Annotated in this window: 50 protein-coding genes and 2 tRNA genes (1 of these 52 running past the window's edge); 38 read left to right on the top strand and 14 right to left on the bottom strand. The window is 55.6% G+C overall.

Annotation, left to right across the window (positions count from 1 at the left end):
• Together DFO56_RS22160 and DFO56_RS22155 are read left to right on the top strand one after the other, a co-directional pair.
• A protein-coding gene (locus DFO56_RS22160; RefSeq protein WP_045512489.1) for a GntR family transcriptional regulator crosses the window boundary here: on the top strand, nt 1-526 show its 3' portion. The gene continues 248 nt to the left of window position 1, outside the view; the window shows 526 of its 774 coding nt (coding positions 249-774); its start codon lies off the left edge, out of view; the stop codon is at nt 524-526.
• Nucleotides 523-987, top strand: coding sequence for a GNAT family N-acetyltransferase (locus DFO56_RS22155; RefSeq protein ID WP_045512487.1), 465 nt, complete (start codon nt 523-525; stop codon nt 985-987). The genes DFO56_RS22160 and DFO56_RS22155 overlap by 4 nt, the downstream gene beginning before the upstream one ends.
• Here DFO56_RS22155 and galR read toward each other — a convergent pair.
• Nucleotides 960-1,964, bottom strand: coding sequence for an HTH-type transcriptional regulator GalR (gene galR, locus DFO56_RS22150; protein ID WP_020455061.1), 1,005 nt, complete (start codon nt 1,962-1,964; stop codon nt 960-962). The genes DFO56_RS22155 and galR overlap by 28 nt on opposite strands.
• Before the next feature lie 604 nt (nt 1,965-2,568).
• Between galR and aas the strand changes: the two genes are divergently transcribed.
• Both aas and lplT read left to right on the top strand, forming a co-directional pair.
• Nucleotides 2,569-4,728: a bifunctional acyl-ACP--phospholipid O-acyltransferase/long-chain-fatty-acid--ACP ligase gene (gene aas / locus DFO56_RS22140; protein ID WP_045512587.1), complete on the top strand. Its 2,160-nt coding sequence runs from the start codon at nt 2,569-2,571 to the stop codon at nt 4,726-4,728.
• Nucleotides 4,721-5,914: a lysophospholipid transporter LplT gene (gene lplT, locus DFO56_RS22135; protein ID WP_020455059.1), complete on the top strand. Its 1,194-nt coding sequence runs from the start codon at nt 4,721-4,723 to the stop codon at nt 5,912-5,914. The genes aas and lplT overlap by 8 nt, the downstream gene beginning before the upstream one ends.
• A 10-nt stretch (nt 5,915-5,924) precedes the next feature.
• On the opposite strand, the gene DFO56_RS22130 is transcribed toward lplT, so the two are convergent.
• The 4 genes from DFO56_RS22130 to mutH form a co-directional block, all read right to left on the bottom strand.
• On the bottom strand, nt 5,925-6,965 hold the full coding sequence (locus DFO56_RS22130; RefSeq protein ID WP_045512485.1) for an NADP(H)-dependent aldo-keto reductase: 1,041 nt from the start codon (nt 6,963-6,965) through the stop codon (nt 5,925-5,927).
• 129 nt (nt 6,966-7,094) lie between these two features.
• The gene (gene ygdR / locus DFO56_RS22125; protein WP_007370351.1) at nt 7,095-7,313 is read right to left on the bottom strand and encodes a lipoprotein YgdR; all 219 of its coding nucleotides are present in this window, start codon (nt 7,311-7,313) and stop codon (nt 7,095-7,097) included.
• A 146-nt stretch (nt 7,314-7,459) separates the two neighbouring features.
• A complete protein-coding gene (locus tag DFO56_RS22120) occupies nt 7,460-8,173 on the bottom strand; it encodes a TerC family protein (RefSeq protein WP_020455057.1) in 714 nt (237 codons plus the stop codon).
• Between the two features lie 65 nt (nt 8,174-8,238).
• Nucleotides 8,239-8,934, bottom strand: a complete 696-nt coding sequence (mutH, locus tag DFO56_RS22115) for a DNA mismatch repair endonuclease MutH (protein ID WP_045512482.1) — start codon at nt 8,932-8,934, stop codon at nt 8,239-8,241.
• A 681-nt stretch (nt 8,935-9,615) separates the two neighbouring features.
• On the opposite strand from mutH, the gene rppH reads away from it, so the two are divergent.
• The 12 genes from rppH (at nt 9,616) to recD (ending at nt 27,951) form a co-directional block, all read left to right on the top strand.
• Complete coding sequence (gene rppH / locus DFO56_RS22110; protein WP_045512479.1) at nt 9,616-10,146, top strand: RNA pyrophosphohydrolase; 531 nt, start codon at nt 9,616-9,618, stop codon at nt 10,144-10,146.
• A 12-nt stretch (nt 10,147-10,158) separates the two neighbouring features.
• Complete coding sequence (gene ptsP, locus DFO56_RS22105; protein ID WP_020455054.1) at nt 10,159-12,405, top strand: phosphoenolpyruvate--protein phosphotransferase; 2,247 nt, start codon at nt 10,159-10,161, stop codon at nt 12,403-12,405.
• 155 nt (nt 12,406-12,560) lie between these two features.
• On the top strand, nt 12,561-13,436 hold the full coding sequence (gene lgt, locus DFO56_RS22100; protein WP_045512476.1) for a prolipoprotein diacylglyceryl transferase: 876 nt from the start codon (nt 12,561-12,563) through the stop codon (nt 13,434-13,436).
• 6 nt (nt 13,437-13,442) lie between these two features.
• The gene (gene thyA / locus DFO56_RS22095) at nt 13,443-14,237 is read left to right on the top strand and encodes a thymidylate synthase (protein ID WP_020455052.1); all 795 of its coding nucleotides are present in this window, start codon (nt 13,443-13,445) and stop codon (nt 14,235-14,237) included.
• 184 nt (nt 14,238-14,421) lie between these two features.
• Nucleotides 14,422-14,883, top strand: a complete 462-nt coding sequence (locus DFO56_RS22090) for a prepilin peptidase-dependent protein (protein ID WP_020455051.1) — start codon at nt 14,422-14,424, stop codon at nt 14,881-14,883.
• Nucleotides 14,877-15,440 (top strand): prepilin peptidase-dependent protein, encoded by a 564-nt coding sequence (locus DFO56_RS22085; RefSeq protein WP_045512473.1) that lies wholly within the window; start codon nt 14,877-14,879, stop codon nt 15,438-15,440. Before DFO56_RS22090 ends, DFO56_RS22085 begins: the two co-directional genes overlap by 7 nt.
• On the top strand, nt 15,437-15,844 hold the full coding sequence (locus DFO56_RS22080; protein ID WP_045512470.1) for a DUF2509 family protein: 408 nt from the start codon (nt 15,437-15,439) through the stop codon (nt 15,842-15,844). The genes DFO56_RS22085 and DFO56_RS22080 overlap by 4 nt, the downstream gene beginning before the upstream one ends.
• Nucleotides 15,829-16,152, top strand: coding sequence for a prepilin-type N-terminal cleavage/methylation domain-containing protein (locus DFO56_RS22075; RefSeq protein WP_045512468.1), 324 nt, complete (start codon nt 15,829-15,831; stop codon nt 16,150-16,152). Before DFO56_RS22080 ends, DFO56_RS22075 begins: the two co-directional genes overlap by 16 nt.
• Before the next feature lie 12 nt (nt 16,153-16,164).
• Nucleotides 16,165-19,536 carry an exodeoxyribonuclease V subunit gamma gene (gene recC / locus DFO56_RS22070; RefSeq protein ID WP_045512465.1) on the top strand — a complete coding sequence of 1,124 codons (3,372 nt, stop codon included), beginning with the start codon at nt 16,165-16,167 and terminating at the stop codon, nt 19,534-19,536.
• A 153-nt stretch (nt 19,537-19,689) separates the two neighbouring features.
• Complete coding sequence (gene ptrA / locus DFO56_RS22065; RefSeq protein ID WP_045512463.1) at nt 19,690-22,590, top strand: pitrilysin; 2,901 nt, start codon at nt 19,690-19,692, stop codon at nt 22,588-22,590.
• Nucleotides 22,571-26,119 carry an exodeoxyribonuclease V subunit beta gene (recB, locus tag DFO56_RS22060; protein WP_045512461.1) on the top strand — a complete coding sequence of 1,183 codons (3,549 nt, stop codon included), beginning with the start codon at nt 22,571-22,573 and terminating at the stop codon, nt 26,117-26,119. Before ptrA ends, recB begins: the two co-directional genes overlap by 20 nt.
• Nucleotides 26,116-27,951 carry an exodeoxyribonuclease V subunit alpha gene (gene recD / locus DFO56_RS22055; RefSeq protein ID WP_045512455.1) on the top strand — a complete coding sequence of 612 codons (1,836 nt, stop codon included), beginning with the start codon at nt 26,116-26,118 and terminating at the stop codon, nt 27,949-27,951. Before recB ends, recD begins: the two co-directional genes overlap by 4 nt.
• 30 nt (nt 27,952-27,981) lie before the next feature.
• Here recD and argA read toward each other — a convergent pair whose 3' ends face one another.
• Entirely contained in the window at nt 27,982-29,313 is a 1,332-nt protein-coding gene (gene argA / locus DFO56_RS22050; RefSeq protein ID WP_020455043.1) for an amino-acid N-acetyltransferase, read from the bottom strand.
• A 226-nt stretch (nt 29,314-29,539) separates the two neighbouring features.
• Here argA and amiC point away from each other — a divergent pair, with 226 nt between their 5' ends.
• Nucleotides 29,540-30,793 carry an N-acetylmuramoyl-L-alanine amidase AmiC gene (amiC, locus tag DFO56_RS22040; protein ID WP_017457697.1) on the top strand — a complete coding sequence of 418 codons (1,254 nt, stop codon included), beginning with the start codon at nt 29,540-29,542 and terminating at the stop codon, nt 30,791-30,793.
• Nucleotides 30,794-30,870: 77 nt separating this feature from the next.
• Here amiC and DFO56_RS22035 read toward each other — a convergent pair.
• A tRNA-Met gene (locus DFO56_RS22035) sits at nt 30,871-30,947 on the bottom strand.
• Nucleotides 30,948-30,998: 51 nt separating this feature from the next.
• Nucleotides 30,999-31,075, bottom strand: a tRNA-Met gene (locus DFO56_RS22030).
• A 206-nt stretch (nt 31,076-31,281) separates the two neighbouring features.
• On the opposite strand from DFO56_RS22030, the gene mltA reads away from it, so the two are divergent.
• Entirely contained in the window at nt 31,282-32,388 is a 1,107-nt protein-coding gene (gene mltA / locus DFO56_RS22025) for a murein transglycosylase A (RefSeq protein ID WP_020455041.1), read from the top strand.
• 67 nt (nt 32,389-32,455) lie between these two features.
• The gene (gene tcdA, locus DFO56_RS22020) at nt 32,456-33,268 is read left to right on the top strand and encodes a tRNA cyclic N6-threonylcarbamoyladenosine(37) synthase TcdA (RefSeq protein ID WP_020455040.1); all 813 of its coding nucleotides are present in this window, start codon (nt 32,456-32,458) and stop codon (nt 33,266-33,268) included.
• Here tcdA and csdE read toward each other — a convergent pair.
• Entirely contained in the window at nt 33,253-33,702 is a 450-nt protein-coding gene (gene csdE / locus DFO56_RS22015; RefSeq protein WP_045514429.1) for a cysteine desulfurase sulfur acceptor subunit CsdE, read from the bottom strand. The genes tcdA and csdE overlap by 16 nt on opposite strands.
• On the bottom strand, nt 33,699-34,907 hold the full coding sequence (gene csdA, locus DFO56_RS22010; protein WP_020455038.1) for a cysteine desulfurase CsdA: 1,209 nt from the start codon (nt 34,905-34,907) through the stop codon (nt 33,699-33,701). Before csdA ends, csdE begins: the two co-directional genes overlap by 4 nt.
• Before the next feature lie 192 nt (nt 34,908-35,099).
• On the opposite strand from csdA, the gene DFO56_RS22005 reads away from it, so the two are divergent.
• The 4 genes from DFO56_RS22005 (at nt 35,100) to rlmM (ending at nt 38,122) form a co-directional block, all read left to right on the top strand.
• Nucleotides 35,100-35,327 (top strand): YgdI/YgdR family lipoprotein, encoded by a 228-nt coding sequence (locus DFO56_RS22005; RefSeq protein ID WP_020455037.1) that lies wholly within the window; start codon nt 35,100-35,102, stop codon nt 35,325-35,327.
• 351 nt (nt 35,328-35,678) lie between these two features.
• The gene (gcvA, locus tag DFO56_RS22000) at nt 35,679-36,593 is read left to right on the top strand and encodes a glycine cleavage system transcriptional regulator GcvA (protein WP_017457703.1); all 915 of its coding nucleotides are present in this window, start codon (nt 35,679-35,681) and stop codon (nt 36,591-36,593) included.
• A gap of 40 nt (nt 36,594-36,633) precedes the next feature.
• Nucleotides 36,634-37,029 carry a DUF423 domain-containing protein gene (locus DFO56_RS21995; protein ID WP_020455036.1) on the top strand — a complete coding sequence of 132 codons (396 nt, stop codon included), beginning with the start codon at nt 36,634-36,636 and terminating at the stop codon, nt 37,027-37,029.
• Nucleotides 37,022-38,122 (top strand): 23S rRNA (cytidine(2498)-2'-O)-methyltransferase RlmM, encoded by a 1,101-nt coding sequence (rlmM, locus tag DFO56_RS21990; RefSeq protein ID WP_045514427.1) that lies wholly within the window; start codon nt 37,022-37,024, stop codon nt 38,120-38,122. The genes DFO56_RS21995 and rlmM overlap by 8 nt, the downstream gene beginning before the upstream one ends.
• Nucleotides 38,123-38,236: 114 nt before the next feature.
• Here the strand turns inward: rlmM and DFO56_RS21985 are convergent, their stop codons facing one another.
• Complete coding sequence (locus DFO56_RS21985) at nt 38,237-39,271, bottom strand: aminopeptidase (protein WP_072051674.1); 1,035 nt, start codon at nt 39,269-39,271, stop codon at nt 38,237-38,239.
• A 236-nt stretch (nt 39,272-39,507) separates the two neighbouring features.
• Between DFO56_RS21985 and cysG the strand changes: the two genes are divergently transcribed.
• The 13 genes from cysG to rpoS all read left to right on the top strand — a co-directional run bounded on the left by cysG (nt 39,508) and on the right by rpoS (nt 50,798).
• On the top strand, nt 39,508-40,923 hold the full coding sequence (cysG, locus tag DFO56_RS21980; protein WP_045514433.1) for a siroheme synthase CysG: 1,416 nt from the start codon (nt 39,508-39,510) through the stop codon (nt 40,921-40,923).
• 9 nt (nt 40,924-40,932) lie between these two features.
• Entirely contained in the window at nt 40,933-41,841 is a 909-nt protein-coding gene (gene cysD, locus DFO56_RS21975) for a sulfate adenylyltransferase subunit CysD (RefSeq protein ID WP_017457708.1), read from the top strand.
• A 9-nt stretch (nt 41,842-41,850) separates the two neighbouring features.
• Nucleotides 41,851-43,278, top strand: coding sequence for a sulfate adenylyltransferase subunit CysN (gene cysN, locus DFO56_RS21970; RefSeq protein ID WP_045514422.1), 1,428 nt, complete (start codon nt 41,851-41,853; stop codon nt 43,276-43,278).
• Nucleotides 43,278-43,883, top strand: a complete 606-nt coding sequence (gene cysC / locus DFO56_RS21965; protein WP_020455031.1) for an adenylyl-sulfate kinase — start codon at nt 43,278-43,280, stop codon at nt 43,881-43,883. The genes cysN and cysC overlap by 1 nt, the downstream gene beginning before the upstream one ends.
• 110 nt (nt 43,884-43,993) lie before the next feature.
• On the top strand, nt 43,994-44,323 hold the full coding sequence (locus tag DFO56_RS21960; RefSeq protein ID WP_045514420.1) for a DUF3561 family protein: 330 nt from the start codon (nt 43,994-43,996) through the stop codon (nt 44,321-44,323).
• Nucleotides 44,324-44,484: 161 nt separating this feature from the next.
• Complete coding sequence (gene ftsB / locus DFO56_RS21955) at nt 44,485-44,823, top strand: cell division protein FtsB (RefSeq protein WP_017457712.1); 339 nt, start codon at nt 44,485-44,487, stop codon at nt 44,821-44,823.
• Between the two features lie 19 nt (nt 44,824-44,842).
• Nucleotides 44,843-45,553 carry a 2-C-methyl-D-erythritol 4-phosphate cytidylyltransferase gene (ispD, locus tag DFO56_RS21950; protein ID WP_045514418.1) on the top strand — a complete coding sequence of 237 codons (711 nt, stop codon included), beginning with the start codon at nt 44,843-44,845 and terminating at the stop codon, nt 45,551-45,553.
• Nucleotides 45,553-46,032, top strand: coding sequence for a 2-C-methyl-D-erythritol 2,4-cyclodiphosphate synthase (gene ispF / locus DFO56_RS21945; RefSeq protein ID WP_017457714.1), 480 nt, complete (start codon nt 45,553-45,555; stop codon nt 46,030-46,032). Before ispD ends, ispF begins: the two co-directional genes overlap by 1 nt.
• Nucleotides 46,029-47,078, top strand: coding sequence for a tRNA pseudouridine(13) synthase TruD (gene truD / locus DFO56_RS21940; protein WP_045514416.1), 1,050 nt, complete (start codon nt 46,029-46,031; stop codon nt 47,076-47,078). The genes ispF and truD overlap by 4 nt, the downstream gene beginning before the upstream one ends.
• Nucleotides 47,059-47,820, top strand: a complete 762-nt coding sequence (surE, locus tag DFO56_RS21935) for a 5'/3'-nucleotidase SurE (protein ID WP_044489474.1) — start codon at nt 47,059-47,061, stop codon at nt 47,818-47,820. Before truD ends, surE begins: the two co-directional genes overlap by 20 nt.
• The gene (locus DFO56_RS21930; protein ID WP_020455026.1) at nt 47,814-48,440 is read left to right on the top strand and encodes a protein-L-isoaspartate(D-aspartate) O-methyltransferase; all 627 of its coding nucleotides are present in this window, start codon (nt 47,814-47,816) and stop codon (nt 48,438-48,440) included. Before surE ends, DFO56_RS21930 begins: the two co-directional genes overlap by 7 nt.
• A gap of 166 nt (nt 48,441-48,606) precedes the next feature.
• Nucleotides 48,607-49,680 (top strand): murein hydrolase activator NlpD, encoded by a 1,074-nt coding sequence (gene nlpD, locus DFO56_RS21925; RefSeq protein ID WP_233500430.1) that lies wholly within the window; start codon nt 48,607-48,609, stop codon nt 49,678-49,680.
• Between the two features lie 125 nt (nt 49,681-49,805).
• The gene (rpoS, locus tag DFO56_RS21920; RefSeq protein WP_002442472.1) at nt 49,806-50,798 is read left to right on the top strand and encodes an RNA polymerase sigma factor RpoS; all 993 of its coding nucleotides are present in this window, start codon (nt 49,806-49,808) and stop codon (nt 50,796-50,798) included.
• A 68-nt stretch (nt 50,799-50,866) separates the two neighbouring features.
• Here the strand turns inward: rpoS and DFO56_RS21915 are convergent, their stop codons facing one another.
• Nucleotides 50,867-51,232, bottom strand: coding sequence for a hypothetical protein (locus DFO56_RS21915; RefSeq protein ID WP_045514411.1), 366 nt, complete (start codon nt 51,230-51,232; stop codon nt 50,867-50,869).
• Complete coding sequence (locus DFO56_RS21910) at nt 51,229-52,437, bottom strand: MFS transporter (RefSeq protein WP_045514409.1); 1,209 nt, start codon at nt 52,435-52,437, stop codon at nt 51,229-51,231. The genes DFO56_RS21915 and DFO56_RS21910 overlap by 4 nt, the downstream gene beginning before the upstream one ends.
• Before the next feature lie 107 nt (nt 52,438-52,544).
• Between DFO56_RS21910 and DFO56_RS21905 the strand changes: the two genes are divergently transcribed.
• Nucleotides 52,545-53,432 carry a LysR family transcriptional regulator gene (locus DFO56_RS21905; RefSeq protein WP_045514407.1) on the top strand — a complete coding sequence of 296 codons (888 nt, stop codon included), beginning with the start codon at nt 52,545-52,547 and terminating at the stop codon, nt 53,430-53,432.
• A 293-nt stretch (nt 53,433-53,725) separates the two neighbouring features.
• Here the strand turns inward: DFO56_RS21905 and mutS are convergent, their stop codons facing one another.
• Entirely contained in the window at nt 53,726-56,287 is a 2,562-nt protein-coding gene (gene mutS / locus DFO56_RS21900) for a DNA mismatch repair protein MutS (RefSeq protein WP_045514405.1), read from the bottom strand.
• 217 nt (nt 56,288-56,504) lie between these two features.
• On the opposite strand from mutS, the gene DFO56_RS21895 reads away from it, so the two are divergent.
• Nucleotides 56,505-57,617 carry a tyrosine-type recombinase/integrase gene (locus DFO56_RS21895; RefSeq protein WP_233500429.1) on the top strand — a complete coding sequence of 371 codons (1,113 nt, stop codon included), beginning with the start codon at nt 56,505-56,507 and terminating at the stop codon, nt 57,615-57,617.
• The last annotated feature ends 54 nt before the right edge of the window (nt 57,618-57,671 follow it).

Genomic DNA, 57,671 nt, shown 5'->3' with positions numbered 1-57,671 from the left:
GAACGAAGAGGAGCGCTTTCTGAGTAGCGATGTTGGCCCGTTTGAGATCTTACAGGCGCGCCAGCTGCTGGAGAGCAATATCGCTGCCTTTGCCGCCAAAATGGCGACGCGCGCGGATATCGATAATCTTCGGCGCATTCTTGAGCAAGAGCAGCGCGCCATCGCGATGAACGACACCTCGCAGGACAACAGCAAAATGTTCCACCTGGTGCTGGCGGGCGCATCGCAAAACCAGATGCTGCTGGCGACGGTGGAGAGTATCTGGCACCACATGGACAGCAGCCCGCTGTGGCAGCAATTCAACGTGCATATTGCCAGCCGGCCCTATCGCCTGAAATGGTTAGGCGACCGGCAGACGCTGCTGGCGGCGCTGCGTCGCCGCGATGTGATGGGTGCCTGGCAGGCGATGTGGCTGCATCTGGAAAATGTCAAAAAGAGTTTGCTGGAGCTTTCCGATGAGGATGCGCCTGACTTTGACGGCTACCTGTTTGAATCAGTGCCGATTTTTCAGGGAAAGATCGTATGAAAATTATTCCCCTTTACGACGCGCCACACTTTGCAGAGCAGGTGGTGGACTGGTTATGGCGTGAGTTTGGCGACTCGCTGCCGCGTGATTTCTTCGCCTCTATTATCACGCACAGCCAGACGCCCGGGCAGTTGCCGCTGACGTTTGTTCTGGTTGATGGGGAGCAATTGTTGGGCACCGTTGGGCTGTGGCGCTGCGATTTAATCAGCCGCCAGGATCTGTTCCCGTGGATGGCGGCGCTGTATGTGAAAGAGAGCGCTCGTGGGCAGGGGTTGGCCGGGCAGTTACAGCGCCATGTTATCGAGCAGGCGAAAGCGATGGGTTTTCAGGAGCTGCATCTTTATTCGGCTTGTCGCGATTTTTATGAGCGTTTTGGCTGGCACTATATTGGCGACGGTCTCGACTATCCGGACAAGACCGTGCACCTCTATCGCTACTCTTGCGGCGCAATCACCGAATGACGACGCACCAGCGTTGGGTTAAACAGGTGCGTGATTTCCGGCAGCGGGCGGTTTTCCGCCAGCGCCAGCGCCAGCTCGGCGGCCTGTGTTGCCATGGTGACAATCGGGTAGCGCACGGTGGTTAAGCGCGGGCGGACATAGCGCGACACCAGCACATCATCGAAACCAATCAGGGAAATCTCACGCGGCACCTCAATGCCGTTGTCATTCAGCACGCCCATAGCACCTGCGGCCATCGAATCGTTATAACAGGCGACGGCGGTAAAGTTACGCCCGCGACCGAGCAGCTCGGTCATCGCCTGTTCGCCGCCGCTCTCATCCGGCTCGGCAAACGTCACCAGCCGGTCGTTGCAGGGCAAACCGTTCTCTTTCAGCGCATCGTAATAGCCCTGCAAGCGATCTTCCGCATCAGAAATCGCGTGGTTGGAGCAGAGGTAACCAATTTTCGTGTGGCCTTGCTGGATCAAATGGCGCGTAGCCAGCCAGGCACCATAACGGTCATCCAGCGCCACACAGCGTTGTTCAAACCCCGGCAAAATGCGGTTGATTAACACCATGCCCGGCATCTGTTTCATCAGCGAGGCGAGTTCATCGTCAGGAAGGGTTTTGGCGTGAACGACCAGCGCTGCGCAACGGTGGCGAATCAGTTGCTCAATGGCTTTGCGCTCTTTTTCTTCGTTATGGTAGCCGTTGCCAATCAGCAGGAAATTCCCGGTAGCCGAGGCGACTTGCTCGACAGCCTTTACCATCGCGCCGAAGAAGGGATCGGACACGTCGCCCACCACCAGACCTACGGTTTCGGTGGACTGCTGCGCCAGCGCGCGGGCATTGGCATTCGGGTGATAATTGAGCGCATCCATTGCGCTTTGCACCGCCAGGCGCGAGGACTCGCTCGCTTTTGGCGAGTCGTTAATCACGCGGGAAACCGTTGCGACCGAAACTCCTGCCAGCCGCGCGACATCTTTGATAGTCGCCATTACGCACCTTCCTTTGGGTAAGCGTTTACACGCTGCATAGTGTTACGGAAAAGAGATGTGTAATCAAGGAAGCTACCCGGCAGGTGTCTGCAAACGTGAGCTGACGCGAAGGAAATCAGTGAAACCGTTACACGCGGGAAATTGCAAAGTAATTCAGGCACAACCTTTAGTTACACTTTGCGAAGGGCTGTTTCGATTGTCCGCTGGTGGCAGATATCCCCCCGTGACAGAGTAGAACTCCCAGAGGTATTGATAGGTGAACGCGGCCCCCAGGGTTGCACACTCGAATTACACCAACCTGCGCAGATGCGCAGGTTTTTTTTTACCTTAAGTCTGTAACAGTAATCGCTAATGGACACACCTCGTTTCACTTCGGCTCACTCTCTTGCTTTTTCCCGCTGGTGAGGCGCGGTGCCGCACGCGACAATCAAGGTCCCAGAGGTATTGATTGGTGATTTATTCGGTACGCTTTTCGTACTCATTTCTTGCACCAACCTGCGCGGACGCGCAGGTTTTTTTTCGCCCGCGTTTTAACCCGCCGCACTTCTCATGTAATCTGCCACAATTTGATAACGTCCTTAATTTACTGGCAAAAGGAGTTGAAATGCTACTGGGCTTTTTCCGCGGCCTGTTCCGTGTGTTGTTTCGCGTACAACTGACCGGCAACACGCAGGCGCTGCACGGCGAACGTGTGCTTATTACCCCTAACCATGTCTCTTTTATTGATGGCATTTTGCTGGCGTTATTTCTGCCAGTACGCCCGGTTTTCGCGGTCTACACCTCCATCAGCACCCAGTGGTACATGCGCTGGATAAGCTCGATTATTGATTTTGTCCCGCTGGACCCGACCAAGCCGATGTCGATTAAACACCTGGTTCGGCTGGTGGAACAGGGGCGTCCGGTGGTGATTTTCCCGGAAGGGCGCATTTCGGTTTCCGGATCATTGATGAAAATTTACGACGGTGCGGGGTTCGTGGCGGCAAAATCGGGCGCGACGGTGGTTCCACTGCGTATCGATGGCGCGGAGCTAACCTACTTCAGCCGCCTGAAAGGGCTGGTAAAACAGCGCCTGTTCCCGCGCATTACCTTGCATATTCTGCCGCCAACAAATCTGCCGATGCCGGATGCGCCGCGTGCGCGTGACCGTCGCAAGCTGGCGGGTGAAATGCTGCATCAAATCATGATGGAAGCGCGCATGGCCGTGCGTCCGCGCGAAACCCTGTTCGAAGCGTTGCTTTCTGCGCAGTATCGCTATGGCGCCAATAAGCACTGTGTTGAAGACATCAATTTCACCCCGGATAGCTACCGCAAGCTGCTGACTAAATCGCTGTTTGTTGCCCGTATTCTGGATAAATACAGCGCGCCGGGCGAGAAAATCGGCCTGATGCTGCCAAACGCCGGGATCAGCGCGGCGGTGATTTTCGGCGCGGTTGCGCGTGCGCGCATCCCGGCGATGATGAACTACACCGCCGGTGTCAAAGGGTTGAGTAGTGCGATTACGGCGGCGCAGATCAAAACCATCTTCACATCCCGTACGTTTATGGATAAAGGCAAGCTGTGGCACCTGCCGGAGCAGCTTACGCAGGTGCGCTGGGTGTACCTGGAAGATCTGAAAGGCGATGTCACCTGGGAAGACAAGCTGTGGATTTTCCGCCATCTGCTGACGCCATTAAAAGCGCAGCTGCCGCAAAAACCGGAAGATCCGGCGCTGATCCTCTTCACCTCCGGTTCTGAGGGCAATCCGAAGGGGGTGGTGCATAGCCATAAAAGCCTGCTGGCGAACGTTGAGCAGATCAAAACCATTGCGGATTTCACCGCCAACGACCGCTTTATGTCGGCGCTGCCGCTGTTCCACTCGTTTGGCTTAACGGTGGGGTTACTCACTCCGTTATTCACCGGCGCGGAGGTGTTTCTTTACCCGAGCCCGCTGCACTACCGCATTGTTCCTGAACTGGTGTATGACCGTAACTGCACCGTGCTGTTTGGCACCTCGACGTTCCTTGGCAACTATGCGCGTTTCGCCAACCCGTATGATTTCTTCCGCTTGCGCTATGTGGTTGCCGGTGCTGAAAAATTGCAGGACAGTACCCGTCAGTTGTGGCAGGACAAATTCGGCCTGCGCATTCTCGAAGGTTACGGCGTGACCGAGTGCGCGCCAGTGGTTTCCATCAACGTACCGATGGCGGCAAAACCCGGCACTGTCGGGCGGATCTTACCGGGGATGGATGCACGTTTAATGGCAGTACCGGGTATTGAAGACGGCGGCCGCCTGCAATTAAAAGGACCCAACGTGATGACCGGCTATCTGCGGGTGGAAAACCCTGGCGTGCTGGAAGCGCCAGCCGCGGAAAATATCAATGGCGACATGGAAGCGGGCTGGTATGACACCGGCGATATCGTGCGTTTTGATGAGCAGGGCTTTGTGCAGATTCAGGGGCGGGCGAAGCGTTTTGCCAAAATCGCCGGGGAGATGATCTCGCTGGAGATCGTCGAACAACTGGCGCTGGCGGTGTCGCCGGAGAAACTGCACGCCACGGTGGTCAAGAGCGATGCCAGCAAAGGCGAGGCGCTGGTGATGTTCACCACCGACAGCGAACTGACGCGCGATAAGCTGCAACAGCAGGCGCGGGCGCAGGGCGTGCCGGAGCTTGCCGTACCGCGCGATATTCGCTTCCTGAAACAACTGCCGGTGCTGGGCAGCGGCAAACCTGATTTTGTGACCCTGAAAAGCATGATTGAAGAGGCGGAATCGACACATGCATGAGTCAGTAAGCACTAACTCCTCGCTGTGGTCGCGCGGGATGATGGCGGTGATTGCCGCGCAATTTCTCTCGGCGTTTGGCGACAACGCGCTGCTGTTCGCCACGCTGGCGCTGCTGAAAGCGGAGTTTTATCCCGACTGGAGCCAGCCGATTTTGCAGATGGTGTTTGTGGGCGCTTACATTCTTTTCGCGCCCTTTGTCGGGCAGGTCGCCGACAGCTTCGCCAAGGGGCGGGTGATGATGTTTGCCAACGGCCTGAAACTGATTGGCGCGGCGAGTATTTGCGTCGGCATCAATCCCTTTGTTGGCTATTTGCTGGTAGGTGTGGGCGCGGCAGCCTATTCCCCGGCGAAGTACGGCATCCTTGGCGAAATCACGACCGGCGATAAGCTGGTGAAAGCGAATGGTCTGATGGAGTCGTCGACCATTGCTGCCATTTTACTCGGCTCAATGGCTGGCGGTGTGCTGGCCGACTGGCATGTGCTGGCGGCGCTTGCTGTTTGTGCGCTGGTGTATGCCGGAGCGGTGATCGCCAATCTGCTGATCCCGAAGTTGCCTGCTGCGCGTCCGGGGCAATCCTGGCGCTTTACACCGATGACATCCAGCTTCTTCAACGCCTGTAAAAGCCTGTGGCGCAACGGTGAAACGCGCTTCTCACTGGTCGGCACCAGCCTGTTCTGGGGCGCAGGCGTGACGCTGCGTTTCCTGTTGGTGCTGTGGGTGCCGGTGGCGCTCGGGATCACCGATAACGCGACACCAACGTATCTTAACGCGATGGTCGCCGTGGGGATTGTTGCCGGTGCCGGGCTGGCGGCGAAGCTGGTGACGCTGGAAACCGTGGCGCGATGTATGCCTGCCGGCATTCTCATTGGCGTGGCGGTGGTGCTGTTTTCCTTGCAACACGCGTTACTGCCAGCCTACGGCGTACTGATGTTGATCGGCATGTTGGGCGGTTTTTTTGTGGTGCCGCTGAATGCGCTGTTGCAAGCCATTGGCAAAGAATCCGTTGGCGCGGGTAACGCGATTGCGGTGCAGAACCTCGGCGAAAACATGGCCATGCTGCTGATGCTCGGTCTGTACTCGCTGGCGGTGAAAGCGGGTGTGCCGGTAATTGGCACCGGCGTTGGCTTTGGCGTGATTTTCGCGCTGGCGATTGCGGCGCTGTGGATCTGGCAGCGCCGCCGTTAACCGTTAACCGTTACGGTGCCGGGTAGGTGTAAACCTGATGCACCGCTTCGATCTCAGCCAGCACCTCTGCGCTGAGATCGAGATGCAAACTTTCCACGTTGGTTTTCAGTTGCTCCATCGTCGTCGCGCCCAACAGGGTGCTGGCGACGAAGGGCTGACGTCGCACGAAAGCCAGCGCCATTTGCGCCGGATCCAGACTGTGGCGCTTCGCAATATCCACATACGCCGCGACCGCTTTTTGCGCCTGCTCACCGCTGTAACGCGTAAAGCGGCTAAACAGCGTGTTGCGCGCGCCAGCGGGTTTCGCACCATTGAGATATTTGCCGGTTAGCGTCCCAAACGCCAGGCAGGAGTATGCGAGCAGCTCGACGCCTTCATACTGGCTTACTTCCGCCAGACCCACTTCAAAGCTGCGGTTTAACAGGCTGTACGGGTTCTGAATTGTCACGATGCGTGGCAGTTCATGCTTCTCGGCCAGTTGCAGATAACGCATCACGCCAAACGCCGTTTCGTTGGAAACGCCGATATAGCGGATTTTCCCGGCGCGCTGGCACTCGGTCAGCGCCTCCAGTGTTTCCAGTAGCGTCACGACCGGCGCGCTATCAACCCAGCTGTAACCCAGCTTGCCAAAGCAGTTGGTCGGGCGCTGCGGCCAGTGTACCTGGTAAAGATCGAGATAATCGGTTTGCAGGCGCTTTAAGCTATCGTCCAGTGCCACGCGGATGTTTTTGCGATCCAGTGCCTGGTTCGGGCGAATACCGCTGTCGTTGTTACGGCTTGGGCCGCTGACTTTGGAGGCGATAACCAGTTTTTCACGGTTGCCGCGTTTCGCCAGCCAGTTACCGACATAGGTTTCCGTCAAACCCTGCGTTTCCGGACGTGGCGGAACAGGGTACATCTCTGCAACGTCAATCAGGTTGATGCCCTGGCTGACGGCGTAATCGAGCTGTGCATGGGCGTCGGCTTCGCTGTTTTGTTCACCAAACGTCATAGTGCCCAGCCCCAGGGTGCTTATTTCAAGCGAACTGTGGGGGATACGGTGATACTGCATAGCCGGCTTCCTTAAAAGTACAACGTCAGTTGACCTGACAAAGGAATATAAACATGGCAGAGGGGAGGAAAAAGGGAAAGAGAAAAATCAAATAAAGGCCAGCAGGTAACTGACCTTTATAGCAATTTCTTAGCGTTCAATAATCTGGGATACATCATCGCGGTTAATCTGCATCTTATTGCCCTGCTGATCGCGGTAGCTGACCAGCCCGGTATCATCGTCAATTTCCGGTTTACCGTCGGTCAGGATCATCCTGCCGTCTTTTGTCGCCATCACGTAATCACTGCTGCATCCGGAAACGGCGAAAGCCAACCCCACTGCGGAAATAATCACTGCCCATTTCTTCATCATTCTGATCCTCTGGTGGCATGCGTCTGACAACAAGTTTAGTAATAACTTGCTGTCTGGAGACGAAAAAGCAGGATAATCTGAAAAAAGTTGTTAAAGGCAGATCAAAGATAAAAAACGCTTCCCCGGTTGAGGAAGCGTTTTGTTTACAGCGGATTCTTCTTATTTCGCATCAGGTTGAGCGTTTCAACCGCAATGGAGAAGAACATGGCGAAGTAGATGTAACCTTTCGGCACATGAATGGAGACGCTTTCCAGAATCAGCGTAAAGCCAACGAGGATCAAAAACGACAGCGCCAGCATTTTGACCGACGGGTGGCGGTCAACAAACTCGCCAATCGGACGCGCGGCAAACATCATCACGCCAACGGCGATAACCACTGCCGCCATCATAATAAACAGATGATCGGACAGCCCCACCGCGGTGATCACCGAGTCGAGACTGAAGATAATATCCAGCAGCATAATCTGCACAATCGCGCCAAAGAACGAATGCACATTGGTCTTCAATCCTTCCTCTTCGCCTTCGATCGATTCGTGGATCTCTTTACTCGCTTTCCAGATAAGGAACAGACCGCCGAGGAACAAGATCAAATCGCGGGCCGAAACGCTGTGATCAAACACGCTGAACAGCGGGTGTGTCAGTCTTGTCACCCAGGCAATGGATGCCAGCAGTAACAGCCGCATGATCATCGCCGCAGCCAGGCCTAGCCGACGAGCGTGATTACGCTGCGCGGTAGGCAGTTTCGCGACCACCAGAGAGAGGAAAATAATATTGTCGATCCCTAAAACGATCTCCAGCAGCGTCAGCGTACCGAGCGCGAGCCAGGCGTTGGGATCGGTTATCCATGCAAATAACATCTCTATAAAGTCCTGCCAAAAAAAGAAGCGCTAATTATAAGCGTCGCTGTGGAGTAGGCAAAAAATTAATAGGGTGAGAGCAAAAAATGGCGCGCCAGCAGTGCGCTGGTGAAGTTCTTTTTCAGGTAAAAACCGCGCGGCAGCGTGAGAATGGTTTCGCCATGTTCGCCAATGGCTTCGGTTAGCGCTTTACTGTTGGCCGCCTTCGGGCGCAGTTGCAGCACTTCGCCGTGACGGGCGGTAATGCGGGTGACCTGGCCTAACACAATCAAGTCCATCAACTCTTCCCAGTCGAGCCGTAACTGCTGTTCTTCTTCTGCATTGGGGCTCCAGAGCAACGGCGAACCGACGCGGCGATCCGCGACCGGGATCTCGCGTGAACCTTCAATCGGAATCCATAAGACGCGCTTGAGCTTATGCCGCACATGGCTGGTTTCCCACACGACACCGCTGTTGCCGGTAAGAGGGGCCACGCAAACAAACGTGGTCTCCAGCGGGCGTCCCTGGTTATCCACCGGTATGGTTTTTAGCTCAACGCCCAGCGCGGCAAAATCCTGCTCGGGTTTACTGCCTGCGCTGGCGCCGAGCCACAGCTCCAGCAGAACACCCGTCCAGCCTTTATCACGCTTTAAATCGCGCGGAACGGGCAAGCCTGCCAGCGTGGCCAGTTCGCCGAGCGTGTAGCCCGCCAGGCGCTGCGCCTGGGCCAGTAATTGCGCTTCTGATTCAGGCGGTGAAGTGAAAGGAGCCAACGCGAACATGTTAAAAACCTTTTGTCTAAAAAATAACCGCTAGTTTTGCACTGTAGCCAGGCAGTGTACCTTTTTCTGTCCTGTGTGAGCAATTAGATGATTTATAAGGGAATTTAACGAGGGTTTTGATGAGTTGCGCAACTGTGCGCCGGGTTTTCCAAATCTGGTCACTGACAATAAACAGGATCTTACACCATGTTATCCACAGAAAAGTGGGATAACTGGGGAAAAGTGCCACTACTGTTTCGATTTACAGCCTTGACGTGCGATGAAAATCGAAATTCTGCACAAAATGTGCCTAACTTATTGGCATAATCTGTGGATAAATTCGGCTCTGTTCGATCTTTCATCAGCGCCAGGATCCTTAAGGTGATGATCGTCACATTATGGGGCTGTTATCGGTTGAAAAGCTATTTAACTGCATGAATTGCTGTATGTTATTTCTTTGATGTAAATCGGGGCTATTCAGACTGTTCCGGGTTTTCCCTGGGTAATTCCATACTTTTTCACAACTCTATCCACAGAAAAGGTGAATAAAAACCGTCGTCAGCATCGCTTTCTGTTTATAACTTTGATGATTACTGTGAGTTATTCAAATGTTATTCGTTCGTATCCCTGTCATAGAGTGGTTTACCGTTTTCCGGGAGTGTGAAACAATCGCTTTATTCAGACTTTTTTTGAGGTAGTCCGGTGATTGATGACGATGGCTACCGCCCAAATGTGGGAATCGTAATCTGTAATCGACAAGGTCAGGTCATGTGGGCCAGACGCTTTGGACAGCACTCATGGCAGTTCCCCCAGGGGGGTATTAACCCTGGCGAGTCCCCGGAACAAGCAATGTACCGGGAACTGTTCGAGGAAGTGGGCTTAAGTCGTAAAGATGTTCGTATCCTTGCTTCTACGCGTAACTGGTTGCGTTACAAGTTACCGAAACGTTTGGTGCGTTGGGACACAAAGCCGGTTTGTATCGGCCAGAAACAAAAATGGTTTCTTTTGCAGTTGATAGGTAACGACAGTGAGATCAACATGCAGACCAGTAGTACGCCCGAATTTGATGGCTGGCGTTGGGTGAGCTACTGGTATCCTGTTCGCCAGGTAGTGTCGTTTAAACGCGATGTCTACCGGCGGGTGATGAAAGAGTTTGCAAGCGCGGTGATGTCGCTTCAGGAAACGCCTCCGAAGCAGCAAAGCGCGCCTGCCTGGCGACGTAAACGAGGTTAAGCCACCCATATTATGCTCACCCGACTGCGAGAAATAGTTGAGAAAGTCGCCAGCGCGCCACGCCTTAATGAAGCGCTGGAAATATTGGTTACCGACGTTTGTCTGGCGATGGAAACCGAAGTGTGCTCGGTCTATCTCGCAGATCACGACCGGCGTTGTTATTACCTGATGGCGACGCGCGGTTTAAAAAAGCCGCGTGGTCGCACTGTCACGCTCGCATTCGATCAGGGGATTGTCGGTCTGGTAGGCAGGCTGGCGGAACCCATCAACCTGGCGGATGCACAAAAACACCCCAGTTTTAAATATATTCCCGCTGTAAAAGAAGAGCGCTTTCGCGCTTTTCTTGGCGTACCTATTATTCAGCGCCGCCAGTTGCTTGGTGTGCTGGTGGTACAACAGCGTGAGCTACGCCAGTATGACGAAAGCGAAGAGTCCTTTCTGGTTACGCTCGCCACCCAGATGGCGGCCATTCTCTCCCAGTCACAATTAAACGCGCTGTTTGGTCAGTATCGGCAGACGCGAATTCGCGCCTTACCGGCAGCACCTGGTGTTGCTATCGCTGAAGGTTGGGTTGATGAAACGCTGCCGTTAATGGAGCAGGTTTATCCGGCTTCGACGCTTGATACCTCGCTTGAGCGCGAAAGGCTCACGGCGGCTCTGGAAGAGGCCGCCAACGAATTTCGCCGTTACAGCAAACGTTTCGCCGCCGGGGCGCAAAAAGAGACGGCGGCAATTTTCGATCTCTATTCGCACCTGCTTTCCGACGCGCGCCTGCGCCGTGATCTGTTTGAGGAAGTCGATAGAGGCGTGGTGGCGGAATGGGCGGTCAAAACCGTTATTGAGCGTTTTGCCGAACAATTCGCTGCGCTCAGCGATGGCTACCTGAAAGAGCGTTCAGGGGATTTGCGCACGCTGGGCCAGCGTTTGTTATTCCACCTCGATGACTCTATTTCGGGGCCAAACAGCTGGCCGGAGCGCTTTATCCTGGTTGCCGAGGAACTCTCCGCCACCACACTTGCAGAGCTGCCGCACGACAGGCTGGCGGGCGTGGTGGTGCGCGATGGCGCGTCAAACTCGCATGCGGCAATTATGGTGCGTGCGCTTGGCATCCCGACGGTAATGGGGGCAGATATCCAGCCCGCCGTGCTGCAACGTCGCATGTTGGTGGTGGACGGTTATCGCGGTGAGTTGTTGGTGGATCCTGAACCGGTGCTGTTGCAGGAATACCAGCGCCTTATCAGTGAAGAGAATGAACTCAGCCGCCTTGCCGAAGATGATGTGAACCTGGCCGCGCAGCTTAAAAGCGGCGAGCGGGTGAAGGTGATGCTGAACGCGGGTTTAAGCCCGGAACATGAAGAGAAACTGGGCAGCCGCATTGACGGTATTGGGCTTTATCGCACCGAAATCCCGTTTATGTTGCAAAGTGGTTTCCCGTCCGAAGAGGAACAGGTGGCGCAATACCAGGGCATGTTGCAGATGTTTAACGACAAGCCCGTGACGCTGCGTACGCTGGATGTCGGCGCGGATAAGCAACTGCCCTATATGCCCATCAGCGAAGAGAACCCCTGCCTTGGCTGGCGCGGTATTCGGATTACCCTCGACCAGCCGGAAATCTTCCTGGTGCAGGTGCGCGCCATGCTGCGCGCCAATGCGGCTACCGGGAATCTCAGCATTCTGTTGCCGATGATCACCAGCATCGACGAAATCGATGAAGCGCGCAGACTGATTGAACGCGCCGGTCGTGAAGTCGAAGAGATGATTGGTTACGCCATTCCTAAACCGCGTATCGGGGTGATGCTGGAAGTGCCGTCAATGGTGTTTATGTTGTCGCACCTGGCGAACCGCGTCGATTTTATCTCGGTTGGCACCAACGACCTGACGCAATACATCCTGGCCGTCGATCGTAACAATACCCGTGTAGCAAATATGTACGACAGCTTGCACCCGGCGGTGCTGCGGGCGCTGGCGATGATTGCCAGTGAAGCAGAACGCTTAGGCATTGATATCCGTTTGTGCGGCGAAATGGCCGGTGATCCAATGTGCGTCGCCGTGCTTATTGGTCTGGGATACCGCCATCTTTCCATGAACGGACGCTCAGTAGCGCGCATTAAATATTTGCTGCGGCGCATTGACTGTGAAGAGGCGCAAACGCTGGCGAGACGTACGCTGGATGCGCAACTGGCAACAGAAGTGCGTCATCAAATTGCCGCATTTATGGAACGGCGTGGGCTGGGCGGCCTGATTCGCGGCGGAATTTAGCTGGCTCAGGGATATACATAACTTTTACAACTTCGCCGCCACCCGCTCGCGGTGCCTTATGCTATGATTCGCAGCTTTGGAGCGGCCAGCAATTGCGGTCGCGTAGGTGAACCGCTGTCCACTTTCGGCGGAATAACAACAAGTTGTGGTGACAGATGAACAGTGGCTATCTGCATTTTCCGGACTTTGATCCGGTGATTTTTTCCATTGGACCGGTTTCTCTCCACTGGTACGGATTAATGTACCTGGTGGGCTTCGTTTTTGCGATGTGGCTGGCAACGCGCCGGGCGAATCGTCCGGGCAGTGGCTGGACAAAAAACGAAGTTGAAAACCTGCTTTATGCGGGTTTTCTCGGTGTTTTCCTCGGCGGCCGTCTCGGCTATGTGCTGTTCTACAACTTCCCGGTTTTCCTGGACGATCCGCTTTATCTGTTCCGCGTATGGGACGGGGGCATGTCTTTCCACGGCGGTTTGATTGGCGTGATTGTGGTGATGATTATCTTCGCCAGACGCACCAAACGCAGCTTCTTCCAGGTTTCTGATTTTATTGCCCCGTTGATCCCGTTTGGCCTTGGCGCAGGGCGCCTGGGTAACTTTATCAACGGTGAGCTGTGGGGACGTGTTGATCCGTCATTTCCCTATACCATGCTGTTCCCTGGCTCACGCGCGGAAGATATGGCGTTGCTGCCTTCACATCCGGAGTGGCAATCGCTTTTTGATACTTACGGCATGTTGCCGCGCCATATGTCTCAGCTTTACGAGCTGGCGCTGGAAGGCATTGTGCTGTTTATCATCCTTAACTTGTTTATTCGCAAACCTCGCCCGACGGGCGCGGTCTCCGGCTTGTTCCTGATTGGCTACGGCGCGTTCCGTATCATCGTTGAGTTCTTCCGCCAGCCCGACGCGCAGTTTACCGGCGAGTGGGTGCAATACATCAGCATGGGGCAGATCCTCTCCATTCCGATGATCGTTGCAGGCGCAATCATGATGATTTGGGCGTACCGCCATCGTTCGCCGCAACACGTTTCCTGAGGAACCATGAAACAGTATTTAGAATTGATGCAAAAGGTGCTGAATGAAGGCACCCCGAAAAACGACCGCACCGGGACAGGCACGCTGTCTATTTTTGGCCATCAGATGCGTTTTAATCTGCAGGACGGCTTTCCGCTGGTGACCACCAAGCGCTGCCATTTGCGTTCAATTATTCATGAGCTGCTGTGGTTCCTGCAGGGCGACACCAATATTGCCTATCTGCGCGAAAACAAAGTCACCATCTGGGACGAATGGGCCGATGAAGAGGGCAATCTTGGCCCGGTTTACGGCAAGCAGTGGCGCGCGTGGCCTACGCCTGACGGCCGCCATATCGACCAGATCACTACAGTGATTAACCAGCTGAAAAACGACCCGGATTCACGCCGCATTATTGTCTCCGCGTGGAACGTGGGTGAGCTGGACAAAATGGCGCTGGCCCCTTGCCACGCGTTCTTCCAGTTCTACGTGGCCGACGGCAAGCTCTCCTGCCAGCTCTACCAACGCTCCTGCGACGTGTTCCTTGGTCTGCCGTTCAACATCGCCAGCTATGCGTTGCTGGTGCATATGATGGCTCAGCAGTGCGATCTGCAACCGGGCGATTTTGTCTGGACCGGTGGCGACACCCACCTTTACAGCAATCACCTGGAACAAACGCGTCTGCAATTAAGCCGTGAACCGCGCGCGCTGCCGAAACTGGTTATCAAACGTAAGCCTGAGTCGCTTTTTGACTACCGTTTCGAAGACTTCGAAATCGAAGGCTACGATCCGCATCCGGCCATCAAAGCGCCTGTCGCTATCTGACTTCTACCAACATGTCATAACCGGTGCGGCATCGTACCGGTTTTTTTTACCCGATAATCGTTTCTTCGGCTCTGCTTCCACCCCACCTGCAACTCACTGCAACATACTGCATTTCTTTCGTGCTGCCTCGTAACCTCTCTGTTTGCACCTCGACCTGAATGCGTAGTGACGACACACTGCCGCCATGAAAAAAGAAGATGGCTTCACCCTGATTGAAACCCTCGTCGCAATGGTGCTGATAGTTATCCTGAGCGGAGCGGGAATCTCTGGCTGGCAAAGTTGGCAGGCGCAGCAGCGGCTGTGGCAAACCGCGTTGCAGGTGCGGCATTTGCTTGAGCGTCTGCGCGATGATGCCAACTGGCACAACCGTTCACAGCTGGTATATGGCATTCGGGATGGCGAACACTGGTGCCTGGTGAATTCGCCGTCGCAAAACTGCGCTGCACAGAATGCTTTCTCACTGCAGCCTCGCTGGCCGGACGTCACGCTGGTTGATGTGACACCTTCGCTGGGGTTCTTTGGGCTGCGCAACACTGCCTGGCCCGGCAGTATTCGGCTACGTAGCAGTGCAGGGGAGTGGCGGGTAGTGGTTTCAGCATGGGGGCGGATCAGAATGTGTCAGCCATCAGCGGAGAATCTATGTTAGACAGGCAAAAAGGGTTTTCACTGTTGGAAACCGTGCTGGCGATGGCAATTGGCAGCGTGCTGTTACTGGCGTCTGCCCGTTTTTTACCGGCGCTACAGCTGGCGGTAACGCAGCACACCCGTATCCAGACGGTGGAAGACGATCTCTGGCTGCAACTGCGCGGCATCGCAAAACATCTCCAGCGAGCGGGATATTGCAATGGCAGTTGTAGCGGCCAGCCGCTGGTTATCAATAGTACTGGCGACTGTGTTATTGCTCAGTGGGACGCCAACAGCAATGGACGCTGGGAGTCATCGGGAAGCAGCGAACCGGAACAAACCGGCTTTCGGCTGCAAAGTGGCGCGCTGGAAATCATGCGTGGAGCCACATCCTGCAGTGGTCGGGGCTGGGAAAAAATTACCGATCCTGCCCAAATGAGTATTGAACGTTTTCATGTCGCTCAGCATCAGAGACCGGGGTTTGCACCACAGCTTGCGATCACGCTCTCGGCTCGTGTTCCGGGTAATGCCGGGCAACCCTTTACCGCTGATTTAAGCGTGATCGGGTACAACTTATGAACCGGCAACGAGGTATGTCGTCACTGGCGCTGGTTTTGCTGTTATTGCTGTTGGGTAGCCTGATGTTACACGGCTTAAACCTGCAATTGAGCAGCCATATCTGGCGCGTGAACAATGAAAATCAGGGGATACGTAATGCTGCGGAAATTGCTTCAGCCATGGAGTGGGCGCGTCATCAAACCTGGCCTGCCCAGCCCGCGCTACAGTGCCAGCAAAGCGCCGGGCAAAATGTTCGAAGCTGCTTACGCGTTTTCACCGATGGGGCAGCGCTGCTGATTGTCGCAAATGCTGAAGGAGCACTGTGGCATCTGGGGCGCGTGGAGGGGGCGCAGGTACGTTTTTTGCCCCATGGCTGGAGTGATTTTTGTCCAATAAAAGAGGAAGCGCTATGCCGGTCGCCGTAAACAAACAACGGGGTTTTAGCCTTACCGAAGTTCTGCTGGCTATGGTGTTAATGGTGATGGTTGTTACCGCGCTTGGCGGTTATCATCGTGCGCTGGCCTCGGGGTTTGTATCCACCAGCCAGTGGCGACAGCTATGGCGCTACGCCTGGGAACAGGCGCAACCAGAAGTATCATCGTTACCGCCAGGCTGGCAGGTTCAGCGGGGGCAGACAACCACCGGGGGATGTGTCAGCATCAACGTTACCGTTAGTTCGCCAGCGGGCAGGCAGGGGCAAATGACGCGATTATTTTGCCCGAACAGTCAGTAGTCAGGAGCGCTTATGTTAAGGGTCTACCACTCCAATCGTCTGGATGTGCTGGAAGCATTGATGGAGTTTATTGTTGAGCATGACAGGCTCGACGATCCCTTTGAGCCAGAAGTGGTGCTGGTACAGAGCACCGGCATGGCGCAATGGCTGCAAATGACGCTCGCGCAGAAGTTTAGTATTGCCGCCAATATTACCTTCCCGCTACCTGCGAGTTTTATCTGGGAAATGTTCGTCACCGTACTGGACGGCATTCCGAAAGAGAGCGCATTTAACAAACAGAGTATGAGCTGGAAGCTGATGTCGCTATTGCCCGACATGCTGGAGCAAGATGCGTTCACCATGCTGCGGCATTATCTGAATGACGACGATGACAAGCGTAAACTCTTCCAGCTCTCTTCACGCGTGGCGGATCTCTACGATCAATATCTGGTTTACCGCCCGGAATGGCTAACACGATGGGAAGCGGGTGAACAGATCGACGGGCTGGATGAAGCGCAGCGCTGGCAAGCACCGCTGTGGCGCGCATTGGTGGAACATACCGCGGCGCTGGGGCAGCCACACTGGCATCGTGCCAACCTCTACCAGCGTTTTATCGATAAGCTTGAATCGGCTGAGCAGCGGCCCGCCGGTTTGCCTTCGCGCGTCTTTATTTGTGGGATTTCCGCGCTGCCGCCCATCTATTTGCAAGCGCTTCAGGCGCTGGGTAAGCATATTGATGTCCATCTTTTGTTTACGAATCCCTGCCGTTACTACTGGGGCGATATTAAAGATCCGGCGTTTCTGGCGAAACTGATCACCCGTAATCGTCGGCATCACCGGGAAAACCGACAGTTTCCGCTGTTCCGTGATACGCAAAATGCCGAAGGTCTGTTCAATGCCGATGGCGAGCAGGATGTTGGTAACCCTTTGCTGGCTTCATGGGGCAAGCTGGGACGGGACAACATTTTCCTGCTGGCGGGCATGGAGCGCTATGAAGAGCTGGATGCTTTCGTCGACATTACGCCCGGCTCGCTGCTGCAAAATCTGAAGTACGACATCCTGGAACTGCAAAATGGTGCGGTGGCGGGCGTAACGGCAGAAGAGTTTTCCCGCAGTGATAAAAAACGTCTGCTTGATCCCAACGATCGCAGCGTAACGGTGCATATCTGCCACAGCCCGCAGCGAGAAGTAGAGATCCTGCATGACCGGCTGCTTACGATGCTGGAAGAGGATCCTGAACTGACGCCTCGCGATATCGTGGTCATGGTCGCCGATATCGACAGCTACAGCCCGTATATTCAGGCGGTTTTCGGGAGCGCCACTGGTGAGCGTTATCTTCCCTATGCTATTTCCGACCGCCGCGCGCGGCAGGCTCATCCGGCGCTGCAGGCCTTTATCAGTTTGCTCTCCCTGCCGGACAGCCGCTTTGTGAGTGAAGATGTGCTGGCGCTGCTGGATGTTCCGGTGCTGGCGGCGCGTTTCAACATCAATGAAGAGGGGCTGCGTTACCTGCGTTTATGGGTCAATGAGTCCGGCATTCGCTGGGGAATGGACGACGACAACGTTCGCGAACTTGAATTACCCCCGACCGGGCAGCACACCTGGCAATTTGGCCTGACGCGAATGCTACTCGGTTATGCGATGGAAAGCCGCCAGGGTGAGTGGCAGTCGATTTTACCGTATGACGAATGCAGCGGGCTTATCGCGGAGTTAGTTGGCCACCTGGCGGAGCTGTTGATGCAGCTTAATATCTGGCGTCGCGGCTTGTCTGAGGCGCGACCGCTGGAAGAGTGGCTCCCGGTTTGCCGCGACATGCTTAATGACTTTTTCCTGCCAGACCAGGACACAGAAGCCGCGCTGGCCCTGATTGAACAGCAGTGGCAGGACATTATCGCGCAGGGAATTGGTGCAAATTACCACGACGCGATCCCGCTTTCGCTACTGCGTGACGAGCTGGCTCAGCGCCTCGATCAGGAACGTATCAGTCAGCGTTTCCTCGCGGGGCCTGTGAATATCTGCACCCTGATGCCGATGCGCTCTATTCCGTTTAAAGTGGTCTGCTTGCTGGGCATGAACGATGGTGTCTACCCGCGCGCACTGCCTCCGCTGGGGTTTGACCTGATGAGCCAGAAACCGCAGCGAGGCGACCGCAGCCGTCGGGATGATGACCGCTACTTGTTCCTCGAAGCGCTTAACTCAGCGCAACAGCAGCTCTATATCAGCTATATCGGCCGGTCTATCCAGGATAACAAAGAGCGTTTTCCCTCGGTGTTGGTACAGGAACTGGTGGATTACATTGGGCAGAGCCACTACTTGCCAGGCGATGCCTTGCTTAATTGCGATGAAAGCGAGCAGCGGGTAAAGGCACATATTACGCATCTGCATACGCGTATGCCGTTTGATCCGGCAAACTATACGGCTGATGAGTGGCAAAGTTATGTCCGCGACTGGCTACCTGCCGCGAGTTCGCAGGGGCAGGCGCATGCCGAGTTTATTCAATCGCTGGATGACGTGCCGCTTGAAACGCTCACATTTGATCAGCTCCAGCGTTTTTGGGCGCATCCGGTGCGCGCTTTTTTCCAGATGCGCCTGCGCGTTAATTTCCGCCCGGAAGAAAGTGAAATCCCGGATGCAGAGCCGTTTATCCTTGATGGCCTGAGCCGTTACCAGCTCAATCAGGAGATATTAAATACGCTGGTTGAAGAGCAAGACGCAGAGAAGCTGTTTCGCCGCTACCGCGCGGCTGGCGTACTGCCTTATGGGGCGTTTGGCGAAATCATCTGGGAAACCCAATGTCAGGAGATGCAGGAGCTGGCTGACCGCGTTATTGAATATCGCCAGCCTTCTGACAGCCTTGAAATTGACTTACATTGTGCAGGCGTTCATCTCACCGGATGGCTGCCGCGTGTGCAGCCAGACGGGCTATTGCGCTGGCGTCCGGCCTTGTTGAACGTTTCGCAAGGCCTGCAACTTTGGCTGGAACATCTTGTCTATTGTGCCAGCGGTGGCACCGGCACCAGCCGCTTGTTCGTGCGCAAAGAGGGTAAATGGTGTTTTCCCCCGCTACCCGCTGATAAGGCGCGGGAATATCTGGCAACGCTGATTGAAGGTTATCGGGAAGGCATGGTTAAACCGCTTCTGCTATTGCCGGAAAGCGGCGGCGCATGGATAAAAGTCTGTTATGACGCGGCAAATGATGCCATGTTAAAGGACGAAGAGACGTTACAAAAAGCGCAGAGTAAATTCCTGCAGGCGTACGAAGGCAACATGGTGGTGCGCGGTGAAGGCGATGATGTCTGGTATCAGCGCCTGTGGCGAACCCTTGAACCTGAGTACTACGCTGAAATTACCAAACAAGCGCAGCGTTTTCTGTTACCGCTTTATCGACACAACCAGTCCGATTGATTGTATAAAAATTGCGCGAAATGGTTGCATCCATTATCATGCGCGACGGTCACGGACTGATATAACAAGAGTGCTGGCTCAGCCAGCACAGGTTTACCCGGCTTTCTCCATTCTCCCTGGGCGAGCCGGAAAAGTTAATGATGAGGTTCGTGAATGCCCCGCAGCACCTGGTTCAAAGCTTTCGTCCTGTTTTTTGCCCTCTGGGCTTCATTCAGTCAGGCAGACAACGGTTGGCAACCTGTTCAGGAAACTATCCGTAAGAGCGACAAAGATACCCGGCAATATCAGGCGATACGCCTTGATAACGGCATGGTTGTGTTGCTGGTGTCCGACGCGCAGGCGGTAAAATCGCTCTCCGCGCTGGTGGTGCCAGTCGGCTCGCTTGAAGATCCGGATGCGCATCCCGGCCTTGCTCACTATCTTGAGCACATGACACTGATGGGTTCCAAAAAATACCCTCAGCCCGATAGCCTGGCCGAATTCCTGAAACTGCATGGCGGCAGCCACAATGCCAGCACCGCGCCTTATCGCACCGCTTATTATCTGGAAGTGGAGAACAATGCGCTGGAAGGGGCTGTTGATCGCTTAGCCGATGCCATTGCCGCCCCCATGCTGGATAAAAAATATGGTGAACGTGAGCGCAATGCGGTCAACGCCGAGCTGACAATGGCCCGCACGCGTGACGGTATGCGTATGGCGCAGGTCAGCGCGGAAACCATCAATCCGGCGCACCCTGGCGCGCGCTTCTCCGGCGGTAATCTCGAAACCCTCAGCGATAAGCCGGGCAGCCCTGTTCATGCCGCGCTGCTGGCATTTCGCGATAAATACTATTCGGCCAACCTGATGAAAGCGGTGATCTACAGTAACCGCCCATTAGCGGATCTGGCGAAAATTGCTGTCGAAACGTATGGCCGTGTGCCGAATAAGAATATCGACAAGCCGGACATCACGGTTCCCGTGGTGACCGATGCGCAGAAAGGCATCATTATCCATTATGTCCCGGCGGTGCCGCGTAAAGTGCTGCGTGTGGAATTTCGTATCGATAACAATACCGCCGCTTTTCGCAGTAAAACGGACGAGCTTATAACCTACTTAATTGGTAACCGCAGCCCGGGCACGCTCTCGGGCTGGCTGCAAAGTCAGGGGTTGGTAGAAGGTATTCGCGGTGATTCCGATCCGGTAGTGAACGGCAACAGTGGCGTGCTCGCCATCTCTGCAACGTTGACCGATAAAGGCCAGGCCAATCGTGATGAAGTCGTGGCTGCTATTTTCAGCTATCTGCAACTGCTGCGCGAAAAAGGCGTTGATAAACGCTATTTCGACGAGCTGGCACATATTCTCGATCTCGATTTCCGCTATCCCTCTATTACCCGCGATATGGATTACGTCGAGTGGCTGGCGGATACCATGATCCGCGTACCTGTCGCCCATACGCTGGATTCGGTGAACATTGCCGATCGGTTCGATGCCAAAGCGGTACAGGCGCGTCTTGATGAGATGACGCCGCAAAATGCGCGTATCTGGTACATCAGCCCGGATGAACCGCACAATAAAACGGCCTATTTTGTTGAAGCGCCTTACCAGGTGAATAAAATCACGCCAGAAACGTATGCCGACTGGCAGACGCGCCAGAGCCGTATTGCGCTGAAATTCCCGGAGTTGAACCCCTATATTCCCGATGACTTCTCGCTGATAAAACCGGCGAAGCAGTATGAACACCCTGAATTGATTGTCGATGAGCCGACGCTGCGCGTGGTGTATATGCCAAGCCAGTATTTCGCCAATGAGCCCAAAGCGGATGTCAGCGTGGTGCTGCGTAACCCGCAGGCTATGGATAGCGCAAAAAACCAGGTGATATTTGCCCTTAATGATTATCTGGCGGGGCTGGCACTCGATCAGCTCAGCAATCAGGCGGCGGTCGGTGGCATCAGTTTTTCCACCAACGCCAATAACGGGTTGATGCTCAACGCCAACGGTTATACCCAGCGTTTGCCGCAGCTTTTCCAGGCACTGCTGGCGGGTTATTTCAGCTATACGCCGACGGAAGAACAGCTTGCCCAGGCCAAATCCTGGTATGCGCAGATGATGGATTCTGCCGAAAAAGGCAAAGCGTTCGATCAGGCAATTATGCCGGTCCAGATGTTGTCACAGGTGCCTTATTTCCAGCGTGAAGAGCGTCGCGCACTGCTGCCGTCTATTACCTTGCAGGATATTTTGCACTACCGTGATGCGCTGAAAGATAATGCGCGTCCGGAATTCCTGGTGGTGGGTAACCTGAGCGAACAGCAGACGAAAGACCTCGCTCATGACGTGCAAAAACAGCTTGGCGCTAACGGTACGGTGTGGTGCCGAAACCAGAACGTCGTGGTGGACAAGCAGCAGAATGTGAGCTTTGAAAAAGCGGGCAACAGTACGGACTCCGCACTCGCGGCGGTGTTCGTACCTACCGGTTTTGATGAGTTCAGCAGTTCGGCATACAGCGCGATGTTAGGGCAAATCGTGCAGCCGTGGTTCTATAACCAACTGCGTACAGAAGAACAACTGGGGTATGCCGTGTTCGCCTTCCCTATGAGCGTAGGTCGCCAGTGGGGTATGGGGTTCTTGTTGCAAAGCAATGATAAGCAGCCAGCCTATCTCTGGGAGCGCTACAAGGCTTTCTTCCCCACCGCAGAAGCGAAATTACGGGCAATGAAGCCGGAAGAGTTTGCGCAACTTCAGCAGGGCGTCATCGCGCAACTTACGCAAGCGCCGCAAACGTTAGGTGAAGAAGCTTCCAAACTCAGCAAAGATTTTGATCGTGGCAATATGCGCTTCGATTCGCGTGATAAAGTAGTCGCTCAGATAAAACTGCTGACGCCGCAAAAACTTGCCGATTTCTTCCATCAGGCGGTGGTAGAGCCGCAAGGTATGGCGATCCTGTCGCAGATCTCCGGTAGCCAGAGCGGTAAAGCAGATTATGCCCGCCCGCAAGGCTGGAAGGTCTGGGATAGCACCAGCGCGTTGCAGCAAACCTTACCGAAGATGACCGAGAAAGATGAGAGAAACGACCGCTGAGACCCTTGATCCCCTGCGCTTGCCGCTCACCGGCGAGCGCCTGATTGAAGCCTCGGCGGGTACCGGTAAAACCTTTACCATCGCCGCGCTTTATTTGCGGCTGCTATTAGGGTTAGGCGGCAGCGCCGCCTACCCGCGCCCACTCAGCGTTGAAGAACTGCTGGTGGTGACTTTCACCGAGGCTGCGACAGAAGAGCTGCGCGGCCGCATTCGCAGTAACATCCATGAGTTGCGCATTGCTTGCCTGCGCGAAACGAGCGATAACCCGCTATACGCACGCCTGCTGGACGAGATTGCCGATAAGCAACAGGCGGCGCAGTGGCTGCTGCTGGCAGAGCGGCAAATGGACGAAGCGGCAATCTTTACGATCCACGGTTTTTGCCAGCGCATGCTGAGCCTCAATGCCTTCGAATCCGGCATGCTGTTTGAACTGCAACTGCTGGAAGATGAGTCGCTGCTGCGTTACCAGGCCTGTGCGGATTTCTGGCGTCGTCACTGCTACCCGCTAGCGCGTGAAATTGCTGAAGTTATCCATGCTTCGTGGAAAGGACCGCAGGATCTGCTGAAAGCGATCGATCGTTATCTGCAAGGGGAAGCGCCACAAATTAAAACGCCGCCCGCAGCAGACGAAACGCTGGCCTCGCGCCATCAGCAAATTATTGCGCAGATTGGTGAGGTGAAGCGTCAGTGGAGCGCTTGCGTCAATGAAATCGAGCCACTGCTCGAAAACTCCGGTATTGACCGACGTAAATTTAACCGTGGCAACCAGGCGAAATGGATCGAGAAAATCTCCACCTGGGCGCAGGAAGAGACCCGTAGTTACCTGTTGCCGGACGCGCTGGAAAAATTCACTCAGTCCTTTCTTACTGAACGCACAAAACCTGACGGCGTTGTGCCAGAACACCCGCTTTTCGTCGCCATTGAAAACTTGCTGGCGCAGTCATTGACGCTTAACGATCTGGTGCTGACCAGCGCGATGCGTGAGATTCGTGAAACGGTGGCAAAAGAGAAACGTCGGCGCGGCGAACTGGGCTTTGATGACATGCTCAGCCGCCTTGATGATGCCCTGCGAAGCCCGAACGGCGAAGCGTTGGCCGCGGCAATCCGCACCCGTTTCCCGGTTGCGATGATCGATGAGTTTCAGGATACCGACCCGCAGCAGTACCGTATTTTTAGCCGCATCTGGTTGAAACAGCCGGATTGCGGTTTATTGCTGATTGGCGATCCAAAGCAGGCCATTTACGCATTTCGCGGCGCGGATATTTTCACGTATATGAAAGCGCGCGATGAAGTGAGTGCCCGCTATACGCTGGATACCAACTGGCGCTCGTCGCCTGGCATGATTGCCAGCGTCAACCAGCTCTTCAGCCGGATGGACGACGCTTTCATGTTCCGTCAGATCCCGTTCCAGCCGGTAAAACCCGCCGCCAAAAACGCAGGTTTACGTTTTGCGTATCAGGGGGAAACACAGCCAGCGATGAAGCTGTGGCTGATGGAGGGCGACGGCGTAAGCGTCGGGGATTATCAGGGATTTATGGCGCAGTTATGCGCAGCGCAAATCCGCGACTGGCTGAGCGCCGGGCTGCGGGGCGAAGCGCTGCTGTATGAAGGGGAAAACGCGCGGCCGGTAAAAGCCTCGGATATTACCGTGCTGGTGCGCAGCCGCCATGAAGCCTCACTTATTCGCGATGCGCTAACGTTACTGAATATTCCGTCTGTGTATCTTTCCAACCGCGACAGCGTTTTTGAAACACCGGAAGCGCAGGAGTTGCTGTGGCTATTGCAGGCGGTGCTGGCGCCGGAGCGCGAAAGTACGCTGCGCAGTGCGCTGGCGACCTCCTTGCTGGGGCTTACTGCGCTGGATATTGATGCGCTCAACCAGAATGAGCTGGCGTGGGATGAGATTGTTGAAGAGTTTTCTGGCTATCGCGAGCTGTGGCAAAAACGCGGTGTGATGGCGATGTTGCGCAGACTGATGAGTGCGCGACATGTGGCGGAAAACTTGCTGGCGACCCCCGGCGGTGAACGACGGCTGACGGATATCCTGCACATCAGCGAGTTGTTGCAGGAGGCGGGGACGCAACTGGAAAGTGAACACGCACTTACCCGCTGGCTGGCGCAGCGTATTGCCGAGCCGAACGCTAATGCATCAAGCGAGCAATTGCGGCTGGAGAGCGATAAACACCTCGTGCAGATTGTCACCATCCACAAATCGAAAGGGCTGGAGTATCCGCTGGTCTGGCTGCCGTTTATCGCCAATTTCCGCATTCAGGATCAGGGCTTTTACCACGATCGTGACTCCTTTGCCGCCGTGCTCGATCTCAGCCATGCCGAAGAGAGTGTCGCGCTGGCGGAAGCAGAGCGTCTGGCCGAAGACCTGCGTTTGCTGTACGTGGCGTTGACGCGTTCTGTCTGGCATTGCAGCCTGGGGGTTGCCCCGCTGTTTCGTCGCCGTGGCGAAAAAGCCGGAGCCAGTGATTTTCACCAGAGCGCGCTGGGGCGGCTTTTGCAGAAAGGCGAAGCGCTGGATGCCGCCGCGTTGCGTAACGTTTTGCAGCAACTGTGCAATGACGATATTGCCCTTTGCATTCCTTCTCTGCCGGACGCCGGGCGCTGGCAGCTGCCGCAAACGGAACCACCGACGCTGAGCGTGCGTGAAATCACGCGGCGCATCAGCGATGACTGGCGTGTCACCAGCTATTCCGGATTGCAGCAGCGGGCTCATGGCATCGCTCAGGATCTGCTGCCGCGTCTGGATATTGACGCAGCCGGAGAGCGAGAAGCGTTGCAGGAGCCGGTATTAACGCCGCATCAGTTTCCGCGCGGCGCGGCACCGGGGACATTTTTGCACAGCTTGTTTGAGGATCTGGATTTTACGCAGCCGGTAGCTGACACCTGGGTTGCAGAGAAACTACTGGCGGGCGGTTACGAAGCACACTGGCAGCCGGTGCTAAGCCGCTGGCTGGAAACCGTGCTGCATGTGCCTCTGGCGCAAACAGGCATCTCGCTGAGCCAGCTGACGAACAAAGAAAAACAGGTGGAGATGGAGTTTTACCTGCCGATTAGCGCCACGCTGAGCGCGGAGGCGCTGGATGAACTCATCCGGCGTTATGATCCGCTCTCGGCTGGCTGCCCGCCGCTTGATTTCCGCGATGTGCGCGGCATGTTGAAAGGCTTTATCGACCTGGTGTTTCGCCACAACGGGCGCTATTACCTGCTGGATTACAAATCTAACTGGCTGGGCGAGAGCGCAGAAGCCTACACGCAAGCAGCCATGGCGGCGGCGATGCAGTCGCACCGTTATGACTTGCAGTACCAGCTTTACAGCCTGGCATTGCACCGCTTTTTGCGTCATCGCATTACAGGGTATGACTACGAACGTCATTTCGGCGGCGTGATTTATCTGTTTCTGCGTGGCGTGGATGCGCAAAACCCACAACAGGGGATTTTCACTATCCGGCCTGATGTTGAATTAATTACACAAATGGACGACCTGTTCGCAGGCGTTGCGCCGGAGGTTGCGCCATGAGTATGCAAAATTTGCTACAGGAAGCGGTGGAGCAGAAATTGCTGCGTGCGCTGGATGTGCAGTTTGCGCTGACGGTCGCCACGGAACAGGAACCCGCCGTGATGCTGGCTGCAGCGCTGCTCAGCCATGATACTGGTGAAGGGCACGTATGCCTGCCGCTCGCGCGTCTTACGCCTGAGACATACGGTAACGACTCACCGCTGTTTAGCGAGTTATTCGCCCTCGCGGGCAACCCGGATGACTGGCGTAACGTCTTGCTGCGTTCGCCCGCAGTGAGCGAATGTGAAGCCGCGACGCCGATGATCCTCACCGATTCTCGCCTCTATCTGAACCGCATGTGGTGTCATGAGCGGCGGGTTGCCGCGTTTTTTGCCGCACAAGCGCCACTTCAGGATGTCGATGAAACGCGAATGGCGCAGACGCTGGAGACGCTATTTCCCTCCTCGTCGGAAACTGAAATCAACTGGCAAAAAGTGGCCGCTGCCGTGGCGCTTACCCGGCGGATTTCGGTGATTTCCGGTGGTCCAGGAACCGGCAAAACCACAACCGTGGCGAAACTGCTTGCCGCGCTGGTGCAGATGGTGGACGGCGACAAGTGCCGAATTTGCCTTGCCGCGCCAACCGGTAAAGCTGCCGCGCGCCTGACCGAATCGCTGGGCAGTGCGCTACGCCAGTTGCAACTGGATGCCCGACAAAAAGCGATGTTGCCGGATGAAGCCAGCACGCTGCACCGGTTGCTTGGCGCGCAGCCCGGCAGCCAGCGCATGCGTCACCATGCGGGTAACCCGTTGCATCTGGATGTGCTGGTCGTCGATGAAGCATCAATGATCGACTTACCCATGATGTCCCGCTTGATTGATGCGCTGCCTTCACGCGCCCGGGTCATTTTCCTCGGCGATCGCGATCAACTGGCCTCGGTGGAGGCCGGCGCGGTGCTGGGTGATATTTGCGCGTGGGTCAATGCCGGGTATAGCGCTGAACGCGCAGCGCAATTGTCGCGTCTGACGGGCGCTCAGGTTCCCGAAGGTATCGCCGAGGCAGGCAGCTTGCGCGATAGCCTCTGTTTGCTGCAAAAAAGCTACCGCTTTGGCAGTGATTCCGGGATTGGCCAGCTCGCCGCCGCCGTCAACCGGGGCGATAAACGCGCGATGCAAGCGGTATTCAGCCAGGGCTTTGCTGACATTGAGCGTAAACCCCTGAACAGCGCGGAAGAGTATCAGGGCATGATTGACGATGCGCTGGCGGGTTACGCGCGCTTTCTCTCATTGGTGCGAAGCCACGCCGGGCCGAAAGAGGTGATTGCCGCCTTTGGCGAATATCAGCTGCTCTGCGCCTTGCGCGAAGGGCCGTTTGGCGTCAGCGGGCTGAATGAGCGGCTTGAACTGGCGCTGGTGCGTCAGCACCAGATTACCCGGCTGGCGCATTCGCGCTGGTATCACGGGCGACCGGTAATGATTTCGCGTAACGATTCGGCGCTGGGGTTGTTTAACGGCGATATCGGCATCGCGCTGGATCAAGGGCAGGGGATCCGCGTCTGGTTTCCGATGCCGGACGGCGAAATCAAACCGGTATTGCCTAGCCGTTTGCCGGAGCATGACACCGCGTGGGCGATGACGGTGCATAAATCGCAGGGGTCGGAGTTTGATCATGCCGCGCTGATCCTGCCGGGACAGATTGCACCGGTGGTGACGCGTGAACTGGTTTATACTGCGATAACCCGCGCCCGTAATCGCTTGTCGGTGTATGCCGACGAACGCGTGCTGGGGCAGGCGATCGCGACGCGCACTGAACGGCGCAGCGGGCTGGATTCACTCTTTCGTTCCTGGATGTAAAAAGCCCCCGCAGAAGGCGGGGGCGAAAGCTCAGGTGAGATCGGCCATCAGCACTTTTGACCGGCGCTGGTAGTTGTACATCTCTTTTTTGGTTTCCGGCAGGGAATCAATATCCACTGGCGTGAAACCGCGCTCCTGGAACCAGTGAATGCTGCGGGTGGTTAGCACAAACAGTTTGCTCAGCCCCATTTGCTTCGCCTGAGCGGCAATGCGCTCCAGCAGCACTTCGCCGCGCGATGAGCTGCGGTAATCGGGATGAACCGCGACACAGGCCATCTCCCCAATTTTCTCTTCCGGGAAGGGGTAAAGCGCCGCACAGGCGATGGTCAGGTTATCGCGCTCGATGATCGTGAACTTGTCGATCTCCATTTCCAGCTGTTCGCGCGAGCGGCGTACCAGGATCCCTTGCTGTTCCAGCGGGCGGATAAGTTCCAGGATCCCGCCGATATCGTTGATAGTGGCGCGGCGGATCTGCTCGGCGCTTTCCATCACAATTTGCGTACCGATACCGTCGCGTGAGAAGAGTTCCTGCAACAGCGCGCCGTCTTCCTGGTAGCTGATTAAATGGCTGCGGCGCACACCGCTGCGGCAGGCTTTGACCGCGCCACGCAGGAAACGCACGGTGCCGGAGTGGTAATCGCCACGAGCTTCCAGCGTCTCGACGCGCGCCTGCGCTTCATTCGGGAACAGCTCAGAAACGATTTCGCCTTCATCATTCATCACACCTTGCGACGAACAAAAGCCGATCATCTTTTCCGCTTTCAGTTTGATCGCAAGCTGAGTGGCAATCTCTTCCGAGGTCAGATTAAAACTTTCGCCAGTGACCGAAACTGCCACCGGCCCCATCAGCACAATCGCGCCGCTGGCAAGCTGGCGGTTAATCGCCTCTTCATCAATACGACGAATACGGCCGCTGTGGCAGTAGTCGACACCATCATCCACGCCCAGAGGCTGAGAAATAATAAAATTGCCGCTAACGACATTAATATGCGCGCCTTGCAGTGGCGTATTGTTGAGGCTCATCGACAAACGTGCGGTGATATCCAGTTGCAACAACCCGGCAGCTTGCTTAACCAGCTCAAGGGTTTTCGCGTCGGTAACGCGGGTATGTTTGTGGTAAATCGGCTCATGGTTGTGTTCGGCGAGATTCGCGTCGATCTGCGGACGCGCGCCGTAGACCACCACCAGCCGGATACCCAGGCTATGCAGCAGGCCGATGTCATTGACAATACTGGAAAAGTTTTCATGCTCAATGGCTTCACCGCCGAGCATAATGACAAATGTCTTGCCACGGTGGGCATTAATATAGGGAACGGAGTGGCGAAATCCCTGCACCAGTTCGGTTCTACGCTCTTTTACCACGGCCTGTCCTCAATGCATGATTATTCGTAAATTGTGTATTTTTATTCTTTTCTGCCGCCGCGTGCAAGTGCAAATTTTGCTGTCGTATAACAAATGTTCCTCGCCGCAGCCCGCGGGCAGACATATGTTTACCCTTTAATAGATGACAGTTTATGCATCATTCGTTAAAGTTTTCCGTCAATTTTGACGAATATTATTACGTAGATAAAAATTGCTCGGGAGAAGCATGTCGGGAAGTCAATCAGCGCTGAGCCGCCGCAGATTTTTAAAAGGCGCGGGGGCCATGTGGTTATTAAGCGTGAGCCAAATTGGTTTGGCCGCAGTCAGCCAGGTGGTGGCGGTTCGCGTCTGGCCAGCGTCAAGCTATACGCGCGTGACGGTGGAATCGAACCATGTCGTCAAATATAAGCAGTTCGCGTTGAGTAATCCCGACCGGCTGGTGGTGGATCTTGAAGGTGTGCATCTGAACTCCGTGTTAAAAGGCATGGGCGCGCAGATCCGTGGCGACGATCCTTATATCAAATCCGCGCGGGTAGGGCAGTTCGATCCGCAGACCGTGCGCATGGTGTTTGAGCTGAAACAGGACGTGAAGCCGCAGCTGTTCGCGCTGGCGCCGGTGGCCGGTTTTAAAGAGCGTCTGGTGATGGATCTCTACCCGGCCAATGCGAAAGATGTGCAGGACCCGCTGCTGGCGCTGCTTGAAGAGTACAACAAAGGCGATCTTGAGCAGCAGGTGCCGCCCGCAGAGAGCGGTCCGAAGCCGGGGAAAGCCGGGCGTGACAGACCAATTGTGATCATGCTCGATCCTGGTCACGGCGGTGAAGATCCGGGGGCGATGGGGAAATATCGCACCCGGGAAAAAGATGTGGTGCTGCAAATCGCGCGTCGGCTGCATGCGCTGATCGAGAAAGAGAGCAATATGAAAGCCTATATGACGCGCAACGAGGATGTGTTTATTCCGTTGAAAGTGCGCGTTGCCAAGGCGCAGAAACAGCGCGCTGACCTGTTTGTGTCGATTCACGCTGATGCTTTCAGCAGCCGCCAGCCGAGCGGTTCTTCTGTCTTTGCGCTGTCGACCAAAGGGGCGACCAGTACCGCCGCGAAATATCTGGCGGAAACGCAGAACGCGTCCGACTTAATCGGTGGGGTGAGCAAGAGCGGCGATCGCTATCTGGATCACACCATGTTCGATATGGTGCAGTCGTTAACCATTAACGACAGCCTGAAGTTTGGCAAAGCGGTGCTCAATAAACTTGGCAATATTAATAACCTGCATAAAAACCAGGTTGAACAGGCCGGCTTCGCGGTGCTGAAAGCGCCGGACATTCCGTCAATTCTGGTGGAGACCGCGTTTATCAGTAACGTGGAAGAGGAGCGTAAGCTGAAGACGGCGAAATTCCAGCAGGAAGTAGCGGAGTCGATTCTGGCAGGGATTAAAGCCTACTTCGCGGATGGCGCGACGCTGGCGAGAAGGGGATAACAGAGTGGCGCTGAACAGCGCCATTTTTTTTGCGAACCACAGAAACAAAAAAACACCCGTTAAGGTGTTTATTGTGTTGGTTGCGGGGGCCGGATTTGAACCGACGACCTTCGGGTTATGAGCCCGACGAGCTACCAGGCTGCTCCACCCCGCGTCCGTCTTGTTTACACTTCCGTCATGTAAACTTTTTTCTTCACATTTTAATTGGTTGCGGGGGCCGGATTTGAACCGACGACCTTCGGGTTATGAGCCCGACGAGCTACCAGGCTGCTCCACCCCGCGTCCGTGGATGCGCACTATACTCTGCAAACGTTTTGATGCAACCTTTTTTTTGCCTGGATCGCATAATTGGCGGGATTATGTGTAAAAACAACACAATCCGTTTATTTTTTGCACTAAATTAGCGCCGGGTAGTGATAGCGCATTTCATTAGCGGGTGGGGTTTGTTATCTTCACCCCGCTCCGGGTTAATCAGAAGATGAGAGATAATGAAAGGACGTTGGGTTAAGTTCGCACTCACAGGCGCAATGGTGGCAATTCTCGCGGCCTGCTCTTCAAAACCGACCGATCGCGGTCAACAGTATAAAGACGGAAAATTTTCCCAGCCTTTTTCCCTGGTCAATCAACCTGACGCCGTAGGGGCGCCAATCAACGCCGGAGATTTCTCCGAACAGGTTAACCAAATTCGCAGCGCCTCGCCGCGCCTCTACGGCAGCCAGAGCGGCGTCTATAACGCGATTCAGTCGTGGCTGATGTCCGGTGGCGATACGCGTAATTTGCGCCAGTTTGGCCTCGACGCCTGGCAAATGGAAGGCACGGATAACTATGGCAACGTGCAATTCACCGGTTACTACACGCCAGTTGTGCAGGCGCGCCATACCCGCCAGGGCGAGTTCCAGTACCCCATCTACCGTATGCCGCCTAAACGCGGTCGCTTGCCATCCCGCGCGGAAATCTACGCCGGTGCGCTCAGTGACAGTTATGTGCTGGCCTACAGCAACTCGCTGATGGACAACTTCATTATGGATGTGCAGGGCAGCGGCTATATCGATTTTGGCGACGGCAGCCCGCTTAACTTCTTCAGCTATGCCGGGAAAAACGGCCACGCTTACCGCAGCATCGGCAAAGTGCTGATCGATCGTGGTGAAGTGAAGCGCGAAGATATGTCGATGCAGGCGATTCGCGAATGGGGCGAAAAACACAGTGAAGCGGAAGTTCGCGCGTTGCTGGAAGAGAACGCCTCGTTCGTCTTCTTTAAACCGCAATCCTGGGCACCGGTAAAAGGTGCCAGCGCGGTGCCGTTGATTGGCCGTGCGTCTGTCGCTTCCGACCGGTCGATTATTCCGCCGGGCACGACGCTGCTGGCGGAAGTGCCGCAGCTTGATAACAACGGCAAGTTCAACGGTAAATATGAGCTGCGCCTGATGGTGGCGCTTGATGTTGGTGGCGCAATCAAAGGCCAGCACTTCGATATTTATCAGGGTATTGGCCCGGATGCGGGTCATCGCGCCGGATGGTACAACCATTATGGCCGCGTCTGGGTGTTGAAAACCGCCCCCGGAACCGGCGCTGGCGGCGGCGTGTTCAGCGGCTGAGTGTGCTACACTCGCACCCTCTTCCGGCTCCGGAAGAGGGTCTTTCGTTTCATCTTGAGGTTTGTTTATGTCAGCAGTAATCAGTGACGCCTGGCGCCAGCGCTTTGGCGGCACCGCGCGGTTGTATGGTGAAAAAGCGCTGCAGTGGTTTGCCGACGCGCATATCTGCGTGGTGGGCATTGGCGGTGTCGGCTCGTGGGCGGCAGAAGCGCTGGCGCGCACCGGTATTGGTGCGATCACGCTGATTGATATGGATGATGTCTGCGTGACGAACACCAACCGGCAAATCCACGCGCTGCGTGAAAATGTGGGGCTGGCGAAAGCCGAGGTGATGGCGGAGCGTATTCGCCAGATAAACCCGGAGTGCCTGGTGACGGTGGTTGATGATTTTGTCACTGCCGATAACGTCGCACAGTTAATGAACCGTGATTACAGCTATGTGATTGATGCGATTGATAGCGTGCGCCCAAAAGCGGCGCTCATTGCTTACTGCCGACGCAATAAGATCCCGCTGGTAACGACCGGTGGCGCAGGTGGGCAGATCGATCCGACCCAGATCCAGGTGAGCGATCTGGCGAAAACCATTCAGGATCCGCTGGCGGCGAAACTGCGCGAGCGCTTAAAAAGCGATTTTGGCGTAGTCAAGAACAGCAAAGGCAAGCTGGGCGTGGATTGCGTGTTTTCCACCGAAGCGCTGGTTTACCCGCAGGCGGATGGCTCGGTGTGTGCGATGAAAAGCACGGCGGAAGGGCCAAAACGCATGGATTGCGCCGCCGGTTTCGGCGCGGCGACCATGGTGACCGCGACGTTTGGCTTTATCGCGGTCTCCCATGCCCTGAAAAAACTGATGGCGAAGGCGGAACGTCAGGCTAGCGCCTGACGGGCTGCTTCCTGCACGGCGGCGGCCAGCGCCGCCAGCCCCTGGCTACGTGACGCGCTAAGCTGGGCGCGTAAGCCCAGCTCATCAAACAGCGCCAGCGGATCGTTTTCCACCAGCGTTTGCGGGGTTTTGCCTTCTACGGCGGTGAGCAGGACTGCCAGCAACCCGCGCACGATGCGGCCTTCACTGTCGCCAAAAAAGTGCATTTTTCCGTCCACGCCGAGCGTGGAACCCAGCCAGACACGATTTTCACAGCCGGGAATTTCCCGCGCCTGCGCTTTTAATTCGTCCGTCGCCGCAGGCAGTTGCTTGCCGAGCAGGATCAACTGGCGGTACTTCTCTTCCCACTGATTAAGTGCGCCAAATGTCTGGCGCAGTGTCTCTTCGGTTACCACCGTGCCGAACGGATGTCCGGCAAAAGCAGGGCTGGTCATGCATCCCCCAGAATGTCGAGTGCGCGATCAACAGCGACTATCAGCGCATCAACATCGTGTTGCGTATTGTATGGGGCAAATGAAGCGCGCAGCGTACCACTGACCCCCAGCGCCGCCAGCAATGGTTGCGCGCAGTGTTGCCCGGCGCGCAGCGCGATACCGTAACCGGCAAGGAGCGTCACCATATCGCTGTGGTGAATGCCGTCGAAATCGAAAGCCAACAGGCTGGAATCCTGGCAGCGGAAAGAGCGGAAACCCGGACGCTGTGCCAGTTGCTCCTCAGCAAGCGTGGCTAACCCACGGCTGTAGCTCTCCGCCTGAACGATATCCATCGTGTCCAGCCACTCAAGCGCGGCGCTTAAACCAATCACCCCTGCGACGTTAGGCGTCCCGGCTTCCAGCTTGTACGGCACCGGTTGCGTGGTGAAGCCATCAAACGTCACTTCGGTAATCATCTTGCCGCCGCCGAGCCACGGTGTCATTTCATTGAGCAGTTCCGCTTTGCCGTACAGCGCACCGATGCCATTTGGTCCATACAGCTTGTGGCCAGAGAAGGCGTAAAAATCGATATCCAGACGCTGAACGTTCGCCGGGAAATGCACCACGCCTTGTGCGCCGTCAACCACCACGATCATGCCTGCCGCATGCGCCAGGGTAATGGCGCGTTCCAGATCCGGGCAGCCACCGGTGACGTTGGACATCTGTCCGAGCGCCAGAATCCGGCTACGTGGAGTAATTAATTGTGGTAACTGCGCGATATCCGGTAAGTGGTCGGCGCCCAGCGGTAATTTCACCACTTTTGCGCCGGTCTGCTGCGCGACCATCAGCCACGGCACCAGGTTCGCGTGGTGTTCCGCTTCACTGACGAGGATTTCATCCCCGGCTTGCAGACGCGGGCGGGCGTAGCATTGCGCGACCATATTGATGGCTTCTGTGGTGCCGCGCGTCCAGACGATATTTTTCCCGGAGGGCGCGTTAAGGAGGGCGGCAACCTGTTCGCGCGCCGCTTCATAACGGGCGGTAAGCTGTTGCGCCTGCGCGAACTGGCTGCGATGCACGTTGCCAGCGCTCAGGCTGTAGAACTGTTGCGTGGCGTCAATCACGGCTTGCGGCTTCAGGGCGGTAGCGGCGCTGTCGAGATAGACGCCCGCATCGGCAAGCGCCGGAAACTGCGCGCGAAAGTGCGCTGGGTTAAATGCGTTCATGCGATTCCTCATCTAATTACTCAGATCGTCGCGCAATTTTTCGGTCGTAGCAAGGCAGTTGATAACCATCGGAATTGTCTGTTTGTCCTGGCAGAGTCCGGTAAGCAGGTTATGCTGAATAGTGTTAGTTAATCGTTCGAGACTCTTCCGTGAAGAGTATTTCACAGCATTAATTGCCAGAAGGAGAAGAAGATGAAAAAGGCTGCCGCAATTATTTCTGCATGTGCTTTTGCTTTTGCCCTGAGCGCTTGTTCCAGCCCGAACTATGCATTACACACCAACGATGGTCGTACGATTATTTCGGAAGGTAAACCGAAAACCGACGATCAGACCGGCATGATCTCTTATAAAGACGCCAACGGTAACGAGCAACAGATCAACCGTACCGACGTTAAAGAGATGGTCGCGCTGGATAAATAACCCTGATTTCAGGTAAAAAAAAGCACCGCAATCTTGCGGTGCTACATTAATCACTATGGACAGACAGGGTAAATGTACAGGAAGTGAAAAAGGGGTAGCGTCGCTACCGGGGTCTGAATAGCAGACCAAATTGCAAACACAACAACACAACATCACAACCGTAAGCCAAAAGCCTTTCAGAACACACATTCCAAAAAAAGCTTCTCGTTCCGGCTCAGGAGGTGCCGCCACTATAGGTATTTGCTGGTAGAAGCTCAACGGACAATTTATAATGGCTCAGATAAAAAAAACTAATAGGTTAAACACTGTTTCCTGTTTGTTAAATTGCCTTTACATCTAAGCCTGATAACCATGTCCAAGCGATTACCACCACTGAATGCATTACGTGTTTTTGATGCCGCTGCCCGCCATCTGAGTTTTACGCGCGCCGCCGATGAGCTTTTTGTGACGCAGGCCGCAGTAAGCCACCAAATCAAGTCTCTCGAGGATTTTCTTGGCCTGAAACTGTTCCGTCGACGCAACCGTTCGCTGCTGCTTACCGAGGAAGGTCAGAGTTATTTTCAGGATATCAAAGAGATATTTTCCCAGCTCAATGAGGCCACGCGAAAACTACAAGCACGCAGTGCAAAAGGCGCGCTCACTGTTAGTTTATTGCCCAGTTTTGCCATTCAATGGCTGGTGCCGAGGCTCTCTAGCTTTAACTCAGCTTATCCGGGAATCGACGTGCGCATCCAGGCGGTTGACCGCGAAGAGGACAAACTGGCGGACGATGTTGATGTGGCGATTTTTTATGGTCGCGGCAACTGGCCAGGGCTGCGTGTTGAAAAATTGTACGCAGAATACTTGCTGCCCGTCTGCTCGCCATTATTACTCACTGGCGATAAAGCATTGAAAAAGCCTGAAGATCTGGCGCATCACACCTTGCTGCATGACGCTTCCCGGCGCGACTGGCAAACTTATACGCGCCAGTTAGGTCTTAATCTTAACGTTCAGCAGGGACCTATTTTCAGCCACAGCTCTATGGTGCTGCAGGCCGCTATCCACGGACAGGGGATCGCACTGGCCAACAATGTAATGGCGCAGTCCGAAATTGAGGCAGGTCGTCTGGTCTGCCCGTTTAATGATGTTCTGGTCAGTAAGAACGCGTTTTATCTGGTTTGTCATGACAGCCAGGCAGAACTGGGTAAAATAGCCGCCTTTCGTCAGTGGATCCTGGCAAAAGCGGCCAGCGAACAGGAAAAGTTCCGTTTCCGTTACGAACAATAATTCGCGCGCGTATGGCGCGTATGACTTTTAGGGTACTCACATGACCAGCCGTTTTATGCTGATTTTTGCCGCGGTAAGCGGTTTTGTGTTTGTCGCGCTGGGGGCTTTCGGCGCGCACGTGTTACGTAAATCTTTGGGCGTGGTGGAGATGAGTTGGATCCAGACCGGGCTCGAATATCAGGCGTTCCACACGCTCGCGGTGCTTGGGCTTGCGGTGGCGATGCAGCGCCGCATCAGCATCTGGTTTTACTGGAGCAGCGTTTTTTTGGCGTTCGGCACCGTGTTGTTTAGCGGCAGCCTTTATTGCCTGGCGCTCTCACATTTACGCCTGTGGGCGTTTGTTACGCCGGTCGGTGGCGTCTGTTTTCTCATCGGCTGGGCATTAATGTTAGTTGGCGCAATTCGTCTGAAACGTAGGGGCGTTGTTCATGAATAAAGTGGTATTGCTGTGCCGCCCGGGTTTTGAGAAAGAGTGCGCAGCAGAAATTACCGATAAAGCCGGTCGCCTTGAGGTGTTCGGTTTCGCGCGTGTGAAAGAGAACGCGGGTTACGTTGTGTTTGAATGCTACCAGCAAGACGACGCCGACAAACTGGCGCGCGAGCTGCCGTTCAGTTCGCTGATTTTTGCCCGCCAGATGTTTGTCGTCGGTGAGCTGCTGCGCGACTTACCGCAGGAAGATCGCATTACGCCGATCGTCGGCATGCTGCAGGGCGTCGTGGATAAAGGCGGCGATTTGCGTGTCGAAGTGGCCGATACCAACGAAAGCAAAGAGCTGATGAAGTTCTGCCGCAAGTTTACCGTTCCGCTACGCAGCGCGCTGCGTGAAGCGGGCATCCTGGCGCGTAGTGATTCAGCGAAGCGTCCGGTCGTTCACGTGTTCTTCATTGCGCCGGGTTGTTGCTACACCGGTTATTCGTACTCCTTTAACAACTCGCCGTTCTATATGGGCATCCCGCGCCTGAAGTTCCCATCCGATGCGCCAAGCCGTTCAACGTTGAAACTGGAAGAGGCGTTTCACGTCTTTATTCCGGCAGATGAGTGGGACGAGCGCCTGGCAAATGGAATGTACGCGGTGGATCTCGGTGCATGCCCTGGCGGTTGGACCTATCAGCTGGTGAAACGCAACATGTGGGTAGCGTCCGTGGATAACGGCCCGATGGCGCAAAGCCTGATGGATACCGGCCAGGTGACCTGGCTGCGTGAAGATGGTTTCCGCTATCGACCGAACCGCAACAACATCTCGTGGATGGTGTGCGACATGGTGGAGAAGCCAGCGAAAGTCGCCGCGCTGATGGCGCAGTGGCTGACTAATGGCTGGTGCCGGGAAACCATTTTCAACCTCAAGCTGCCGATGAAAAAGCGTTACGAAGAGGTGTCGAACAACCTGGCGTATATTCAGGCGCAACTGGATGAGCATAACGTTGCCGCGCAGATTCAGGCGCGGCAGCTCTATCATGACCGTGAAGAAGTGACGGTACATGTGCGCAGAATGTGGGCTGCGGTAGGCGGGCGTCGCGACGAACGCTAGCCGCCGGTTGATCACTTCTGCTGAACCCGGACGTGCGCAAAAATCTTTTCGTTTCAGTTTTTGCACACCGGTCGGGTTCGGGGGAGTTGCAAGATAACGCCAGCCATGCTGGCGTTAATTTTTGGTGGTTTTCGCCAGTTCGCTCACCAGCGGCAGCATGATGCGCACCACGTCGCGGCTGCGGCGCTCAATGCGTCCCGGCAATGCCTGATCGATATACTGTTGGTTATCCAGCCGGGCATTATGGTGGCTTACGCCTTCCGGGAAGGTTTTGGATTTGGCGCGCTGCTGGTTGCCGTCTTTCAGACCCAGCGACCAGTTTGTCGCTTCCACCGACAGCACCGGAATAGAGGCCTGATCAAACACCAGCGCATCATTAGCGCTGTGGTTGCTTTTGGTGGCTGTGACCGGGGCGCTCAGCGCCTGAATGCCGTGCGAACGGGCAATGGCCAGTGCCCGATCCCGCGTCAGTTTGCGCACTGAAGCCGGGGTGTTTTTCCCGCTGCTAAAGTAGAGCTTGTCGCCGACGATCAGGTTATTCATATTGATCACCAGCAGCGTATTTTTGCGCTCTTTTTCGCTCATTCGCGCAAGATAACTCTCTGCGCCAAGCTGGCCTTCCTCTTCGCCGCTGGTGGCGACAAAACGAATACCGTATTGCGTTGGCGTCTGCTTCAGCGCTTGCGCCAGTTCCAGCATCACGCCTACAGCCGCCGCGTTATCATCTATACCCTGCAGCGTTAAACCGCCGAGGTTATTGTCGACATCCGCATCGCTGCGCGGTGCGTAGGTATCGAGGTGCGCCATAATAATGATCTGCTGCGGCAGTTTGCCTTCATGCGCGGCAATCACCGTGCTGCCGGTAACGTTTTGCCAGTTCTGCTGGTTATCTTTCGCCGTATAGCGGTAACGGGTTTTGAATTTACGGATATCGCTCTGGTAGCCCATTTGTTCAAATTGTTGCTGAACGTAATCCGCAGAGAGCATTTCAGCGGGGGTGCCGGTCATTCGTCCCGGGAACAGAGTGGCAATGTGACGAGCCTGCTCAGTTGCAAAGTCGCCGGGTTGAGAGGTCCGGGCAGAAACCGGGAGGATAAAGCATACGCCGAGCGCCAGGGCAGCGGTACGGAGGCGCAATGCGGAAAACATAGGGAGTCCTTTAAGCAGCAGAATTTTTACCGCGCTTAGTATGAAACTGTGACCCGCTTTACACAATTTCATTTCTTCTTAACCTTCCGAAAATGTTGATGTTAAGCACTTTTTGATATTTGCTTTGCACAAGCGTTATTCCTTTGCGGAACTACTCATTCCAATTCGTAATTTCATTCGTTCTAAACCGCCCCCTATAGTCCCTCTATTGCTGGCCTTGAGTGAGTTACCGCGTTGTGGATTACCTGCCGTTATTTGCTGCTGTAAAAGACCGCCCCGTTTTAGTGATTGGCGGCGGCGAAATCGCCGCGCGCAAGATTGCCTTTTTGCGTCGCGCTGGCGCACATGTGCAGGTGGTGGCGCAACGGCTGGAGCCGCAGTTGCAGCAACTTGCCGATGCGCAATCTCTTCACTGGCTGGCTACCGAGTTTGACGAATCACAGCTGGACGCGGTTTTCCTGGTGATTGCCGCGACCAACGATTCGGCGCTGAACCGCCGGGTGTTTGACGCCGCCAATGCGCGTCATCGGCTGGTGAATGTTGTCGATGACCAACCGCTGTGCTCCTTTATTTTCCCGTCGATTGTGGATCGTTCACCGTTACTGGTTGCCATCTCTTCTGGCGGTAACGCGCCAGTGCTGGCGCGGTTACTGCGTGAAAAAATTGAAGCGCTGCTGCCGGGTAATCTCGGGCGCATGGCGGAAGTTGCCGGGCGCTGGCGGACACGCATCAAGGCGTTTCGTCGTACTACCGATGAGCGGCGTCGTTTTTGGGAAACGGCTTTTCGCGGGCGTTTTGCCAGCCTAATGGCGGCGGGCGACGAACCGGCCGCGGAAAAAGCGCTGGAAGCAGAGTTAGCGCAACCGGGTTCCGGGGGCGGTGAAATCATTCTGGTCGGTGCCGGGCCAGGCGATGCCGGATTGCTGACGTTGCGGGGTTTGCAGGTTATCCAGCAGGCAGACGTCGTGTTTTATGACCACCTCGTGAGCGATGCGGTGCTGGAACTGGTGCGGCGGGACGCAGAGAAAATCTGCGTGGGCAAACGCGCTGGTTCGCACGCGGTGGCGCAGCATGATACCAACCGCATGTTGGTGGACGCGGCGCGCGAGGGGAAAACGGTGGTGCGCCTGAAAGGTGGCGATCCGTTTATCTTTGGACGCGGCGGCGAAGAGCTGCAGGCGGCGGCTATAGCGGGCATTCCCTTCCAGGTGGTGCCGGGCGTTACGGCAGCATCGGGTGCGACAGCCTATGCCGGCATCCCGCTGACACACCGGGATTTTGCCCAGAGCGTTACTTTTGTTACCGGCCATTATAAAGCCGACAGCGCGCCGTTTGACTGGTCGCAACTGGCGCAGAGCCGCCAGACGCTGGCGATTTATATGGGCACGATGAAGGCAGCCGAAATCAGCGAACAGTTGATTACCCACGGGCGGGACAAAACCACGCCGGTGGCGGTGATTTCCCGCGGTACGCGCGTGGATCAACACGTTGCTACCGGCACATTAGAACAACTTGAGGAACTGGCGAAAGCCGCACCGATGCCTGCCCTGCTGGTGGTGGGCGAGGTGGTCGGGCTGCATCGCGAACTCGCCTGGTTCCGGCATACGACAGCGACGGAGGCGTTCGGCGCCTCCGTGATTAATCTGGCTTAAGGAATGGTTATGGATCAAAAACGACTCACTCACCTGCGACAACTGGAGGCGGAAAGCATCCATATTATCCGCGAAGTGGCCGCCGAATTTTCCAACCCGGTGATGATGTACTCCATCGGCAAAGATTCCAGCGTGATGCTGCATCTGGCACGCAAAGCCTTCTACCCAGGTACGCTGCCGTTTCCGCTGCTGCACGTGGATACCGGCTGGAAATTCCGTGAGATGTACGAATTCCGTGACCGTACCGCAAAGGCCTATGGCTGTGAGTTGCTGGTGCATAAAAACCCGGAAGGGGTGGCGATGGGCATTAACCCGTTCGTACACGGCAGCGCCAAACACACTGATATCATGAAAACCGAAGGGTTGAAGCAGGCACTGAACAAGTACGGTTTTGATGCGGCATTTGGCGGCGCGCGGCGTGACGAAGAGAAATCGCGTGCCAAAGAGCGCATTTACTCCTTCCGCGATCGCTTCCACCGCTGGGATCCGAAAAACCAGCGCCCGGAGCTGTGGCACAACTACAACGGCCAGATCAACAAAGGCGAAAGTATTCGCGTGTTCCCGCTCTCTAACTGGACCGAGCTGGATATCTGGCAGTATATCTTCCTGGAAAATATCGACATCGTTCCGTTGTACCTGGCGGCGGAACGCCCGGTGCTTGAGCGCGACGGCATGCTGATGATGATCGACGATGACCGTATCGATCTGCAGCCGGGTGAAGTGATCGAAAAACGGATGGTGCGTTTCCGTACGCTTGGCTGCTGGCCGCTGACCGGCGCGGTGGAATCAAACGCGCAAACGCTGCCGGAGATTATCGAAGAGATGCTGGTTTCAACGACCAGTGAACGTCAGGGGCGCGTGATTGACCGCGACCAGGCCGGCTCCATGGAGCTGAAAAAACGTCAGGGATACTTCTAAGGAGCCGCCATGAACACCACGATTGCACAACAGATTGCCAATGAAGGCGGCGTCGAAGCGTATCTGCATGCCCAGCAGCACAAAAGCCTGCTGCGCTTTTTAACCTGCGGCAGCGTTGATGACGGCAAAAGTACGCTGATTGGCCGACTGCTGCACGATACCCGCCAGATCTACGAAGATCAGCTCTCCACGCTGCACAACGACAGCAAACGGCACGGCACCCAGGGCGAAAAGCTCGACCTTGCGCTGCTGGTTGATGGCCTGCAAGCGGAGCGCGAACAGGGCATTACCATTGATGTGGCGTATCGCTATTTCTCTACCGAAAAACGCAAATTTATCATTGCCGACACGCCAGGGCATGAGCAGTACACCCGAAATATGGCGACCGGCGCGTCGACCTGCGATCTGGCGATTTTGCTGATCGATGCGCGCAAAGGCGTGCTGGATCAAACCCGCCGCCACAGCTTCATCTCCACGCTGCTCGGCATTAAACACCTGGTCGTGGCCGTCAATAAAATGGACCTGGTAGACTTCAGCGAAGAGACGTTCGACAACATTCGTCAGGATTACCTGACTTTTGCCGGGCAACTGCCGGGCAACCTCGATATCCGCTTTGTGCCGCTGTCGGCGCTCGAAGGGGATAACGTTGCCAGCCAGAGCGAGAAAATGCCGTGGTACAGCGGCCCGACGCTGCTGGAAATGCTGGAAACTGTTGAAATCCAGCGCGTGGTGGATACGCAACCGATGCGCTTCCCGGTGCAGTACGTTAACCGCCCGAACCTCGATTTCCGTGGTTTCTCCGGCACGCTCGCCTCTGGCGTGGTGAAAGTTGGTCAGCGCATCAAAGTGCTGCCATCTGGCGTCGAATCGACTATTGCCCGCATCGTGACGTTTGACGGTGATTTACAGGAAGCCGCAGCGGGTGAAGCGATTACGCTGGTGCTAAAAGATGAGATCGATATCAGCCGTGGCGACTTGATTCTGGATGCGCAGGAAACGCTGCCTGCCGTGCAGGGCGCATCGCTGGATGTGGTGTGGATGGCGGAACAGCCGTTGCAGCCAGGCCAGAGCTATGACATCAAAGTGGCAGGCAAAAAAACGCGCGCCCGTGTGGATGGCATCCACTACCAGGTGGACATCAATAACCTGACGCAGCGCCAGGTGGATACGTTGCCGCTTAACGGTATTGGGCTGGTGGATCTGACGTTTGACGAGCCGCTGACGCTGGATGCATATCAGCAGAACCCGGTGACCGGCGGCATTATCTTTATCGATCGCCTGAGTAACGTGACCGTTGGCGCAGGAATGGTGCGTGACGTTCATATTCAGCAGCAGGCCACTACATCCGGGTTCAGCGCATTCGAACTGGAACTGAATCAGCTTATTCGTAAGCACTTCCCGCACTGGGGCGCACGCGATCTGCTGGGGGGCAAGTAATGGCGCAGCATGACGAAAACGTCGTCTGGCACGCGCATCCGGTGACGCCTGATGCGCGTGAGCAACTTCACGGTCACCGTGGGGTTGTGCTGTGGTTTACCGGCCTTTCCGGTTCGGGGAAATCGACCGTCGCGGGGGCGCTGGAAGAGGCGCTGCACCGCGCGGGTGTCAGCACCTATTTGCTGGATGGCGATAATGTGCGCCACGGGCTGTGCAGCGATTTAGGCTTTAGCGACGCCGATCGTAAAGAGAATATCCGCCGCGTGGGCGAAGTGGCTAAATTGATGGTTGAAGCCGGTCTGGTCGTGCTCACCGCCTTTATTTCGCCGCACCGCGCCGAGCGGCAAATGGTGCGCGAGCGCCTGGGAGCAGGGCGGTTTATCGAGGTATTTGTTGATACGCCGCTGGAGATCTGCGAAGCGCGCGATCCTAAGGGGTTGTATAAGAAAGCGCGTGCGGGTGAACTTCGCAACTTCACCGGCATTGATTCGGTATACGAAGCGCCGCAATCCCCGGAAGTGCATCTGGACGGCGAACAATTGGTAACAAATTTGGTCAGCCAATTATTAGACCTCCTCCGGCAGGGCGATATTATCAGATCCTGAGACGGTACTGGCGATACACGCCATCTTCAGCTTTCCCGGCGTTAATGTTGGCGCCGCCTGAACGAGGGTGTGTATTTCCGTTACCGGTCGTACAGGCAACAGGATCAGATATGCGCAACAGTCAGAACATCACCATTCCACGGTCGCAGTCGATGACGACCACCACCGATGAAGCCACCACATGGTCGTTCCCTGGAGCGGTTGTGGGCTTTGTCGCATGGCTGCTGGCGCTCGGCATCCCGTTCATGATTTACGGCTCCAATACGCTGTTTTTCTTTCTCTACACCTGGCCTTTTTTTCTCGCCCTGATGCCCGTATCCGTTGTGGTCGGCATTGCGCTGCATTCGCTCCTCGATGGCAAGCTGGTTTACAGCAGCGTGGCGACACTGATGACGGTGATCGCCATGTTCGGCATGCTGTTTATGTGGCTGATGGGTTAACGCAATCCCTACGTCAAACCGTAACGCTCATTAAGGCAATGTGTCCGGCTACGGATCGACAGACATTTATGGTAAAGTCTGGCGCTTGTGCGGCATCACCCGGCTGGAGTGGAGTCTGACGAAAAGTTATGGGATGATGATGCCGTTTTTCAGGGGGCAGGATGGGTAAACTAACGCTGCTATTGCTGGCTTTGCTGGTCTGGCTACAGTATTCGCTGTGGTTCGGCAAGAATGGTCTGCATGATTACGGCCGCGTCAGCGAAGATGTGGCGGCACAGCAGGCGACAAACGCCAAATTAAAATCGCGTAACGATCAGCTTTTCGCCGAAATTGACGATCTCAATGGTGGCCAGGAAGCGATTGAGGAACGCGCTCGCAACGAATTAACCATGACGAAGCCGGGCGAAACATTTTATCGTCTGGTGCCGGACGCCTCAAAGCGCGCGTCGGGCTCAGCGCAAAACACGCAAAATACACAAAATACGCAGAACAGACCTTAAATAATCCCGGACTCACGACATGTCAGCAATGATCCCGGACGTCTGTGCCGTGGTGCCGGCCGCCGGATTTGGCCGCCGCATGCAAACGGAATGTCCTAAGCAGTATCTCTCCATCGGTGATAAAACCATTCTTGAGCACGCGGTCGCCGCGTTGCTCGCCCATCCGCGCGTTAGTCGCGTGATTATCGCGGTCAGCCCTGGCGATGAACGTTTCGCGCAATTACCCCTTGCCAGCCATCCGCAAATCACCGTGGTAAACGGTGGCGCAGAGCGCGCGGATTCTGTGCTGGCGGGCCTGAAGGCCGCCTCGGGCGCGCAGTGGGTGCTGGTGCACGATGCCGCACGGCCTTGTCTGCATCAGGATGATTTAAACCGTCTGCTGGTGCTGAGTGAAACCAGCCGCGTGGGCGGAATTCTTGCCGCCCCGGTGCGTGACACCATGAAGCGCGCCGAACCCGGTAAAACCGCGATTGCTCACACCGTTGAGCGCAACGATTTATGGCATGCGCTGACGCCGCAGTTTTTCCCGCTGCCGCTGCTGCACGACTGCCTGACCCGCGCGCTGAACGAAGGCGCTGTCATTACTGATGAAGCCTCAGCACTAGAGTATTGTGGTTTTCACCCGGAGCTGGTCGCCGGACGCGCGGATAATATTAAAGTCACCCGACCCGAAGATTTACGACTTGCAGAATTTTACTTGACCCATGCAGACCTCCAGGAGAAAGCATAATGCGCATTGGACACGGTTTTGACGTACACGCCTTTGGAGGCGTTGGCCCGATTATCATTGGCGGTGTGCGCATTCCCTTCGAAAAAGGCCTGCTGGCTCACTCTGATGGCGATGTTGCGCTGCATGCGTTGACCGACGCGCTGCTGGGCGCGGCGGCGCTTGGCGATATCGGCAAATTGTTCCCGGACACCGATCCGGCGTTCAAAGGAGCAGACAGCCGCGAGCTGCTGCGTGAAGCCTGGCGGCGCATTCAGGCGAAAGGCTATACGCTTGGCAATGTCGATGTCACCATCATCGCTCAGGCACCGAAAATGCTGCCGCATATTCCGCAGATGCGCGTGTTTATCGCTGAAGATCTCGGTTGCCATATGGATGATGTCAACGTCAAAGCCACCACTACCGAGAAACTGGGCTTTACCGGCCGCGGCGAAGGTATCGCTTGTGAAGCGGTGGCGTTGCTGGTGAAGGCGGCAAAATGACAGATTTTGAGAACCTGACATTTTTGCACGGCAAACCGGGGGCAAGCGGCGTTCTGAAAGCCAATCCGGAAGATTTCGTGGTGGTGGAAGATCTTGGCTTTGAGCCTGATGGCGAAGGCGAGCATATTCTGGTGCGCATCCTGAAAAATGGCTGCAACACGCGTTTTGTCGCTGATGCGCTGGCCAAATTCCTTAAAATCCACGCGCGTGAAGTGAGCTTTGCCGGGCAAAAAGATAAACACGCTGTCACTGAGCAGTGGCTGTGTGCCCGCGTACCAGGTAATACGATGCCCGATCTTAGCACCTTTCAGCTTGAAGGTTGCAAAGTGCTGGAATATGCCCGTCACAAGCGCAAACTGCGTCTCGGTGCGCTGCAGGGCAATGCGTTTACGCTGGTACTGCGCGAAGTTAGCAACCGTGCGGATGTTGACGCGCGTTTGCAGGCCATCGTGGAGAAAGGTGTTCCGAATTATTTCGGCGCTCAGCGCTTTGGCATCGGCGGCAGCAACCTGCAAGGCGCGCTTCGCTGGGCGCAGAGCGATGCGCCGGTGCGCGACCGTAACAAGCGCAGTTTTTGGTTGTCGGCGGCGCGCAGCGCGTTGTTTAATCAAATCGTCAGCGAGCGGTTGAAAAAAACAGACTTTAATCAAGTTGTTGACGGCGATGCGCTACAATTAGCGGGGCGCGGCAGCTGGTTTGTTGCAACCCGTGAAGAGCAGGCGGAACTGCAAACGCGCGTTGAGGCGAAAACGCTGATGATTACCGCGTCGCTGCCAGGCAGCGGTGAGTGGGGCACACAGCGTGACGCGCTGGCGTTTGAACAACAGGCGGTTGCGGATGCGCCGGATCTACAGGCGCTGCTGGTGCGGGAGAAAGTCGAGGCAGCGCGCCGCGCGATGCTGCTCTACCCGCAAAAATTGAGCTGGAACTGGTGGGATGACGTCACCGTCGAATTACGGTTCTGGCTTCCGGCGGGCAGCTTTGCCACCAGTGTCGTCAGGGAACTTATCAACACATCGGGTGATTATGCGAATATTGCTGAGTAACGATGACGGGATCCACGCGCCGGGTATCCAGACGCTGGCAAAGGCTCTTAGAGAGTTTGCTGACGTTCAGGTCGTCGCTCCCGATCGTAACCGCAGCGGCGCGTCTAATTCACTGACGCTTGAATCCTCGCTTCGTACTTTTACGTTTGAAAACGGCGATATCGCCGTCCAGATGGGCACACCGACCGATTGCGTTTACCTGGGCGTAAATGCGCTGATGCGCCCGCGCCCGGATGTGGTGGTGTCCGGTATTAATGCCGGGCCGAACCTTGGCGATGATGTTATCTACTCCGGTACGGTTGCCGCTGCGATGGAGGGGAGACACCTGGGATTCCCGGCGCTGGCGGTGTCGCTTAACGGCCATACGCATTATGATACTGCCGCAGCGGTCACCTGTTCCCTCTTACGCGCGTTAAGCCGCGAACCGCTGCGAACGGGCCGTATTTTGAATATTAACGTCCCGGATCTGCCGCTGGATGAGATCAAAGGCATTCGCGTTACGCGTTGTGGCAGCCGCCATCCGGCGGATCAGGTGATTCCACAGCAAGATCCGCGCGGTAACACGCTGTACTGGATTGGCCCGCCCGGTGAGAAATGCGATGCCGGGCCGGATACCGATTTCGCCGCCGTTGATGAAGGCTATGTTTCCGTGACGCCGCTACATGTAGATTTAACCGCTTACAGCGCGCATGATGTGGTGTCGGGTTGGTTGGATCGTGCCGGGGTGAACAGGCAATGGTAAGCAAACGCGTACAAGATCTTCTCAATCAATTACGCGCGCAGGGCATCAAAAACGAGCAGGTGCTTGAGGCGTTGTCACAAGTGCCGCGCGAGAAATTTATTGACGAGGCGTTTGAACACAAAGCGTGGGATAACGTCGCGTTGCCTATTGGCCAAGGGCAAACCATTTCGCAGCCTTACATGGTGGCGCGAATGACCGAGCTGCTGGAGCTGACGCCAGCCTCGCGGGTGCTGGAAATTGGCACCGGTTCGGGGTATCAGACCGCGATTCTGGCGCGCCTGGTGCATCATGTTTGCTCGGTTGAACGCATCAAAGGGTTGCAATGGCAGGCGCGTCGTCGCCTGAAGCAGCTTGATTTACATAATGTTTCTACGCGTCATGGTGATGGCTGGCTGGGGTGGCAGGCTCGTGCGCCGTTTGACGCCATTATCGTGACCGCTGCACCGCCGGAAATCCCGGCTGCGCTGATGTCGCAGCTTGATGACGGCGGTATTCTCGTTTTGCCCGTGGGCGACGAACTCCAGCATTTAAAGCGGGTTCGTCGGCGGGGAAGCGAATTCATTATCGATACCGTTGAAGCCGTACGCTTTGTGCCGCTGGTGAAAGGCGAACTGGCCTGAGAAACAGAGTTTTCCTGGGTTTTTCAGGCAATAACAGCGTATGGTGAGCACATTTGCCGTAAACGTTCACGGTTATCTTTAAGTCATTGGTAATTTACATATTGTTGGGGGATAAATGAGCGCGGGAAGCCCAAAATTAACCGTAAGCCGTGTTGCGGCATTATCACTGGTTTCACTTTGGCTGGCAGGGTGTTCAAATTCCACTAATGCTCCGGCCCCGGTTAGTTCCGTTGGCGGCATGAAGAGCGCCAGCAGTAATAATTCCAGTTCCGGTATGTTAATCACGCCGCCGCCAAAACTTGGCACGTCCGCGCAGCAACCGCAGATTCAGCCGGTACAGCGTCCTGCCGTTCAGCCGACGCAGATCCAGCCCGTCGCACAGCAGCCCGTTCAGACGGTGAACGGCCATATCGTCTATAACCGCCAGTATGGCAATATTCCTAAAGGCAGCTACACCGGCGGTAGCACCTACACCGTTAAACGTGGTGATACGCTGTTTTATATCGCGTGGATCACCGGGAACGATTTCCGTGACCTCGCGCAGCGTAATCACGTTGCCGCGCCGTATAGTCTGGAAGTCGGACAAACATTGCAGGTTGGCAATGCATCCGGTACGCCAATCACTGGTGGTAACGCCATAACTCAGGCTGATGCTTCTGCGCAAGGAATCGTCTCAAAACCTGCACAAAATTCAACCGTAGTGGTTGCTTCGAAACCGACAATTACGTATTCTGAAGATTCAGGTGAACAAAGTGCTAACAAAATGTTGCCGAACAATAAGCCTGCGACTATCGTCACAGCGCCTGTTACGGCTCCTTCTGTAAGCTCAACCGAACCGACTGCCAGCAGTACCTCAACCAGCTCGCCAATTGCTTCATGGCGCTGGCCGACTGATGGCAACGTTATCGACAACTTCTCTGCGACCGAAGGTGGCAACAAAGGCGTCGATATTGCGGGCAGTAAAGGGCAGGCTATCGTCGCGACCGCAGATGGGCGCGTTGTATATGCCGGTAACGCACTGCGCGGTTACGGTAATTTGATCATCATAAAACATAACGATGATTACCTGAGTGCCTACGCCCATAACGACACAATGCTGGTCCGGGAACAACAAGAAGTTAAGGCGGGGCAGAAAATCGCTACCATGGGTAGCACCGGAACCAGTTCTACACGCTTGCATTTTGAAATTCGTTACAAGGGGAAATCCGTAAACCCGCTGCGTTATTTGCCGCAGCGATAAATCGGTGCAAAGTGAATGAAGTGCTCCCCATTTGAGTCGTTGCAGCGTGCGCAGATGCCGCTGCAGCCGGCGAAATGAGTAGTCTTCAGGTGCTTTGCCCAGGGATCACGGGTAGGAGCCACCTTATGAGTCAGAATACGCTGAAAGTTCATGATTTAAATGAAGACGCGGAATTTGATGAGAACGGAGTAGAGGCTTTTGATGAGAAAGCCTTAGTAGAAGAGGAACCCAGTGATAACGACCTGGCTGAAGAGGAGCTGTTGTCGCAGGGTGCAACCCAGCGTGTTTTGGACGCTACTCAGCTGTACCTTGGGGAAATTGGGTACTCCCCGCTCTTAACGGCCGAAGAAGAAGTTTATTTCGCACGCCGTGCGCTACGTGGTGATGTAGCCTCTCGCCGTCGCATGATCGAAAGTAACCTGCGTCTGGTGGTGAAAATTGCCCGTCGTTATAGCAATCGTGGTCTGGCGCTGTTGGATCTGATTGAAGAGGGTAACCTGGGGCTGATCCGCGCCGTTGAGAAATTTGACCCTGAACGCGGGTTCCGTTTCTCAACGTATGCCACCTGGTGGATCCGTCAGACCATTGAACGGGCAATCATGAACCAAACCCGTACGATTCGTCTGCCAATCCACATTGTTAAAGAGCTGAACGTCTATCTGCGTACTGCTCGCGAGTTGTCCCATAAACTGGACCACGAGCCGAGCGCGGAAGAGATTGCCGAACAGCTGGATAAACCTGTTGATGATGTCAGCCGTATGCTGCGTCTCAACGAGCGCATTACCTCAGTTGATACGCCGCTGGGCGGTGATTCTGAAAAAGCGCTGCTGGATATCCTGGCCGATGAGAAAGACAACGGTCCGGAAGACACCACGCAAGACGATGATATGAAACAAAGCATCGTTAAATGGCTGTTCGAACTGAACGCCAAACAGCGTGAAGTGCTGGCGCGTCGTTTCGGTCTGCTGGGTTATGAAGCTGCAACACTGGAAGATGTGGGCCGCGAAATTGGTCTCACTCGTGAACGTGTTCGCCAGATTCAGGTTGAAGGTCTGCGTCGTCTGCGTGAAATCCTGCAAACGCAAGGGCTGAATATCGAAGCGCTGTTCCGCGAATAAGCACCATTTCACGACAAAAAGGCCGCTCGCAGATGACGCGGCCTTTTTTCTTTGATCTCAATTCACCGTCACGATGCCTGTGCCGTTTCATGCAAATGACGCCACAACACGCGCCCTTGTTGAAATTGAAACACCACTGTCGACCAGCGCACATGCTCACCCTGCGTTTCCCGGTAGCCTATTACCGCGCCATCCTCCCACTCCGCCAGCGGTTCGATGTTATCGACCACGATCTTCAGCCCTGCTCGACTACCGCGCTGCGCCTGGAAAAAACCGGCAAGGGCCGCGTAGTCCAGAGATGCGCCGGAAAGCGTCACCATGGAAAAGTTTCCGGCAAAGCGCGCCATCAATGCCTCCAGCTCACCTTCACCCCGGCTGAGCCAGCTTTCGATGGCGATATGTGCGTCAATAATTTCAGTAATATAGGCTTTCATGGTTTCTCCTGATGCAGATAGTGCAGAGTTTGTTGGTTATTCAGTCGCAGGGCGGCCACCAGCGGTAACAAGGAAAAGGCGGCAGCGGTAATAAACGTGCCGCGCCAGGCCAGTAAAGGGGAAAACAGATGCTGTAACGCGCTCAACACCAACGCCAGCAAGGTTGTCCCGAGGAAGAAGCTCAGTTGCCGGTTAAGATTCCACAGCGCGCTGGCATCGGGCATCTCATGATGGGGAATCGTCAAAAAGGCACTGCTTTGCGCGGTGCTGCTGCACAAACTCCCACCCGCACCCATCAGGGTAAATGCTGCGGTAACGACGCTGGCAGGCGTCTCTGGCGTAACGCCCGTCAGCATCAGCATCCCGACAGCCTGCAATAAACAGCCGGTGATAATTAATGGTCGTGGGCCAAGGCGGTTGAAATACCGGCCGCTAAAACAGATCGCGGCGAAAGACGCCAGCGACCACGGGATCATTAACGCACCGGTCATTGCTGGCGACATCCCGGCGATGCGCTGCAAATAAAACATGCCCACCACACTCACACCGATGAACATCCCCGGCACGCACAGATAAATCAGCATGGCGAAGCGCAGCAATGAATTGCGCAGTAAGGGTAAATGCAGCAGGCGCGACGACCCGCCTGCCACAGGCTCGTCTTTTAGCCACAGGCTCGCGAGCAGCAGCGTTAGCAGCGCAACAGGCAGCGTGGCGAAGAAAATCCAACGCCAGCTAAAAGACTGTACCAGCACGCCACCGATCGCGGGCGAACAGGCGGGAGCCAGCAGTGCGACCAGCATCACGGCGGATGAGACTTTGGCGCGTTCATGAGGCTCAAATTGTTGCCAGGTTAACGCTTGTCCCACCGGGATCAGCAGCCCGCCGCCTGTGCCTTGCAGCACGCGCCAGAAAATCAGGCTACCAGCGGAGTTAGCGCAACCTGCCGCCATCGCCGCTGCGCTAAATACAACCAGTGAAAAGATAAAGACGCGTCGAGCGCCAAAACGTCTGGTTAGCCGGGCGCTAAACGGGATTGCCAGCGTTAAACCGACGATATAGCCGTTGCTGACCCATGCCAGCGCAGAAACCGACGCCTGCAGGCTAACCGCCATCGCCGGAAACGCTACGCTGGCAATAAACATGTTGATTAAGTCGAGAAAAAAACCCAGCAGATATACCACCGCGACCTTGTTGCGATACACCATTTTCTGCCCTCCTGTGTGGAGGCGTAATGTAGCGGGGCCATGGGGCGGGATAAACGGCGCGCCGGGCGATATACTGTCAAAATTATTTTTACAATGATGGAACCCCGATGCTCAATTTATCGCGTATGGCTATCTTTGTTGCCGTGGTCGATACCGGCAGTTTCACCGCGGCTGCCGTTGCACTTGGGCAAACCAAAGCGGTGGTCAGCTTTAATATCCGCCAGCTTGAAAATGAGTTCGGCGTAACCTTGCTGCTGCGTTCAACGCGGCGGCTAACGCTAACCGATGCGGGGCGTGTGTTTTATCAGCGCGGCGTTGAGTTGCTCAATGCCGCAGAGTCCTTGCAAGATGATGTCCGGGCAAGCCACGTAGGTTTATGCGGTGAGCTACGGATCACCAGCACGCCGGAGTATGGCGCACAGATTGTGGTTCCGGCTCTGGCGGCGTTCGGTCAGGATCATCCCGGTTTACGCATCCGCCATGTGGCCTCGTCTCAGCATAATGATTTGATTTCAGAACGTTTTGATGTGGCGATCCGCTTAGGATCGCTGGCGGATTCGCGCTATCACGCCGCGCTGATTTCACGCTTCGCGATTGTGCCAGTGGCGACGCCCGAATGGCTGCGCGCCCATCCTGTGACCTCGCTGCAATCGCTGGCGCAGGCGGAGTGGATCATTCATGAGCGCTTAAACACACCGCTGCGCTGGCAGGTTACCGATGCCAACGGGCGCAGCGAAACGCTGGAAATCACCACGCCAGCGCGGTTATCCGCCGATAGCGCGCAGGCGTTAATGGCATTCGCGCTGGCCGGTTGCGGTGTGGCGTTGTTACCGCTATGGCTGGTGCAAACGGCGCTGGACAGTCACCGGCTTGTTCATCTGTTGCCGGAATACCGCTTCGCGCAGCAGGGGGTTTATGCCGTGTATGCGGATGCGCAGCATCAGCCGGCCAAAGTCCGCGCGTTTGTGGATTTTTTGCGTGCTCGTCTGGCTTAGTGCTGCCCCGGCTTTTTAGCTCATCAGGCACACTTAAACGACCTGAAAATGTGGCATCCAGAGGCTGTGCGGAAAACGGACCGGCACCGTTAATAAAGTGCGAGACACCCTATGGCCATCCAGGCGAGTGATTACCGACAAAAGGCGGCTGAATGCATGGTCATCGCGAACCGCTGCGCCGTTGCACAAGCGTGTTTTGCATGACACAGCTAAGGTTTGATACTGAACCGGAGATGTCGGCGTGGCTGGCGAATAAGGGAAAATCCCTCTCCGAGCGGGAGAGGGAAGAGGGGTTACAGCAGATTTTTCAGACGGTAGATCCACTCCAGTGCCTGGCGCGGCGTTAAGCTGTCTGGATCGAGGTTTTCCAGCGCTTCAACCGCCGGATTTGTCTCTTCCGGTGCCGCCAGCAGTGACATTTGCGTGCCGTCGATCTGCGTGGCTGCCGCGCTCGGCGACAGGCTTTCCAGCTCGCGCAATTTACCGCGCGCGCGCTTGATCACTTCTTTGGGCACCCCCGCCAGCGCGGCGACCGCCAGGCCGTAGCTCTTACTGGCAGCGCCATCCTGCACGCTGTGCATAAAGGCGATGGTATCGCCGTGCTCCAGCGCATCGAGATGCACATTCGCCACGCCTTCCATTTTTTCCGGCAGTTGCGTCAGCTCGAAATAGTGGGTGGCAAACAGCGTCAGCGCTTTGATCTTATTCGCCAGATTTTCCGCACACGCCCACGCCAGCGACAGGCCATCGTACGTTGATGTCCCGCGGCCAATTTCGTCCATCAGCACTAGGCTGTTTTCCGTGGCGTTATGCAGGATGTTAGCGGTTTCGGTCATCTCCACCATAAACGTGGAACGCCCGCTGGCCAGATCATCCGCCGCGCCGACGCGGGTAAAGATGCGATCGATTGGCCCGATCTCCACCTTTTGCGCCGGAACAAAGCTGCCGATATAGGCCAGCAACGCAATCAGCGCGGTCTGGCGCATATAGGTACTTTTACCGCCCATATTCGGGCCGGTAATGATCAACATCCGGCGCTGCGGTGACAGGTTCAGCGGGTTGGCGATAAACGGCTCTTTCAGCACTTGCTCCACCACCGGATGGCGGCCTTCGCTAATGCGAATGCCCGGTTTTTCGCTGAAGGTCGGACAGCAGTAATTCAGGGTATAAGCACGCTCCGCCAGGTTGACCAGCACATCCAGCTCGGCCAGCGCGGCGGCGCTCTGCTGCAAATCCGCCAGATGCGGCATCAGCAGATCAAACAGTTCGTCATACAGCTGTTTTTCCAGCGCCAGCGCTTTGCCTTTGGAGGTCAGAACTTTGTCTTCGTACTCTTTCAGTTCCGGAATAATGTAGCGCTCAGCGTTTTTCAGGGTCTGACGGCGCACATAGTGAATCGGTGCCAGGTGGCTCTGCCCACGGCTGATCTGAATGAAATAGCCGTGCACCGCGTTATACCCCACTTTCAGCGTATCCAGCCCCAGCCGCTCACGTTCGCGGATCTCGAGGCGGTCGAGATAATCGGTCGCGCCATCTGCCAGCCCGCGCCACTCATCCAGCTCGGCGTTATAGCCCGGCGCAATCACGCCGCCGTCGCGCACCAGCACCGGTGGCGCTTCAATGATGGCGCGCTCCAGCAGTTCGCGTAACTCGACAAATTCGCCCATTTTCTCACGCAGTGCCTGTACCGGTGCGCTGTCGATATCCGCCAGTTGGCTGCGCAGTTCCGGTAATTGCTGAAAAGCGTAACGCATGCGCGCCAGATCGCGTGGACGGGCAGTGCGCAGCGCCAGACGCGCCAGAATACGTTCCAGATCGCCCACCTGACGCAGCACCGGTTGCAGCTCACTGGTGTGTTCCTGCAACGCGCTGATGGTTTGCTGGCGCTCGGTCAGCACTTTCGTATCGCGCACCGGCATATGTAGCCAGCGTTTGAGCATACGGCTGCCCATCGGCGTAACGGTGCAGTCGAGCACCGAGGCCAGCGTGTTATCGACGCCGCCCGCCAGGTTCTGGGTGATCTCCAGATTTCGGCGCGTCGCCGCATCCATAATGATGGTGTCCTGCTGGCGTTCCATGGTGATGGAGCGAATATGCGGCAGGGCGGTACGCTGCGTGTCTTTCACATATTGCAGCAGGCAACCGGCGGCGCACAGACCGCGCGGTGCGTTCTCGACGCCAAAACCGACCAGGTCCCGCGTGCCGAACTGCATATTTAATTGCTGGCGCGCGGTGTCAATTTCGAACTCCCACAGCGGGCGGCGGCGCAAACCACGACGGCCTTCAATCAACGCGGTTTCCGCGAAATCTTCCGCATAGAGCAATTCCGCCGGATTGGTACGTTGCAGTTCGGCGGCCATGGTGTCGCGATCCGCTGGTTCGCTAACGCGAAAACGTCCGGAACTGATATCCAGCGTCGCATAGCCAAAGCCTTTGCTGTCCTGCCAGACGGCGGCGAGCAGGTTGTCCTGGCGCTCCTGCAACAGCGCTTCATCGCTGATGGTGCCAGGTGTGACAATGCGCACCACTTTGCGTTCCACCGGCCCTTTGCTGGTGGCGGGATCACCGATCTGCTCGCAAATCGCCACCGATTCACCCAGGCTCACCAGCTTCGCCAGATAGTTTTCCACCGCATGATGCGGCACACCTGCCATCGGAATCGGCTCACCGGCAGACGCACCGCGTTTGGTCAGTGAAATGTCCATCAGTTGCGAGGCGCGTTTGGCGTCGTCGTAAAACAGCTCGTAGAAGTCGCCCATACGGTAGAACAGCAGAATATCCGGGTGCTGTGCTTTTAGTTTAAGATACTGCTGCATCATTGGCGTGTGGGCGTCGAAATTCTCTAGTGTACTCATCAGTTTATGATGTCCATTTTCTTAAATTTTAATGAGTTAGTGATGTTTGTTGTTCTCATTGAGTTTCACTTTGTCTCATTGGATCTCATGAAATCCTACATTTAAATGTAGGTTAAAGTGTAGCTTGCCAACCTATAGCTTGGTAAAATATGGCTACTTACAGCACAACCTACATTTTGTTTCATAAATGCGTAGGGAGCATGATAACGGAGTCTTTATGGCAGGAAAACAAGAGGCAAAGCCACTGTCGTTTAAAGCGATAGAAATGATGAAGCCAGGTGACAAAGATAAAGCTGATATTGGCGAAAATCGTGGTTTACGTGTCTCTTGTGGTGCTACTGGTGTTAAATCTTTTTTCTACCGTTACACGAGCCCTGTGACTGGAAAACTTGCTCAGGTCAAAATTGGCAACTTCCCGCAGACTTCTCTCGCCGCTGCACGTCTTAAACTCAACGAATTAAAGCTCCTCCGTCAGGAAGGTCGGTGTCCTGCATCAGAACTCAAGCAGGAAAAACAACTTCGTGCAATCGAGGCTGAACAGGCCAAAGTACCTGAATTAACTGTGCAGGGATTAGTTGAGCTCTACCTGGCTGAGCGCATTGAGGACCGCAAAACTAAGGATGGCAAAATCATTCCGGGGGCCCGGAAGAAGAAAGGGCAGGATGAAGTGCGCAGAACACTGTATGCCGATGCGGTAGATAAGCTGGGCGATCGAAATGCCGCTGAAATAACACGCAATGATGTGATTACTCTTATCAATGGCATTGTCGCCAGAGGAGCAAAAGTGCAAGCCGGTAACGTTCTACGGGAGCTCTCATTGGCCTATGAGTTCGCTATCGGTTTGGGGCGTTTTGATGCCAGCTTTGCTAATCCCGCGCTGTTGGCAAAGTCCAGCCTCCGTCAGACTCGAATCAAGCTTACCAATAATCGTGGTACGCGTGTGCTGAGTGAAGCTGAGCTTAAAAAGTTTCTCCAGTGGCTGCCGGGTTCTGCCTTTTCACCGACAATCAAAAACGTGCTTCGTCTGACCTTGTGGACAGGTTGCCGCACCGGAGAGGTCTGCAACATGGCGTGGAAAGATGTTGATCTGGATAAAGGTACGATACACCTGCGTGAGACCAAAACGGGTGTTGAGCGTTACGTTCAGCTATCGACACAAGCCATAGATTTTCTTAAAGTGCTCCGCCTCAATTCGGATACGTATTTATTCCCGTCTACACGAACAAGACGACCAATCCAACAAAAATATCTCACAGAGAATGCGTGGCGATTGCGTGAGGCCGGACAAATGAATCGCCACGGGTTTAACAGACACCTCAGAGTCATTTAAGATGGCTTAAAGAGAGGTGCCCATGAGCGGTAAGCGTTATCCCGAAGAGTTTAA

Source organism: Kosakonia sp. AG348, assembly GCF_003337365.1.
Classification (GTDB): Bacteria; Pseudomonadota; Gammaproteobacteria; order Enterobacterales; family Enterobacteriaceae; genus Kosakonia.
This window is presented reverse-complemented; position numbering and strand designations above follow the sequence as displayed.

Excerpts from the sequence above, each read along its gene's own strand:
- DFO56_RS22155 (WP_045512487.1), top strand. The coding sequence starts at position 523 with ATGAAAATTATTCCCCTTTACGACGCGCCACACTTTGCAGAGCAGGTG.
- galR (WP_020455061.1), bottom strand. The coding sequence starts at position 1,964 with ATGGCGACTATCAAAGATGTCGCGCGGCTGGCAGGAGTTTCGGTCGCA.
- aas (WP_045512587.1), top strand. The coding sequence starts at position 2,569 with ATGCTACTGGGCTTTTTCCGCGGCCTGTTCCGTGTGTTGTTTCGCGTA.
- lplT (WP_020455059.1), top strand. The coding sequence starts at position 4,721 with ATGCATGAGTCAGTAAGCACTAACTCCTCGCTGTGGTCGCGCGGGATG.
- DFO56_RS22130 (WP_045512485.1), bottom strand. The coding sequence starts at position 6,965 with ATGCAGTATCACCGTATCCCCCACAGTTCGCTTGAAATAAGCACCCTG.
- ygdR (WP_007370351.1), bottom strand. The coding sequence starts at position 7,313 with ATGAAGAAATGGGCAGTGATTATTTCCGCAGTGGGGTTGGCTTTCGCC.
- DFO56_RS22120 (WP_020455057.1), bottom strand. The coding sequence starts at position 8,173 with ATGTTATTTGCATGGATAACCGATCCCAACGCCTGGCTCGCGCTCGGT.
- mutH (WP_045512482.1), bottom strand. The coding sequence starts at position 8,934 with ATGTTCGCGTTGGCTCCTTTCACTTCACCGCCTGAATCAGAAGCGCAA.
- ptsP (WP_020455054.1), top strand. The coding sequence starts at position 10,159 with ATGCTCACCCGACTGCGAGAAATAGTTGAGAAAGTCGCCAGCGCGCCA.
- lgt (WP_045512476.1), top strand. The coding sequence starts at position 12,561 with ATGAACAGTGGCTATCTGCATTTTCCGGACTTTGATCCGGTGATTTTT.
- thyA (WP_020455052.1), top strand. The coding sequence starts at position 13,443 with ATGAAACAGTATTTAGAATTGATGCAAAAGGTGCTGAATGAAGGCACC.
- DFO56_RS22090 (WP_020455051.1), top strand. The coding sequence starts at position 14,422 with ATGAAAAAAGAAGATGGCTTCACCCTGATTGAAACCCTCGTCGCAATG.
- DFO56_RS22085 (WP_045512473.1), top strand. The coding sequence starts at position 14,877 with ATGTTAGACAGGCAAAAAGGGTTTTCACTGTTGGAAACCGTGCTGGCG.
- DFO56_RS22080 (WP_045512470.1), top strand. The coding sequence starts at position 15,437 with ATGAACCGGCAACGAGGTATGTCGTCACTGGCGCTGGTTTTGCTGTTA.
- DFO56_RS22075 (WP_045512468.1), top strand. The coding sequence starts at position 15,829 with ATGCCGGTCGCCGTAAACAAACAACGGGGTTTTAGCCTTACCGAAGTT.
- recC (WP_045512465.1), top strand. The coding sequence starts at position 16,165 with ATGTTAAGGGTCTACCACTCCAATCGTCTGGATGTGCTGGAAGCATTG.
- ptrA (WP_045512463.1), top strand. The coding sequence starts at position 19,690 with ATGCCCCGCAGCACCTGGTTCAAAGCTTTCGTCCTGTTTTTTGCCCTC.
- recB (WP_045512461.1), top strand. The coding sequence starts at position 22,571 with ATGAGAGAAACGACCGCTGAGACCCTTGATCCCCTGCGCTTGCCGCTC.
- recD (WP_045512455.1), top strand. The coding sequence starts at position 26,116 with ATGAGTATGCAAAATTTGCTACAGGAAGCGGTGGAGCAGAAATTGCTG.
- amiC (WP_017457697.1), top strand. The coding sequence starts at position 29,540 with ATGTCGGGAAGTCAATCAGCGCTGAGCCGCCGCAGATTTTTAAAAGGC.
- mltA (WP_020455041.1), top strand. The coding sequence starts at position 31,282 with ATGAAAGGACGTTGGGTTAAGTTCGCACTCACAGGCGCAATGGTGGCA.
- tcdA (WP_020455040.1), top strand. The coding sequence starts at position 32,456 with ATGTCAGCAGTAATCAGTGACGCCTGGCGCCAGCGCTTTGGCGGCACC.
- csdE (WP_045514429.1), bottom strand. The coding sequence starts at position 33,702 with ATGACCAGCCCTGCTTTTGCCGGACATCCGTTCGGCACGGTGGTAACC.
- csdA (WP_020455038.1), bottom strand. The coding sequence starts at position 34,907 with ATGAACGCATTTAACCCAGCGCACTTTCGCGCGCAGTTTCCGGCGCTT.
- DFO56_RS22005 (WP_020455037.1), top strand. The coding sequence starts at position 35,100 with ATGAAAAAGGCTGCCGCAATTATTTCTGCATGTGCTTTTGCTTTTGCC.
- gcvA (WP_017457703.1), top strand. The coding sequence starts at position 35,679 with ATGTCCAAGCGATTACCACCACTGAATGCATTACGTGTTTTTGATGCC.
- DFO56_RS21995 (WP_020455036.1), top strand. The coding sequence starts at position 36,634 with ATGACCAGCCGTTTTATGCTGATTTTTGCCGCGGTAAGCGGTTTTGTG.
- rlmM (WP_045514427.1), top strand. The coding sequence starts at position 37,022 with ATGAATAAAGTGGTATTGCTGTGCCGCCCGGGTTTTGAGAAAGAGTGC.
- DFO56_RS21985 (WP_072051674.1), bottom strand. The coding sequence starts at position 39,271 with ATGTTTTCCGCATTGCGCCTCCGTACCGCTGCCCTGGCGCTCGGCGTA.
- cysD (WP_017457708.1), top strand. The coding sequence starts at position 40,933 with ATGGATCAAAAACGACTCACTCACCTGCGACAACTGGAGGCGGAAAGC.
- cysN (WP_045514422.1), top strand. The coding sequence starts at position 41,851 with ATGAACACCACGATTGCACAACAGATTGCCAATGAAGGCGGCGTCGAA.
- cysC (WP_020455031.1), top strand. The coding sequence starts at position 43,278 with ATGGCGCAGCATGACGAAAACGTCGTCTGGCACGCGCATCCGGTGACG.
- DFO56_RS21960 (WP_045514420.1), top strand. The coding sequence starts at position 43,994 with ATGCGCAACAGTCAGAACATCACCATTCCACGGTCGCAGTCGATGACG.
- ftsB (WP_017457712.1), top strand. The coding sequence starts at position 44,485 with ATGGGTAAACTAACGCTGCTATTGCTGGCTTTGCTGGTCTGGCTACAG.
- ispD (WP_045514418.1), top strand. The coding sequence starts at position 44,843 with ATGTCAGCAATGATCCCGGACGTCTGTGCCGTGGTGCCGGCCGCCGGA.
- ispF (WP_017457714.1), top strand. The coding sequence starts at position 45,553 with ATGCGCATTGGACACGGTTTTGACGTACACGCCTTTGGAGGCGTTGGC.
- truD (WP_045514416.1), top strand. The coding sequence starts at position 46,029 with ATGACAGATTTTGAGAACCTGACATTTTTGCACGGCAAACCGGGGGCA.
- surE (WP_044489474.1), top strand. The coding sequence starts at position 47,059 with ATGCGAATATTGCTGAGTAACGATGACGGGATCCACGCGCCGGGTATC.
- DFO56_RS21930 (WP_020455026.1), top strand. The coding sequence starts at position 47,814 with ATGGTAAGCAAACGCGTACAAGATCTTCTCAATCAATTACGCGCGCAG.
- rpoS (WP_002442472.1), top strand. The coding sequence starts at position 49,806 with ATGAGTCAGAATACGCTGAAAGTTCATGATTTAAATGAAGACGCGGAA.
- DFO56_RS21915 (WP_045514411.1), bottom strand. The coding sequence starts at position 51,232 with ATGAAAGCCTATATTACTGAAATTATTGACGCACATATCGCCATCGAA.
- DFO56_RS21910 (WP_045514409.1), bottom strand. The coding sequence starts at position 52,437 with ATGGTGTATCGCAACAAGGTCGCGGTGGTATATCTGCTGGGTTTTTTT.
- DFO56_RS21905 (WP_045514407.1), top strand. The coding sequence starts at position 52,545 with ATGCTCAATTTATCGCGTATGGCTATCTTTGTTGCCGTGGTCGATACC.
- mutS (WP_045514405.1), bottom strand. The coding sequence starts at position 56,287 with ATGAGTACACTAGAGAATTTCGACGCCCACACGCCAATGATGCAGCAG.
- DFO56_RS21895 (WP_233500429.1), top strand. The coding sequence starts at position 56,505 with ATGGCAGGAAAACAAGAGGCAAAGCCACTGTCGTTTAAAGCGATAGAA.